The sequence below is a fragment of the Kitasatospora sp. NPDC058444 genome (genome assembly GCF_042721415.1).
Lineage (GTDB): Bacteria > Actinomycetota > Actinomycetes > Streptomycetales > Streptomycetaceae > Kitasatospora.
In genome coordinates this window covers 1-56,993 of record NZ_JBHXLL010000055.1, presented here as the reverse complement: position 1 = coordinate 56,993, position 56,993 = coordinate 1, and the positions used below count along the sequence as shown (strand labels likewise).

Here is a 56,993-nt window from a genome sequence, read left to right as displayed (position 1 = left end):
CTCGGCGCCGACACCCCCGTCATCACCCTCGACGCCCGCCGCCGCGACAGCGCCAAGAGCGCCCTCATCACCCTCGTCGAACACGCCCTGCTGGCCCGACTGCGGTGATCGCGCACCACCGTGGCCCGCGGGACTTCCTTCGAAGTCCCGCGGGCCACAGGCGTGTTCGGCACGACTACTCGGTGGGCTCCAGGCCGGCCCGGATCAGGCCGTAGGTGTACGCGTCCTCCAGCGCCAGCCAGGAGGCGGCGACCACGTTGTCGGCCACGCCCACCGTCGACCAGGTGGCGGCGCCGTCGGTGGACTCGATCAGCACCCGGGTCTTGGAGCCGGTGCCGTGCTGGCCCTCCAGGATGCGGACCTTGTAGTCCACCAGCTCGAAGGTGGCCAGCGGCGGGTAGATGCCCTCCAGGGCGGCGCGCAGCGCCTGGTCCAGCGCGTTGACCGGGCCGTTCCCCTCGCCGGTGGCGATCCGGCGCTCGCCCTTGGCCCACAGCTTGACGGTGGCCTCGTTGCCCGTGAAGCCCTTCGGGCCCTGCTCGCTGATGGTCCGCCAGGACTCCAGCGTGTAGAAGCGGTCCCGGCTGCCGCGCACCTCGTCGCGCAGCAGCAGCTCGAAGGAGGCGTCGGCGGACTCGTAGGTGTAGCCGAGATTCTCCTGCTCCTTCACCTTCGCCACCACCCGGCCGGCCAGGTCCCGGTCGCTGGAGAGGTCGTAGCCGAGTTCCTTGCCCTTGAGCTCGACGGAGGCCCGGCCGGCCATGTCGGAGACCAGCATCCGCATGGTGTTGCCGACCCGCTCGGGGTCGATGTGCTGGTACAGGTCCGGGTCGACCTTGATCGCGGAGGCGTGCAGGCCCGCCTTGTGGGCGAAGGCCGAGAAGCCGACGTACGGCTGGTGGGTGGAGGGGGTCAGGTTGACCACCTCGGCGATCGCGTGCGAGATCCGGGTCATCTCGGCCAGCCGGCCCGCGGGCAGCACCCGGCGGTCGTACTTGGTCTCCAGCGCGCCGACCACCGGGAACAGGTTGGCGTTGCCGACCCGCTCGCCGTAGCCGTTGGCGGTGCACTGCACGTGGGTCGCGCCGGCGTCCACCGCGGCAAGGGTGTTGGCCACCGCGCAGCCGGTGTCGTCCTGGGCGTGGATGCCGAGCCGGGCGCCCGTCGCGGCGAGCACCTCGGCGACGATCTCCCGGACGCCGGCCGGCAGCATCCCGCCGTTGGTGTCGCAGAGCACCACGACGTCCGCGCCGGCCTCGTGCGCGGTGCGGACCACCGACACCGCGTACCCGGGGTTCGCCCGGTAGCCGTCGAAGAAGTGCTCGCAGTCGATGAACACCCGCCGGCCCTGGGAGCGCAGGAACTCGACGCTGTCCCGGACCATCTCCAGGTTCTCGTCCAGGGTGGTGCGCAGCGCGAGCTCCACGTGCCGGTCGTGCGCCTTGGCCACCAGGGTGATCACCGGGGCTCCGGAGGAGACCAGCGCGGCCAGCTGCGGGTCCTCCGCCGCCTTGCCGCCGGCCCGGCGGGTGGCGCCGAAGGCGACCAGCCGGGCGTGCTCCAGCTCCAGCTCGGTGGCGGCACGGGCGAAGAACTCGGTGTCCCGCGGGTTGGCCCCGGGCCAGCCACCCTCGATGAAGCCGACCCCGAACTCGTCCAGGTGCCGGGCGATGGCCAGCTTGTCCGCCACCGTCAGGTTGATGCCCTCCCGCTGTGCTCCGTCGCGCAGCGTGGTGTCGAACACGTGGAAACTGTCGTCGGTACGGGTGACCTCGGTCATGACCCCTGGTGCTCCGTTTCGGGGAGGAAGGTACTGCTCTGCCGGACTTTCTGGTCCCGGCTCCACTGTCCATGGTCCCGCGCGCGGTCCCGGTGTCCCCGGGCCCCTTGTGAGGGCCGTCGGCCGGTCCGGGAAACAAAAAGACCCCTCGCGGGTGCGAGAGGTCTGCGCGCGGGTCTGGACGCTCGTGGTCGCTCCGCATCGGGTCGTGCGGGAAGCGGTCACTGCGGACCGGCGCGCCTGCTGCTAATAATCAGCGAAAGCGAGGACACGCTCGCAGTCTGGCACAGTGCCCGCGATCCGGCCTGCCCGTCTCGGGATGCGGGACGGCTGCTCGACGGGCGGAGTCCTTCGAGGTGGCGGCCCGGGCGCCCCGGTGTCGCGGGGCGCCCGGGCGGCGCGATCAGACGATCTTGTGCAGCCAGCCGTGGGTGTCCGGGGTCTGGCCGCCCTGGATCGACAGCAGGGCCTTGCGCAGCTCCATGGTGACCGGGCCGGGCTCGCCGGTGCCGACGGTCCAGTCGGCGGCGGCGGACTTCACCGAGCCGACCGGGGTGATGACGGCGGCGGTGCCGCAGGCGAAGACCTCGGTGAGGGTGCCGTCGGCGTTGCCCTGCTGCCACTCGTCGGTGGAGATCCGGCGCTCCTCCACCGCGTAGCCGAGGTCGGAGGCCAGCCGGAGCAGCGAGTCGCGGGTGATGCCGGGCAGCAGGGCGCCGGACAGCTCCGGGGTGACGATCCTGGCGTCCTTGCCCTCGCCGAAGACGAAGTACAGGTTCATGCCGCCCATCTCCTCGATCCACCGGTGCTCGGCGGCGTCGAGCCAGACCACCTGGTCGCAGCCCTTCTCGGCGGCCTGGGCCTGGGCGACCAGCGAGGCGGCGTAGTTGCCCGCGCACTTGGCGGCGCCGGTGCCGCCGGGCGCGGCCCGGACGTACTCCTTGGACAGCCAGACCGAGACCGGCTTGATGCCGCCCTGGAAGTAGGCGCCGGCCGGCGAGGCGATGATCATGAAGAGGTAGGAGTTGGCCGGGCGGACGCCCAGGCCGACCTCGGTGGCGAACATGAACGGGCGCAGGTAGAGGCTCTGCTCCGGCTCGTTCGGCACCCAGTCCTGCTCCTGGCGGACGAGCAGCTCGACGGCCTCGACGAAGGTCTCCACCGGCAGCTCCGGCATCGCCAGGCGGCGGGCCGAGGCCTGGAAGCGGGCGGCGTTGGCCTCCGGGCGGAAGGTGGCGATGGAGCCGTCGGCCTGGCGGTAGGCCTTCAGGCCCTCGAAGATCGCCTGACCGTAGTGCAGGGTCATGTTCGCCGGGTCGATCTCCAGCGGCGCGTACGGCGCCAGCTGGGCGTCGTGCCAGCCCACGCCCTCGGTCCAGCGGATGGTCACCATGTGGTCGGTGAAGACCCGGCCGAAGCCGGGGTTGACCAGCCGGGCCTCGCGCTCCGCTGCGGGCAGCGGGTGGGCGGAGGGCTTGAGGTCGAACGTGATGGGCGCCTGGGTGGCCGTGCTCATGGCTGTTTCCTTCACCGTGGGGTTGGTCCGGGCCGCGCCACCGCTGCGGATACGTTTCGGCGAAATTCGCCGGAATGGACGCACAACGGCACGACCCACTGTCGATACTCGCATCCAGAGGGCCGTGCCGAACAGCTGCCCGACCTTTTTTCGAGGACGGCGAGCTGCGATATGCGGTCCGGCCCGCCGGGCCGGAAACCTTGTCGGATCCGGCCCGTCAGCCGGAACTCCGCTCCTGGATCCGGCCCGTCAGCCGGATACTCGGGCGGCGAGCGCGTCGCCGACCTGGGAGGTGCTGCGGGTGCCGGAGCGCTCGGCCAGGTCCGCCGCGACGGCGGCCTCGACCTCGGCGGCCTCGGCGGCGAAGCCGAGGTGCTCCAGCAGCATCGCGACCGACAGCACGGTGGCCGTCGGGTCGGCCTTGCCCTGGCCGGCGATGTCCGGCGCCGAACCGTGCACCGGCTCGAACATGGACGGGAACTCGCCGCTCGGGTTGATGTTGCCGCTCGCGGCCAGGCCGATCCCGCCGGTGACGGCGGCGGCCAGGTCGGTCAGGATGTCGCCGAACAGGTTGTCGGTGACGATGACGTCGAAGCGCTCCGGCTGGGTGACGAAGAAGATCGTCGCCGCGTCGACGTGCAGGTAGTCGGTGGTGACCTCGGGGAACTCCCGGCCGACCTCGGCGACGATCCGCGTCCACAGGTGCCCGGCGTGCACCAGCACGTTGTTCTTGTGCACCAGGGTGAGCTTCTTGCGCGGCCGCGCCTGCGCCCGGCGGTAGGCGTCGCGCACCACGCGCTCGATGCCGTACGCGGTGTTCAGGCTGACCTCGGTGGCCACCTCCTGCGGCGTCCCGGCGCGCAGCGTGCCGCCGTTGCCGACGTACGGGCCCTCGGTGCCCTCGCGGACGACCACGAAGTCGATCTCCGGCTCGCCGCCCAGCGGGGACCGCACCCCGGGGAAGAGCCGGCCCGGCCGCAGGTTGATGTGGTGGTCGAAGGCGAACCGCAGCTTGAGCAGCAGCCCCCGCTCCAGCACGCCCGACGGCACGCTCGGGTCGCCGATGGCGCCCAGCAGGATCGCGTCGTGCGACTTCAGCTCCGCCAGCACGTCGTCCGGCAGCGTCTCCCCGGTCCGGTGGTAGCGCCGGGCGCCGAGGTCGTACTCGGTGGTCTCCAGCTTCACGTCGGCGGGAAGCGCGGCACCCAGGACCTTGAGGCCTTCGGCCACCACTTCCTGGCCGATGCCGTCACCGGGGACAACTGCGAGACGAATGGTGCGAGACATGCTCGGACCCTACTCCGCCGTCCCAGGTACTGACATCCACCGTCCACCATGCGGACGGTCAGCTCAGGTCGATCTCGATCTCGAACGGCTGATCGACCTTCAGTTGCTTGTGGTAGATACCCGCGATCACATAGCCACGCGTGGAGGGATCGATTTCGTAGACGTAGACGACCGGCTTTCCGTCGTCGTCGCTCTCCACCCGCCAGAAATGCCTGATCCCCGCAGCTGCGTACTTACGGGGCTTGGTGTCCCGGTCACGCTCCTCGGACTCCTCGGAGACGACCTCGATCGCCAGCAGTACATCCCCCGCATCGCAGAAGGTCTGCTTCGGACCGGTGACTCCTCGCTCATCGATCACGAGGAGATCCGGCTCCGGACGGTTCCGGCGGTCCAACCTCACCGTCATCTCCCGCCAGACGTCCCACCCCTCCGGTACGGCACCTTCCAGAGCTCGTTCCAGCCTGCGGAGGGTGCGCATGTGAAACGCGGTCTGCGGACTCACGAAGATCAGGCTCCCGTCGAGCAGCTCGGTGTGCGGCGGGAGATCAGGCAGCCGGTCGAGGTCCTCTGCGGTGTAGCCACCAGCAGGAGGCCGAATCCAGTCGGGGTACGGCGCGATGCTCATGGTTCCTCCCATACGGGCATCCTGGCGGCCTTCTCAGGCTACTCGGCAAATCCGCCTCGGACCTCACCCGTTCGAGGGGGCGCGTGTGACGTCGGGGGCGCCCAGGGCCTGCTCAGGGTGACGTGGCCCGCCGGTACGGGAGAGGGGCGGCCCGCCGGGGGTCCGGTGGGCCGCCCCTCGCGTCTCGGTGTCAGCGCAGGTCGAGGACCTGGGCCCGCCGTTCGGCCGGGTTGAGGTGGTGCAGCAGGAGGAGCCGCGTGGTGTCGCCCGGCGGCCGGTGCACGGCGAGGACGGTGCCCGGGCCGGCCGGGACCACCAGCGCGGCCGGGCCGGTGAGGCCGGCCCGTACGGTGAGCGCCGGCCGCAGCACGTCCAGCGGGACGGTCGGGGCGGTGCCGTCCAGCCCGATGGCGGAGAGGGCCTCGGCCGCGTCCGGCGTACCGGCACCGGCGTAGCCGGTCCACACGCCGTAGCGGACGGTGCTGCGTCCGGGCGCGACGCCGGGCAGGGCGCTCAGTCGGACGGGCAGCACCAGGACGTCGCTGTCGAGCAGGGCGGTGTCGGTGTCTCCCCAGTGGGCGTTGAGCGGCTGGACGTCCAGCTCGGCCCCGGTGCGGGCGTCCAGGGCGCGGGAGACCAGGACGTCGCTGCCGCGCAGCCGGTCGGCCTTGAGGACGACGTCGGTGCTGCCGTCCCCGTCGGTGTCCAGCGCCACCCGCACCCCGTACAGCCCCACCGGGGTGGCCGCGGGCGCCCACAACTGCGCTCCCACGTACAGCAGTTCGGAGTCGATGGCGGCACCGGCCGCGCGCAGGTCGGCGGCCCGCTCGCCGGGGTGCTCGACGCAGACCTCCTGTTCCGGGTCCGTCTCCGCCCTCGTACCCTTCGGCCGCAGGCCCGCACCCGGCGCGAGGGCCGCGCCACCGCCGCCGGGCGGGCAGTCCGGCCAGCGGATGCCCTCGCCGCCGAGCGCGAAGGCGCTGACCAGCCCGGGCTGTTCGCCGGGCGCGGCGCGGCCGCCGAGGGTGACCAGGGTGCCGTCCCGGGCGGTGCGCACGGTGGCCGTCGCCCTGAGGTCGCCGGTCGGGCGCGGGGCGGCCAGCACCGGGATCCGCAGCTGCGGCAGCGCGTCGTCCCCGACGGGTGTGAGCAGCACCCGGCCGGAGAGCTCGCCCCGGTAGCCGCGGGCCCGGCCGCCCTGGACGGTGTCGATGGTCGGGTCGGGCGCCCGCCCGAGCTCCCCCGGCACGGACAGCGTCACCCGCACCCGGGCGGTGCCGCCCGCCGGGACGTCCACCCGGGCCGGTGTCACCTGGTAGGTGGCGCCGGGCAGTCGGGTGGCGGCCGCGTACGAGGTGCGGTAGGCCAGCGGCGCGTGCGAGGTGTTGCGCACCTCGATCTCCCGGGTGGTCGCCGTCGGCCCGCCGACCTCGACCGGTCCGAAGGAGACTCCGACGACGCCCTCCACGGCGCCCTCCCCCGCCGCGTAGGCGACGGCGGGCGTGCGGACCGCCCGGTCCACCCGGACCCGCCCGGCGCCGGTGCGCTCGGGCCCGTAGACCGGCCCGCCGCGGTCGTCGCCGAGGTAGGTGTCCACGGTGGTGTTCATCAGCGCGGCCTTGACCTGTTCGACCGGCCAGTCCGGGTGCGCGGCGCGGACCAGCGCGGCGAGCCCGGCCACGTGCGGGGTGGCCATCGAGGTGCCGCTCTCGCGCTGGCCCCCGGCGCCGCTGCCGACCAGGCTGGACCAGATGCTCTCGCCGGGGGCCGCCAGGTCGGGCTTGACCACGCCCGGCACGCCGATGCCGCGCGAGGTGAAGTCGGTCAGGGTGTCGACCCGGGCCGGCTGGTCCTGCGCGACCGAGCCGTGCAGCGGGTTGCCGGGAGCGGCGAGCCGGATCCGGACCGGGCCGGCGGCCGCGGCCTGCCGCAGCCGGTCGCCGTCGGCGCGCGCCAGCAGCGCGGCCGGGATCCGGTCGTCGCCGGAGATCTCGGCCAGGTGGTCGGAGTCCGCGGCGTACAGCGCGCCGATCGCGCCCGCGTCGGCGGCGTGGTCGGCGCGCGGGCCGGAGTTGCAGGCCCGGTCGGCTTCCCGGGTGTGCCAGGCGAGCAGCGCGATCCGGCCCTTCAGCCGCTGCCGGTCGGCCTCGCTGAACTCGGTGCAGCCGTCCGGCTGGTCGGCGGGCAGGGCGAGTTCGCCGCTGACGTCGGCGGTGGACCAGCCTTCGTAGCGCTCGCTCCAGTGCGCCGGGACGACCCCGGTCTGCGCGGCCGGGGCGAGCACGGTGATGCCGTCCACGTCGGCGTGCCCGTGCACCGAGGCGGCGACGGTGAGCGCCCGGGCGGCGGTGCCGGGGCTGCCGCCGATGCCGTACACGTCGCCGTCGTTGCCCGCCGCCGCGACCACGACGGTGCCCAGCTCGGCGAGCCGGTCGACGGCCAGGGCGTCGGTGTCGTCGGTGCTGCCGAAGTGGCTGCCGAGCGAGAGGTTGACGACGTCCAGGCGGTCGCTCAGGTCGCCGTCCCCGTCGGGGTCGGCGGCCAGGTCGAGTGCCTCGGTGACCCGGTCGGTGGAGCCGTCGCAGCCGAACACCCGGATCGCGTACAGCTGGGCGCCGGGGGCGGTGCCGGGGCCGATCCGGAAGCCGGCCGGGTCCAGCCCGGGCCCGTACGGACCGGTGTACGGGCGGCCGTCGGTGGTGACGCCGTACCCGGCCGCGGTGCCGGCCACGTGGGTGCCGTGCCCGTTGCGCACGCAGTCGATCGGGTTGTCGCTGGGGTGCGGCACCGGCTGGTGGTGCGGGGAGGCCGGGTCGGGGTCGTAGTCGTCGCCGACCAGGTCCTTGCCGCCGACCACCTTGGCGTTGGGGAACAGCGCGGGCGGCGCGGGCCGGCCGCGTTCGACCGAGCGGAAGGCCTCCTCGGTGCCGGGACCGCCGAAGTCGGCGTGGGTGTAGTCGATGCCGCTGTCGATGATCCCGATCCGCATGCCCTGCCCGGTGCCGGCCACCTGGTCGCCGGCCCAGACCTGCGGGGCGCCGGTCAGCGGGACGGAGTGGGCGTTGTCGCGCCGCTTGGCGACGATCGGGTGGACGGCCCGGACGCCGGGCAGCGCCCGCAGCGCGGCCACCCGGTCGGCGGGCGCGCTGACCGCGAGGCCGGTGAGCAGGGTGCGGGTGCGGTAGAGCTCGCGCGCGGCGGGCACCGCCCGGTGGACGGCGCCGGCGAGCCGGTCGAGCGCGTCCCCGGTCCGGGCCCGCTGGGCGGCTCCGGCCCGCGCCGCTTCCCGGCGGACGTCCTCCGGGGGGCGCTGGGCCCGTCGGGCGCCGTCGGCGGCGCGCCGCCAGGCGGAGCCGGTCGTCTCGGTGGTGAGTTCGAGCAGGACGGACGCGGTTCGGCCCGGCCCGGACGCTCCGGGGGACGGTGGTCCGGCGGACGGTGGTCCCGCGGACGGTGGGCCGACGGACGGTGAGCCCTCGGTCGGTGGGCCGCCGGCCGCCGGGGTGGCGGCGAGGACGGCACTTCCGGCCAGCAGGGCCAGGGTGAGGCCGATCCGGGCGGCGGGTCGGCGGACGGGTGACAGACGCACTGGGCCCTCTCCCCCGGCAGGGGGACTGATCCGCACTCCGTGTCGCTGACGCCCGCCCACGCGAACGTCGATCACCCCTCCGAGGGCCCCAAATTAGGATGATCGCGCCGACGGAGACGAGCAACTTCCCTCGGACGGAACGAGGTTGCACTCTACTGGGTGACGTTCTGCCGACCCGAACGGCCCATTCGGCGGATGAACGCCAATGACGACCAACCCGACCGGCCCGCCCCGCCCGACCGCACCGGCCGCCCGACCGCACCGGCCGACCGGCCCCGGCGGCGGAACCGCTCAGTGGTGCCCGGTCACGCCGCCGTTGTCCCGGCGGTCCAGCGAGCGCTGCAGGGCGGCGGCCGCGAAGGGGTTCCGCTCGGCGGCCCGGCGCCGGCGCGGGGCGCGGACGGGGGTGGCGGCGGGGGCGGAAGTGGCGTGACGGGCGTGACGGTCGGCGGTCGGCGACATACCGGGCTCCTTGGAAACGGCGCTGCGGAAGGGCGAGCGCGAAGAGGGGAGAGGGAGCGCGGGAGCGGGGATCGCCCGCTCGTGGAGGCGCACGCGCACACGGGCCGCACTCCCTGGCTACAGGGGCGGCACACCGTATGGCCCTTCCACGGTACGGCCGGGCCCGGGCCGTGTCTGCACGAATACTTGGATTTCCTACTATCTGAGACGGCTGTCACCCGGGAGGACGCAGCAGGGCCCGGACCGCCGTTCGAACGGCGGTCCGGGCCCTGGGGGAGCCGGGAGGGTCAGCCCAGGTCGACCGAGCGCGCGAAGTGGGCGCCGATCTCGGCGGCGATGGCCGACAGCACCTCCTGCGGGATCTCGGTGTCCACGGTGATGGAGGCCAGCGCGCTGCCGCCGTCGCGGGCCACCTGCATGCCGGCGATGTTGATGCCCGCGTCGCCGAGGTGGCGGCCGAGCACGCCGACCACGCCGGGGCGGTCCTCGTACTTGAAGAAGGCCATGTGGTCGGTGAGCGCCACGTCCACGTCGAAGGCGTCCACGCCGACGATCTTCTGGGTCAGCTTGGGGCCGGCCAGCGTGCCGGAGATGGCGATCTCCTCGCCGCCCGCGAGCGTGCCGCGGACGGTGATCACGTTGCGGTGCTCGGGGCTCTCGCTGGAGGTGGTCAGGCGGACCTCGACGCCGCGCTCCTGGGCGAACAGCGGGGCGTTGACGTAGGACACCGTCTCCGCCACCACGTCCTCGAACACGCCCTTCAGCGCGGACAGTTCGAGCACCTTCACGTCGTGCTGGGTGATCTCGCCGCGGACCTCGACGTCGAGGCGGACGGCCACCTCGCCGGCCAGCGCGGTGAAGATCCGGCCGAGCTTCTCGGCCAGCGGCAGGCCCGGGCGGACGTCCTCGGCGATCACGCCGCCCTGGACGTTCACCGCGTCCGGCACCAGCTCGCCGGCCAGCGCGAGGCGCACCGACCGGGCGACCGCGATGCCGGCCTTCTCCTGCGCCTCGTCGGTGGAGGCGCCCAGGTGCGGGGTGGCGACCACGTTGTCGAAGGCGAACAGCGGGGAGTCGGTGCACGGCTCCTTGGCGTAGACGTCCAGGCCGGCGCCGGCCACCCGGCCCTCGCGCAGGGCGCCGGCCAGCGCGTCCTCGTCCACGATGCCGCCGCGGGCGGCGTTCACGATGCGGACGGTCGGCTTGACCTTGTGCAGCGCCTCGTCGCCGATCAGGCCGATGGTCTCCGGGGTCTTGGGGAGGTGGACGGTGATGAAGTCCGAGACCTCCAGCAGCTCCTCCAGGGTGACCAGCTTGACGCCCATCTGCGCGGCGCGGGCGGCCTGGATGTAGGGGTCGTACGCGACGATCTTCATCCCGAACGCGGACATCCGCTGGGCGACCAGTACGCCGATCCGGCCGAGGCCGACGACGCCGAGGGTCTTCTCGCTCAGCTCGACGCCGGTGTACTTGTTGCGCTTCCACTCGCCCTGCTTGAGCGCGGCGTTGGCCGGCGCGATGTTGCGGGCGACGGAGATCAGCAGGCCGCAGGCGAGTTCGGCGGCGGTGACGATGTTGGAGGTCGGCGCGTTGACGACCATCACGCCGGCCTTGGTGGCGGCGGCGACGTCCACGTTGTCCAGGCCGACGCCGGCCCGGGCGACCACCTTGAGCTTGCGGGCGGCGGCCAGCGCCTCGGCGTCGACCTTGGTGGCGGAGCGGATCAGGATCGCGTCCACGTCGGCGATCGCGGTGAGCAGCTCGGTGCGGTCGGCGCCGTTGCAGTGGCGGATCTCGAAGTCGGGGCCGAGGGCGTCGACGGTGGCGGGCGAGAGCTCTTCGGCGATCAGTACGACGGCGCTTCTGGAGGTCACAGTGCTCACGACAGTGGGTCCTTAACTGTCCGGTTCCCCCGGGCACGTAGGTGGCGTGGAGGGCGGGGGAAGGTGGCATGCCGCGTAGGTAGACGCACGACGCTGTGGGCCTGACGCGCACTCGGAGTGTATCGACGGGCTGGATAGCGGGCTGCTCCCGTCCGGCGAAATCACCCGGACGAGAGCAGCCTACTTGTACAACGTGGTAACAAAATCGGGCCCGGAGGACGGCCCGGAAGGGGGTCAGGCCTTCTCGTTGACCCAGCTCATCAGCGAGCGCAGCTTCTTGCCGGTGGTCTCCAGCAGGTGGTCCTCGTCGGCCTTCTTGTACTCGTTGTACTTGGGCAGACCCGCCTTGTACTCGGCGATCCAGGTGTTGGCGAAGGTGCCGTCCTGGATCTCGGCGAGGACCTTCTTCATCTCGGCCTTGGTGGCGTCGGTGATGATCCGCGGGCCGGTGACGTAGTCGCCCCACTCGGCGGTCTCGGAGACCGACCAGCGCATCTTCTCCAGGCCGCCCTCGTACATCAGGTCGACGATCAGCTTCAGCTCGTGCAGGCACTCGAAGTAGGCGATCTCCGGCTGGTAGCCGGCCTCGACCAGGGTCTCGAACCCGGCCTTCACCAGGGCGGCGGTGCCACCGCAGAGGACGGCCTGCTCACCGAACAGGTCGGTCTCGGTCTCCTCGGTGAAGGTGGTCTTGATGACGCCGGCCTTGGTGGCGCCCAGGCCCTTGGCGTACGACAGCGCCAGGGCGAAGGCGTTGCCCGAGGCGTCCTGCTCGACCGCGACGATCGCGGGGACGCCGCGGCCCTCCTCGTACTGGCGGCGGACCAGGTGGCCCGGGCCCTTCGGGGCGACCATGCAGACGTCGACGTCCGCCGGGGGCTTGATGAAGCCGAAGCGGATGTTCAGGCCGTGGCCGAAGAACAGGGCGTCGCCGGCCTTCAGGTGCGGGGCGATGTCGGCCTCGTAGACGTCGGCCTGGATCGGGTCCGGGACGAGGATCATGATGACGTCGGCCTCGGCCGCCGCCTCGGCCGGGGTGACGACGCGCAGGCCGGCCTCCTCCGCCTTGGCACGGGACTTGGACTCCGGCTTCAGGCCGACCCGGACGTCGGCGCCGGAGTCGCGCAGCGACAGCGCGTGGGCGTGGCCCTGGCTGCCGTAGCCGATGACCGCGACCTTGCGGCCCTGGATGATGGACAGGTCGGCGTCGTCTTCGTAGAACAGCTCGGCCACGGGGGCACATCTCCTTGCGTGGTGGTTGCCGGGTACGCGGTATTCACCGTATGCGTTTCCGGCTGGGTGCGGGTCTTTGCTTCGAGGGTTGAGACGCGGTCTCGCGCGGTTTACGCGCTGCGGTCCAGGGCGCGCAGCGAGCGGTCCGTGATGGAGCGCGCGCCGCGGCCGATGGCGACCAGGCCGGACTGGACCAACTCCTTGATGCCGTAAGGCTCCAGCATCCGGAGCATGGCCTCCAGCTTGTCCGAACTGCCGGTGGCCTCGATGGTCACCGCTTCGGGCGACACGTCGACGGTCTTGGCACGGAACAGCTGGACGATCTCGACGATCTGCGACCGGGTCTCGTTGTCGGCGCGGACCTTCACCAGGACCAGTTCCCGCTGGATCGCAGCGGACTGGTCGAGTTCGACGATCTTTATCACGTTCACGAGCTTGTTGAGCTGCTTGGTGACCTGTTCCAGCGGGAGGTCCTCGACGTTGACCACGATCGTCATCCGGGACACGTCCGGATGCTCGGTCGAGCCGACGGCGAGGGAGTCGATGTTGAAGCCCCGCCGGGAGAACAGGGCGGCGATGCGGGCGAGCACGCCGGGCTTGTTCTCGACCAGGACGGAGAGGGTGTGCTTGGACATGGGGTTCCTCAGTCGTTCTGGAAGGAGGGGCGGTCAGTCGAGGTCGTCGCCGAAGTCGGGGCGCACGCCCTTGGCGAACTGGATCTCGTCGTTGCTGGTGCCGGCCGCGACCATCGGCCAGACCATGGCGTCCTGGTGGACGATGAAGTCGATGACCACCGGGCGGTCGTTGATCTCCATCGCCTGCTTGATGACGGCGTCGAGGTCCTCGGGGCGCTCGCAGCGCAGGCCGACGCAGCCCATCGCCTCGGACAGCATGACGAAGTCGGGGATCCGGGTGCCCTGGGCCGGCGGCTCGATGCCGTCGTGGCCGGGGCCGGAGTGCAGCACGGTGTTGGAGTAGCGCTGGTTGTAGAACAGCGTCTGCCACTGCCGGACCATGCCCAGCGAGCCGTTGTTGATGACCGCGACCTTGATCGGGATGTCGTTCAGGGCGCAGGTGACCAGTTCCTGGTTGGTCATCTGGAAGCAGCCGTCGCCGTCGATGGCCCAGACCGCGCTCTCCGGGCGGCCGGCCTTGGCGCCCATCGCCGCGGGGACGGCGTAGCCCATCGTCCCGGCGCCGCCCGAGTTGAGCCAGGTGCCCGGCTTCTCGAAGCGGATGAACTGCGAGCTCCACATCTGGTGCTGGCCCACGCCCGCGGCGTAGATGGCGTCGGGGCCGACCGTCCGGCCGATCCGCTCGATGACCTGCTGCGGCGAGAGCTGCCCGTTCGGGGCCGGCTCGTAGCCGAGCGGGTAGGTCTTCTTCCACTCGTCGAGCCGCTCCCACCACTCCGTGTAGTCGCCCTTGTGGCCGGCGTCGAACTCGGCCTGGACGGCGACGATCAGGTCGGCGAGCACCTCGCGGGCGTCGCCGACGATCGGCACGTCCGCCGGGCGGTTCTTGCCGATCTCGGCCGGGTCGATGTCGGCGTGGACGACCTTGGCGTTGGGGGCGAAGCCGTCGAGCTTGCCGGTGACGCGGTCGTCGAAGCGGGCGCCGAGGGTGAACAGCAGGTCCGACTTCTGGAGCGCGGTGACGGCCGGGACGGAGCCGTGCATGCCGGGCATGCCCAGGTGCTGGGGGTGGCTGTCCGGGAAGGCGCCGAGCGCCATCAGGGTGGTGACGACCGGGGCGCCGGTCAGCTCGGCGAGGATCCGCAGCTCGGCGGTGGCCTGCGCCTTGATGACGCCGCCGCCGACGTACAACACCGGGCGCTTGGCGCCGACCAGCATCTTCGCGGCCTCGCGGATCTGCTTGGCGTGCGGCTTGGTCACCGGGCGGTAGCCGGGCAGGGCGGTCTCGACCGGCCAGCGGAAGGTGGTGGTCGCCTGGAGCGCGTCCTTGGCGATGTCGACCAGGACCGGGCCGGGGCGGCCGGTGGCGGCGATGTGGAAGGCCTCGGCGATCACCCGGGGGATCTCGGCCGGGTCGGTGACCAGGTAGTTGTGCTTGGTGATCGGCATCGTGATGCCGCAGATGTCCGCCTCCTGGAAGGCGTCGGTGCCGATCGCCTTGGAGGAGACCTGGCCGGTGATCGCGACGATCGGCACGGAGTCCATGTACGCGTCGGCGATCGGGGTGACCAGGTTGGTCGCACCGGGGCCGGAGGTCGCCATGCAGACCCCGACCCGGCCGGTGGCCTGGGCGTAACCGGTGGCGGCGTGACCGGCGCCCTGCTCGTGCCGGACCAGGATGTGGCGCACCTTGACGGAGTCCATCAGGGGGTCGTACGCGGGAAGGATGGCCCCGCCCGGAATGCCGAAGACGGTGTCCGCGCCCACGGCCTCCAGCGAGCGGATGAGCGACTGGGCGCCGGTCATGGTCTCGACGACGTGCTGGGGAGCGGGAGCGTTGGCGGCCGGGTTGTCCCCGCGGCGGGGGGATGCGGCGTGCTCGGTCATCTGCCTGTCTCTTCTCGGGTTTTGCCGACCCGGTGCTGCGGGCCCCGGTGCTGCGAGGGTGGGGTCCCGGTCCGGGGCGAGCGCCGGCTCTGCCTCAATCGTCCCGCTCGATCCGACAAATCGGACCTGCTCGGGCGGCCGAGGCCAGGGGTCTTGCGGAGGTGGAACAGCGTCAGTGCAACAAAAAACCCCTCGTGCCCAAGGGCATGCGAGGGGTGGCGCGTCGGTCTGTCACGAGCAGGGCGTACGAGCCCACTCAGCCGACGCGCCCGCCAAGTACGAGAATTCGGGTGCGCATGGCAACGACCTTCCTCCCGTGCGGGGCGGCGTGTCAAGCAGGCGGGATGACCGTCTCGCCATGCGGACCTCCCGACGGACCAGTAACGGCACGGTGTTCGGGCAGGTCAGGGCCGCCGTGGTGATGTGCGCCACGTCCCGGCGCGGCGTCCGTCCGACCGTTCGTCCGGCCACTCGTCCGGGTGTCGTCGGCGGCGGGCGGGTACGGGCGGCGGGCCGGGAACGGGCCCGCGGGGTCGGGCGGCGGGCCCGCCGGGGCCGGCAGCGGGTAGCCGCGGCGGGCCAGCGCCCGGCGCAGCCGGGGCTCGTCGAGCGGCGGGGCGAAGGCCGAGCCCTGGGCCTGACCGCAGCCCAGCTCCCGCAGCGCGACGACCTGGCGGGGCAGGTCCACCCCCTCGGCGGCGGTGGCCATCCCGAGGTCGCGGCCGAGCCGCAGCGCGTGCCCGGCGAGGGTGCGGCTGAGCGGGGACTCGCCGAGGTCCTGGACGAGCGTGCGGTCCAGCTTGAGCCCGTCCAGCGGCAGCCGGGCGAGGGCGCCGAGCGAGCCGCCGCCGGCGCCGTACCCGGCCAGCCAGGTGGAGACGCCCAGCCCGCGCAGGGCGGTGAGCCGGCGGCCGAGTTCGTCGGCGAGCGAGTCCGGGCCCATCCGGGCCACCTCGATCACCAGTTCGTCGGCCGGCAGCCCGCTGTCGCGCAGCGCCGCGGCCACCGTCTCGTACAGGCCGGGCGAGCAGAGCCGCTCCACGGTGAGCCGGACGGCCACCGGGACGGGCTCCGGCGTGCCGCGGCCCCTGCCCGGCAGGCCGCGCCGCTCGACGGCCGCGCTGACCGCCTCCAGGACCAGCCAGCGGGAGAACCGGGTGGCCGCGTCGCCGTGCTCGGCCGAGCGCAGGAACTCGGCCGGGGTGAGCAGCAGGCCGCCCACCGAGCGCCAGCGGGCCTGTGCCTCGACGCCGGTCACCGCGCCGCTGCGCAGGTCCACCACCGGCTGGTGGAGCAGCGTGAAGCCGCCCTCCCGGACGGCCAGTCGAAGCCGTTCCTCCAGTTCGGTGCGGCGTTCCAGGTCGGCCCGCATCGCGGGGGTGTAGAGCACCACCCGGCCCTTGCCCTCGGACTTGGCCCGGTACATCGCGAGGTCGGCGTTGCGCATCAGCTCGTCGGCGGCGGCTCTGGGGTCGGCCGCCGGGCCGCGCTCGGGGGTGCCGAAGGCGATGCCGATGCTGGCGGCGACGCTGAGTTCGGCGCCGCCGATCCAGTACGGCTCGGAGACCGCGAGGCGCAGCCGCTCGGCCAGCTCCTGGACCTGGAGGCGGCCGAGCGGGCCGCAGACCAGCGCGGCGAACTCGTCGCCGCCGAACCGGGCGACGGTGTCCCCGCAGCGCACGGCGCTCTGCAGCCGGCGGGCGGCCTGCACCAGCAGTTCGTCGCCGACCTGGTGCCCGGCGGTGTCGTTGACCGCCTTGAAGCCGTCCAGGTCGAGGAAGAGCACCGCGATCCCGGCGCCCGTCCCGCCCTGCTGGCCGCGGGAGCCGAGGGCGGACCGCAGCCGCTGGGTGAACAGCGCCCGGTTGGGCAGGTCGGTGAGCGGGTCGTGGAAGGCGTTGTGCTGCAACTGGGCCTGGAGCATGACGCGTTCGGTGACGTCCCGGCTGTTGAGCAGCAGGCCGTCGCGGTGTCTGCTGACGGTGGACTCGACGTGCAGCCACTCGCCGGCGCCGGAGCTGATCCGGCACTCGACCCGGGCGGAGGGTACGGCGGTGCCGGGGCTGCGGTGGGTGGTGAGCCGGACCCTGGCGAGGTAGCGGCGGACCTCGGAGAGCACCCGGCCGACGTCCTCGGGGTGGACCAGGTCCAGCAGGTTGCCGCCGACCAGTTCCTCCGGGTCCCGCCCGTAGACGCCGAGCGCGGCCGGGGAGACGTAGGAGAGCACGCCGTTGGCGCCGGCGATCATGATGACGTCGCTGGAGCCCTGCACCAGGGAGCGGAAGTGCGCCTCCTTGTGGGCGAGTTCCTGGGCCAGCGACAGGTTGTCCAGGAGCATCACGCCCTGCCGCAGGATCAGCGCCAGCCCGACGGTGCAGGCCGCCGCGGCCACCACGCGGTCCAACTCCCGTCCGCCGAGCGCGTTGTAGAGGATGCCGGCGGTGCAGACCGCGGCGGCCGCGTACGGGGTCAGCGCGCTGAAGGTGGTGGCCACCCGGCGGTGCGGCAGGCCGCCGGCCGAGGGGTGCTCGCGCACCGGACGGCGCCAGCGCGGCGACCACGGCGCCCAGGCCAGCAGCAGGCTGCCGGCGAACCAGCCGGCGTCCAGCAGTTCGCCCGAGTGGTAGCTGCTGCGCAGCTGCGGGGAGGTGAACAGGGCGTCGCAGGTGACGGTGACGGCGAGCGCCACCATCGCCGTGTGCACCGCCGCCCGGTTGCCGTCCCGGCCGCGGAAGCGCAGCCCGACCACCAGGCTGACCAGCAGGATGTCCAGCACCGGGTAGGCCAGGTTGAGGGCCAGGCGCAGCGGTGAGCCGTCCTCGCCGGCCGCGATCCGGCCGAGCGCCAGGCTCCAGCTGAGGGTGAACAGCGAGCCGGCGATCAGCCAGCCGTCGAGCAGCAGGCAGAGCCAGCCGGCCGCCGTGCGCGGGTGCTGGGCGAGCACCAGGACGCCGGTGATGGCGAGCGGGGCGAAGAGCAGGAAGGCGTACTCGGCGAGCGAGTCCCGGGGCAGCTCGGTGCGAACGACCAGCTCGTACCAGCCCCAGGTGCCGTTGCCGAAGGCGACCATGAACGAGGAGAGGCCGAACAGCAGCCAGGCCGGGCGGGCCTGCCCGCCGACCGTGCAGCCGTACACCAGACAGGACAGCGCGGCCGCCAGGGCCGCCGCCGCCAGTCCGAAGTCGCCCATGAAGACGGACAGTTGGCGCGATCCCCAGCCGGCGGCGGCGCCCGCGGCGTAGGCCAGGCAGAGCCCGCCCAGAACGAACCCGGGCAGGGCCCGGCTGGCTCTGAGCCGGCACATCGCGCCCCGGCGGGCGGGTGCGGGTGCGGGCACGTCGACGGCGGACGTGTCGGTGTGCGGTGCGTCCGGCCGTCCGGTTCCGGGCAGCACCGTTTCGGTGGAGCTCACTCGGCCTCTCCCCCTCCGGCCCGGGGCCTCGCGCCCCGGCCACGGGCCACCGGCCGCGCACCTGTCGGACGTACGCGGTGGCCTGGCGCCCCGTCAGGACGGTGGCCCAGGGGGTGGACGGCCTGCCGGTCGCCGCACCGTACCGATGCTCCCGAAATGGACCCTACACCAATTCCGTCACTCAATGACACGCACACTCAACTTAGAGTAATGGCGAAAGGGTGGGGAAATGCCCCTGATTCCTACGGATCGGCCCGATTGGCGGCGGCGCGCGGGTGGGGGCTCACGCGGCGCGCACGGGAGCACGCGGCGGCGCCCGAACACCGGTGCCAGGACGGACGAACGACGGACCCGGGCCGGCCGGGGCCGGTCCGGGTCCATGGGGAGCCTGTTCAGCGGCCCGAGGGGGCCAGGTCGTCCGGGAACAGTCGCAGCCGGTGCGCCAGCGCGGCCGCCTCGCCGCGGCCGCCGACGGCGAGCTTGCCGAGGATGTTGGAGACGTGCACGCTCGCGGTCTTCGGAGAGATGTACAGCTCCTCGGCGATCTGCCGGTTGGTCCAGCCGCGCGCGAGGAGTCGGAGCACGTCCCGCTCACGGGGGGTGAGGTTGAAGGAGTCCCCGGCGGCCGGGGCCGGCACCGTGGCCGTCCGCTCGACCGGGGCGAGGCTCAGCCCGGCCCGCTCGGCCAGCGCGGCGATCTGCCCGCCGAGCAGCCGGTCGTCCCGGACGGCCGCCAGTCCGGCCGCCTCGCGCAGCAGTTCGGCACCGGCCTCGCGGCGCCCGGCCTGCACCTCGGCCTCGCCGGCCCGCAGCAGGGCGAGCGCCAGCGGGTACGGCAGGCCGGTCGGCCGCAGCGCCTCGACCGCGGCGGCCCAGGCCTGGGCGGTGTCCGCGCCCTCGGCGCGGGCCAGTTCGGCCTCCAGCAGCCGGGCCCAGCCGTGGTGCAGCGGCGCCCGGGGCCGCAGCCCGGCGGCGGCCCCGGCGATCGCGGCCAGCGCCCCCGCCCGGCCCGCCTCGGCCTGCGGCAGGCCCCGGCTGTCCGCCTCCACCGCGGCGGCCTCGGCCAGCAGCGGGTAGACGTCGGACTCGTGGCCGAGCCGGCCGTCCTCCTCCAGCACGGCGAGCAGTTCGGCCCGGGCCTCCAGCGGCCGGCCGCCGAGCGCCGCGAGCCGCACCGCCAGCCGGCTGATCGGCACGCTGTGCTGGACCTGGCCGACCCGGTTGGCCGCCCGGGCCTGCGCCAGCATGGTCGCCGCGGTGGCCAGGTCCCCCTTGAGCAGGGCGAGTTCGCCGCGCATCCGGTCCAGGAACTCGGCGTGGGTGCCGCTCAGGCTGGTCAGCTCCCAGCCGGCGAGCACCTCGGCGGCCTCCCCGACCCGCCCGAGGTCGGTCAGCGCCTCGACCAGGTTGCCGGTCAGGATGGTGCCGATGTTGCGCAGCAGGCCGTTGCCGTCCGCGAACTCCAGGCCCTCCCGGGCCAGCCGGACGGCGTCCTCCGGCCGCCCCAGCCCGCGCTGCATGCTGGCCAGGTTGTTGATGCCGCGCAGCAGGAGGTCGGGCACGCCCAGCCGGCGGGCCCGTTCGACCGCCCCGGCGAGCTCGGCCAGCCCGCCCTCGGCGTCGCCCTGCACGTCGTAGCGCAGGCCGCCGAGGGTCATCCGGGCGTGCACCTCGACCGAGTGCGCGCCCACCTCCTGGGCGATCCGGATCGCCCGCCCGGCCAGCTCGATCGCCTCGGGGGTGGGCTTCTTGAGCATCGCCGTCCCGGCGCCGAGGGCGAGCACCTCGGCCTGGACCGCGGTCGGCGGCAGGTGCTCCACCAGCCGCAGCGCGTGCGCGATCTCCGCCTCGTCGCCGGAGCGGCGCAGGCTGCCCAGCATCCGGGCCCGGTTGATCCGGAACCAGGCCGCGCGCACCGGGTGCTCCGCCTCGTCGACCAGCCGCAGCCCGCGCTTGGCCAGGCTCAGGCCGCGCTCGCGGTCGCCGCAGCGCCGGGCCGCGACCACCGCCTCGGCCAGCACGTCGACCAGCTGGATCCGGTCGCACTCCGGGTCCGCGGCGTTGTGGTCGCAGGAGCCGGGCGGGTAGGTCTCGGCCCAGTCGTAGGGGCGCAGGGTGTGCGCCAGGACTTCCTCGGAGACCAGGTCCCACAGCTCCAGGGCCCGTTCCAGCATGCCGAGTTGCTCGGCGAAGGCGTTGCGGCGGCGGGCCGCGCGGGCGGCGTCCAGGGCCGTCGGCAGGGCGCGGGCCGGATCGTGCGCGTGGTACCAGTAGTTGGCCAGCCGGGCGGCCAGCGCGTCGCCCGGGACGAGCTGCGGCTGGGCCTCCACGGCGAGCGCGAACTTGCGGTTGATCCGGTGCCGTTCGCCGGGCAGCAGGTCGTCCGAGACCGCCTCGCGGACCAGCGCGTGACGGAACCGGTAGCCCTCGCCCTCGCTGTCCGGGCGCAGGATGTTGGCGCCGACGGCCGCCCTCAGCGCCTCGATCAGCGCCTCCTCGTCGTCGTCCAGGACGGCGGCCAGCAGGGCGTGTTCGACGTGCGAGCCGCCCTCGGCGGCGATCCGCACCACCCGCTGGGCCTCCTCGTCCAGGCCCTCGACCCGCACCAGCAGGATGTCCCGCAGCGAGTCGGTCAGCCCGGCGCCGCAGCCGTCCTCGAAGGCGGTGGCCAGCTCCTCGACGAAGAACGGGTTCCCCTCCGAGCGGCGGTGGATGCGGTCCACCAGCTGGCGGTCGGGGGCGGTGGTGCCGAGGATGCCGGCCAGCTGGGCGGCCACCTCGCGGCGGTCGAACCGGGCCAGCTCCAGCCGCTGGACGGTGCGCAGCCGTTCGAGCTCGGCCAGGAAGGGGCGCAGCGGGTGCCGGCGGTGCAGGTCGTCGGTGCGGTAGGTGGCGACCAGCAGCACCCGGGACCGGTGCAGGGTGCGCACCAGGAAGGCGAGCAGCTCGCGGGTGGAGCGGTCGGACCAGTGGAGGTCCTCGACGGCGAGGACGAGGGTACGCTCCGCGCCGAGCCGTTCGAACAGCCTCGCGGTGTGCTCGAACAGCCGGGCCCGGCTGTACTCGTCGTTGGGCTCGCCGTCCACCTCGCCGAACTCGGAGAGCAGCCGGGCCAGGTGCCCCTCGCTGCCGGCCGCGGCGGCCTCCAGCTCGGCGCCCAGGGAGCGGTGCAGTCTGCGCAGGGCGGCGGCCAGCGGCGCGTACGGCAGTCCCTCGGCGCCGACCTCCAGACAGCTGCCGAGCGAGGTGACCGCGCCCCGGGCGGCCGCCCGCTCCAGGAACTCCTCCAGCAGCCGGGTCTTGCCGACCCCCGCCTCGCCGCCGATCAGCACGGCCTGCGGGCTTCCGGTGCCCGCGCGGCGCAGCGCGTCGGTCAGCTCGGTGATCTCGCTGCCGCGGCCGACGAAGACGGGGCTGACCGATGTCTGCTGCATGGAGGCGAGCATGCCATAGCCGGTGGGGCCCGGCCGAGGGGTTATCTCCCCTGGCGAACGGGTCGAAGGGCCCGAACGCCCGGAGGGGGAGACGCTCACTCGCAGCGTCTCCCCCTCCGGAGCTCCTTCGGCACCGTCGTGGTGCCGCACCGTCAGCATTCGGGCCGACGCACGGGGCGCCGCTGGAAGCGGGCGGCCACCGGGCGCTGCCGCAGTCGGCGGGCCTCCTTGGCCTCGCGCACCAGGCGCTCGTGCTCGGCGCGGGCCACGAGCTCGTGGGCCTGTTGCTGGAAGGTCTGGTACTCGATCATTTCCGGTTCCCCCTGTGGGCTTCGCCGTGCTGCGCTGTTTCCCTGACGAGTAAGAGCTTCCTCCGCCAGTGGGGGGTGCCGCATCGGGAGCGTGCCCCATCTTCCGGGGCCCGGATGCCTTAGATCGGGCGCCGGAAAAGGTTTAAGGCCCCATCCCACCTAGATACATAGGTGAGATGGGGCCTTAGGCCTTACTTAGAGGGCCTTAGATGCCTTAGTTGCCTTAGGAAGCCAGCTTCTCAAGGATCAGATCCTTGACCCGGGCGGCGTCGGCCTGGCCCCGGGTGGCCTTCATGACCGCACCGACCAGCGCGCCCACGGCCTGGACCTTGCCGTCGCGGATCTTGGCGGCGATCGCCTCGTTCTCGGCGATGGCCTGGTCGACGGCGGCACCCAGCGCGGAGTCGTCCGAGACCACGGCCAGGCCGCGCTTCTCGACGATCTCGTCCGGCTCGCCCTCGCCGGCCAGCACGCCCTCGATGACCTGGCGGGCCAGCTTGTCGTTGAGCTTGCCCTCGGCGACCAGCGCGGCGACCCGGGCGACCTGCACCGGGGTGATCGGCTGCTCGCTCAGCTCGGTGCCGGTCTCGTTGGCGCGACGGGCCAGCTCGCCCATCCACCACTTGCGGGCCTGGTCGGCCGGGGCGCCGGCCGCGATGGTCTCCTGGATCGGCCCCACCGCACCGGCGTTGAGCACCGACTGCATGTCCTTGTCGGACAGGCCCCACTCGGCCTGCAGCCGGGCGCGGCGCACCCGCGGCAGCTCGGGCAGGGCGGCCCGCAGCTCCTCGACCCACGCGCGGGCGGGGGCCACCGGCACCAGGTCCGGCTCGGGGAAGTAGCGGTAGTCCTCGGCGTTGTCCTTGATCCGGCCCGAGGTGGTGCTGCCGTTCTCCTCGTGGAAGTGGCGGGTCTCCTGGACGATGGTGCCGCCGTCGGTCAGCACGGTGGCGTGCCGCTGGATCTCGAACCGGGCGGCCCGCTCCACGCTGCGCAGCGAGTTGACGTTCTTGGTCTCCGAGCGGGTGCCGAAGGTCTCGGTGCCGTTCGGGCGCAGCGACAGGTTGACGTCGCAGCGCATCTGGCCCTTGTCCATCCGGGCCTCGGAGACGCCGAGCGAACGGATCACCTCGCGCAGCTCGGCGACGTACGCCTTGGCGACCTCGGGGGCGCGCTCGCCGGCGCCGACGATCGGCTTGGTGACGATCTCGATCAGCGGGATGCCGGCCCGGTTGTAGTCGAGCAGCGAGTGGGTGGCGCCGTGGATGCGGCCGGTGGCCCCGCCGACGTGGCTGGACTTGCCGGTGTCCTCCTCCATGTGGGCGCGCTCGATCTCCACCCGGAAGGTCGAGCCGTCCTCCAGCTGCACGTCGAGGTAGCCGTTGAAGGCGATCGGCTCGTCGTACTGCGAGGTCTGGAAGTTCTTGGGCATGTCCGGGTAGAAGTAGTTCTTCCGCGCGAACCGGCACCACTCGGCGATCTCGCAGTTCAGCGCCAGGCCGATCTTGACGGCCGACTCCACGCCCACCGCGTTGACCACCGGCAGCGAGCCCGGCAGGCCCAGGCAGGTCGGGCAGGTCTGGCTGTTCGGCTCGGCACCCAGCTCGGTCGAGCAACCGCAGAACATCTTGGTCTTGGTGCCCAGCTCGACGTGGACCTCAAGGCCCATCACCGGGTCGTACGACGCGAGAGCGTCCTCGTAGGAGACCAGGTTCATGACGCTCACAGCGTCCCTTCGTTCAAAAGACTGTGGGAGGTACGGGCCCGGCCGCCGCTCGCGCGGGGCCGGGCTGGGGCGTGTCTCGCGGGTCCTTGCCGGGTGCGCGACGCAACCCGCGGGACACGCCCGGGGCGCTCAGCCCAGCAGCACGTCGTCGGAGCCCAGCTGACGCAGCTCCCGCACCAGCAGGGCCGTGCCGGTGATCAGCGCGGCCGCGCCGACCAGGGCGTTCACCAGCTTGAGGGTGTCGCTCTCCTCGCGGGCCTTGCGGACGTCCTTGGCGACGGAGATCGCGCCGAACGCGCTGGTGCCGATGGACAGCCACAGGCCGGGCTTGCTGTGCTTCCACCCCTTGAGCGAAGCGGACTGGGCCTTGGCCTTCTCGATCTTGCTCACAGTGCCGGTGCCTCCTCCAGCAGGGTGTGCCCCCACTTGTCGTTGAGTGCGGCCTCGACGGCGCCGCCCACGCGGTACAGGCGGTCGTCCGCCATCGCGGGTGCGATGATCTGGAGGCCGACCGGGAGATTGTCCTCCGGCGCCAGGCCCACCGGCAGCGACATGGCCGCGTTGCCCGCCAGGTTCGACGGAATCGTGCACAGGTCGGCCAGGTACATCGCCATCGGGTCGTCGGCGCGCTCGCCGATCGGGAAGGCGGTGGTCGGCGTGGTCGGCGAGACCAGGACGTCCACGCCCGCGAAGGCCGCGTCGAAGTCGCGCGAGATGAGCGTGCGGACCTTCTGGGCCGAGCCGTAGTAGGCGTCGTAGTAGCCCGAGGACAGCGCGTAGGTGCCCAGGATGATGCGGCGCTTGACCTCGTCGCCGAAGCCGGCCTCGCGGGTCAGGGCGGTGACCTCCTCGGCCGAGCGCGAGCCGTCGTCGCCGACCCGCAGGCCGTAGCGCATCGCGTCGAAGCGGGCCAGGTTGGAGGAGCACTCGCTCGGCGCGATCAGGTAGTACGCCGGCAGCGCCAGGGTGAAGGACGGGCAGGAGACCTCGACGACCTCGGCGCCCAGCTCGCGCAGCAGCTCCACCGACTCGTTGAAGCGCTGCATCACGCCGGCCTGGTAGCCCTCGCCGGCGAACTCCTTGACCACGCCGATCCGCATGCCGCGGATGTCGCGCATCCTCGCGGCCTCGACCACGGCCGGGACGGGCGCGTCGATCGAGGTGGAGTCCAGCGGGTCGTGCCCGGCGATGGCCTCGTGCAGCAGGGCCGCGTCCAGCACGGTGCGGGCGCACGGACCGCCCTGGTCCAGGCTGCTGGAGAAGGCGACCAGGCCGTAGCGGGACACCGAGCCGTAGGTCGGCTTGACGCCGACGGTGCCGGTGACGGCGCCGGGCTGGCGGATCGAGCCGCCGGTGTCGGTGCCGATCGCCAGCGGGGCCTCGAAGGCGGCCAGCGCGGCGGCCGAACCGCCGCCGGAGCCGCCGGGGATGCGGGAGAGGTCCCACGGGTTGCCGGTCACGCCGTACGCGGAGTTCTCGGTGGAGGAGCCCATCGCGAACTCGTCCATGTTGGTCTTGCCGAGGATGACCACGCCGGCGTCCTTGAGACGGCTGGTCAGCGTGGCGTCGTACGGCGGGATCCAGCCCTCGAGCATCTTCGAGCCACAGGTGGTCGGGATGCCCTTGGTGGTGAAGACGTCCTTGAGCGCGAGCGGGACGCCGGCCAGCGGGCCCAGCTCCTCGCCCTTGGCGCGCTTGTCGTCGACGGCCTTGGCCGCGGCCAGCGCGCCCTCGGTGTCGACGTGCAGGAAGGCGTTGACCTTCTCGTCGACGGCGGCGATGCGGTCCAGGTGCGCCTGCGCGACCTCGACGGCCGACACCTCACCCTTGGCGACGGCGCTCGCGGTCTCGGCCGCGGTGTAGCGAATCAGCTCGGTCATCTCGGTCAGTCCTCCCCGAGGATCTGCGGCACACGGAAACGCTGCTCCTCGGCGGCGGGGGCGCCGGACAGCGCCTGCTCCGGGGTGAGCGACGGCCGCACCTCGTCCGCACGCATGACGTTGGTCAGCGGCAGCGGGTGGGAGGTCGGCGGGACGTCCTGTCCGGCGACCTCGGAAACGCGGGCGACCGCGCCGATGATCACGTCGAGCTGCTCGGCGAAGTGGTCCAGCTCTTCGGGCTTCAGCTCAAGACGCGACAGCCGGGCGAGGTGGGCGACCTCCTCGCGCGTGATGCCAGGCATGCAGCGATCCTCAGGGTGAGTTCTGGTGAGGCCCGACGGTGCCTTGCGAGCGGTGCCGGGCCCGGGCAGGAGCAGCCGGGTTCGGCGCTCCGTCCTCATGGTCTTTGGACCCCATCCTATGGGGCCCGTCCCCCGCCCCGGCCAACGAGTGAGCCGCGGCGCCCGTCACCGGCCCTCCCGGGGGCCGCGCCGCGGCGTCCCGCGGACCACCGGGAACCGCGGCGCGGCGTCCGGCGGGCTACTGCGGCCGGGGGCGGGCCCAGCCCTGCGGCTTGATCTCCCGGTGCGCGGCCTGCACCACCTGGGCCACCGGCGGCAGCGTGGGCGGGATGGCCGGCGGCCGCACCGGCGGGAGCGTCGGCGGCAGCGCCGGCGGCCTGGCCGCCTGGGCGACCGGCCTGGCGCTCTGGGCCGGCTGGAAGCCCGCGTGCAGCTGGGGCGGCACGCCGCACCGCTCCACCGGCGGGGCGCCGGTGCGGTGCACCCGCAGCCAGGCGGTGGCCTGCTCGGCCGGCAGCGCGGCCGACACCAGCCAGCCCTGGACGGCGTCCACGCCCATGCAGTGCAGCCGCTCCCAGGTCTCGTCGTCCTCGACGCCCTCGGCGACCACGGTCAGGCCCAGCGAGTGGGCGAGCTCCACCGAGCAGCGGACCACCGCCGCGTCGTGGTCGTCGGCGACCATCCGGGAGACGAAGGAGCGGTCGATCTTCAGCTCGCCGACCGGCAGGCTGCGCAGCCGCACCAGCGAGGAGTGCCCGGTGCCGAAGTCGTCCAGGGACATCCCGACCCCGTAGCCGCGCAGCTCGGCCAGGGTGTCGGCGGCCCGCCGGGAGTCGTCCAGCAGCAGCCGCTCGGTGATCTCCAGCTGGAGCGCGTGGGCCGGCACCTGGTGGCGCACGAGGTGGCCGGCGACCCGCTGGGCGAAGCCGGGGTTGAGCACGTCGCGCGGCGAGACGTTGACCGCGACCTGCACCTGGAGGCCCTGGTCGCGCCAGTACGCGAGCTGGCCGACGGCCGCCTCCAGCACGTAGTCGGTGAGCCGGGGCATCAGGCCGCTGGACTCGGCGAGCCCGACGAACTCGTCCGGCGAGACCTTCCCCTGGCCGGGCCGCTCCCAGCGCAGCAGCGCCTCCAGGCCGACCACCCGGCCGTCGAAGGCCACCTTCGGCTGGTAGTGCAGCTGCACCTCGCCGGTCTCCAGCGCCCGGCGCAGGTCCCCCAGCAGCCCGATCCGGTACGGCGTGTCGGCGTCCTGGGTCTCGTCGTACTGGGCGACGCCGCTGCATCCGCGCTGGGCGTGGCCCATCGCGACGTCGGCCCGGCGCAGCAGGGCCTCGGCGTCCTGGGCGTGCTGGGGGTAGACGCAGACGCCGCCGCTGGCCTCCAGGACCAGCAGCAGCCCGTCCAGCCGGATCGGGGCGGCCAGTTCGGCGATCAGCGCCTTGGCGACCCGCTCCAGGCTGTCCGGGCAGTTGATGCCGGGCAGCAGGACGGCGAACTCGTCGCCGCCCATCCGGGCCACCATCGGGCGGCCGCGGCGGTAGTGCCGGGGCAGGCCGGCGAAGACGTCGTCGATGGACTCCCGGGTGGCGCTGCCGGCCGGGCCGCCGGAGCGCAGGGCGCGGTGCAGCCGGCGGGCGATGTGAACCAGCAGCCGGTCACCGGCCGTATGACCGAGTGTGTCGTTGAGTGATCGGAAGCGATCGAGGTCAAGCAGGATGAGACCGACGCTGTAGCCCTCCTCGCACTCCGCGATCGCCTCCTGGGCGGCCAGCAGCAGGGCCTGACGGTTGGGCAGGTCCGTCAGCGGGTCGGTCAGCTGGTCGCGGGCGCGGTCCCGGGCGATCCGCCAGGCCGCCACCAGCACCGCCAGGGGCACCGCGAACAGCGGCAGCAACTCGGGTTCGTACCGGTAGACCAGGACGGCCAGCGGGATGAGCGGCGCGGCTCCGGCCAGCAGCACGCCGAGCAGCAGGACCGCACCCGCCACCCCCTGCGGCGGGCGTGTGGGCGCACCGCCGGTCGTACGATCCATAAGCCCTGTCCTCCGTCGGGCCCGCCCCGTCAGGCCGCCTTACGGTGAGGCACCGTGCCGGTACCGACAGCTGCCGGGCATGGAGCGACCCCGAGGAGCACCGGCCCAGCCGGTGCCCCCACCCCTGCTGACACTCTGTTGCGCTCCAGGGTAAGCCGGTGTCCACCCGGTGGGCAGACTTTCGGACAACCGGAAACGCGCCACCGCTCTCGGGTGCCGCACAGTGACACAATGCCCGCTTTCACTCTGCGGCACCCGGTGACGTTGCATCAGGACGATAACAACACCGATCCGGTCACGGACCGCTCGGGTCCGCTCCGGGTCAGTCCTCGACCGGCTGCTCCTTCGCCTCCCCGGCCTCCTCCGGCTCCGGAAGTCCCAGGTGGGCGCGGGCGGCGGACGGCCCGTCAGTGAGAAGGACGGCGAACCCGGCGTCGTCCAGGACCGGCAGGCCGAGCTGAACAGCCTTGTCGTACTTGGACCCAGGGTTGTCACCAGCGACCACAAAATCGGTCTTTTTCGAAACCGAACCGGTCACCTTCGCTCCGCGCGAGGTCAGCGCCTCCTTGGCGCCGTCCCGGGTGTGGCCGGCCAGAGTGCCGGTCACCACGACGGTCAGGCCCTCCAGCGGGCGCTCCGCCTCCTCCTCGTCCGCGAACTCCTCGGTGAAGCGGACGCCGTCCGCCTTCCAGTTCTCCAGGATCCGCTGGTGCCACGGCTCCGCGTGCCACTCCCTGATCGAGCGGGCGATGATCGGGCCGACCCCCTCGACGGCCGCCAGCTGCTCCTCGCTCGCCTCGAAGATCTTCTCCAGGTCGCGGAACTCCCTGGCCAGCGCCTGCGCGGCGACCGGGCCGACGTGCCGGATCGACAGGCCGTTGACGAACCTCCAGAGCGGCCGCGTCTTCGCCGCCTCCAGGTTGTCGATCAGGGCCTGGAGCGACTTCTTCGGCTCGCCCTTGGTGGTGGCGAAGAAGAAGACCTCCTTCTCCTTGCCCGTCCGGTCGTCCAGCTTCGGCATGCCGGTCTTCGGGTCCCGGACCAGCACCTTGATCGGCAGCAGCTTCTCCGGCGTCAGCCGGAAGATGTCCGCCTCGTTCCGCACCGGCGCCTCGGCCGGCTCCAGCGGCTGGGTCAGCGCGGTGGCCGCGACGTAGCCGAGGCCCTCGACGTCCAGGGAGGACCGCCCGCCGAGGAAGGCGATCCGCTCCCGGATCTGGGCCGGGCAGTGCTCCGCGTTCGGGCAGCGCAGGTCGATGTCCCCCTCGGACATCGGCCGCAGCTCGCTGCCGCACTCCGGGCAGTGCGAGGGCATCACGAAGGCCCGCTCGGTGCCGTCCCGCAGGTCGTAGACCGGGCCGAGGATCTCCGGGATGACGTCGCCGGCCTTGCGCAGCACGATCGTGTCGCCGAGCAGCACGTCCTTGGCCTTGACCACGTCCTGGTTGTGCAGCGTCGCGTACTGCACCATCGAACCGGCCACCTTCACCGGCTCGGCCAGCACCGCGTACGGGGTGGCCCGGCCGGTGCGCCCGATGCCGACCTTGATCTCGGCCAGCTTGCCGGTGACCTCCTCCGGCGGGTACTTCCAGGCGATCGCCCAGCGCGGGGACTTGGAGGTGGCGCCGAGCCGGCCCTGGAGGGCGATCTCGTCCACCTTCACCACGACGCCGTCGATCTCGTGCTCGACCGAGTGCCGCTGCTCGCCGAAGTGCGCGATGAAGGCCCGCACCTCGGCGAGCGTCTTCACCACCTTGTTGTGGCGGGCGGTGGGCAGGCCCCAGTCGTGCAGCAGCCGGTAGGCGTGCGACTGGTTGTCGATGTCGAAGCCGACCCGGGCGCCGATGCCGTGCACCACCATGTGCAGCGGGCGGGAGGCGGTGACGTGCGGGTCCTTCTGGCGCAGCGAACCGGCGGCGGCGTTGCGGGGGTTCATGAACAGCCGGATCATCGCCCGGGGCCGCTTGCCCTCCTTGGCGCGCTCCTCGTTCTCCTGCCGGCGGCGCTCGTTCTCCTCCGCGAAGGAGGCGTTGAGCGCGTCGAAGGCCTCGGTCGGGAAGTAGACCTCGCCGCGGATCTCCACCAGCTCGGGGATGTCGTCGCCCTTGAGCTGGTGCGGGATCTCCTTGATGGTGCGGACGTTGGGGGTGATGTCCTCGCCGACCCGGCCGTCGCCGCGCGTCGCCGCCTGCGTCAACTGGCCGTTCTCGTACGTGAGGTTGACGGCCAGGCCGTCCACCTTGAGCTCGCACAGGTAGTGGTAGTCGATGCCGTGCAGCTCGGTGGCGACCCGCTCGGCCCAGGCGGCCAGCTCGTCCTCGTCCATCGCGTTGTCCAGGCTGAGCAGCCGCTCGCGGTGCTCGACCTCGGCGAACAGCGCGGTGGGGGCGCCGCCGACCCGCTGCGTCGGGGAGTCCGGCGTGGCCAGGGCCGGGTGCTCGGCCTCGATCCCCTCCAGCTCCCGCATCAGCGCGTCGAACTCGGCGTCGCTGACGACCGGCGCGTCCTGCTCGTAGTACCGGGCCCGGTGGTCGGAGATCTCCTGCGCCAGCTCGGCGTGCCGCCCGCGCACCTCCGCCGGGACGTCCTCCCAGCCCTCGACAGCCGTCACCGCAAGCCCTCCTGCATTCTCATTCCGGGTTGTCCACCAGGCTCTGCGCCGCCCGTACCGCGGACGACAGCGCCCTGCGCGCGTACGCCGGGGAGGCCCCGGCCAGCCCGCAGGTCGGCGTCACCAGCACGCGGCGGCCCAGCAGCTCCGGGGCGAACCCGAGCCTGCGCCACAAGGTCCTGACACCCTGGACACTACCGGCAGGGTCGGACACCGCCTGGTCAACGGCGGGGACGACACCAGCGAGGATCATCGTGCCGCCCTCCACGGCCTCGCCGAGATCGTCGTCCTGGCGCTCGGTGAGGAGGGAGAAGTCGAGCGAGATCCCGGCGACGCCGGCCCGGCGCAGCAGCGGGACCGGGACGTCCGGGGCGCAGCTGTGCACCACCACGGGCGCGTCGAGGTTCCGGACCACCTCGCGCAGCACCTCCTCGGCGACCTGCCGGTCGACGGCGCGCAGCCGCTGGAAGCCGCTGGCGGTCTTCACCGACCCGGCCAGGACGGCGGGCAGCGCGGGCTCGTCGAGCTGGAGGACCGGCTGCGCGCCGGGCACCCGCTTGCGGACGTCCGCGAGGTGGCGGCGCAGGCCCTCGGTGAGCGAGCCGGCGATGTCGCGGCACGCGCCGGGGTCGGAGAGCGCCTTCTCGCCGTGCTTGAGCTCGATGTTCGCCGCCAGTGTCCAGGGGCCGACGGCCTGGACCTTGAGCGCGCCCTGGTAGCCCTGGGTGAACTCCTCCAGCGCGTCCAGGTCCTCGCCGAGCCAGGAGTGGGCGCGCCGGGTGTCCCGGCCGGGACGGTCGGTGAACCGCCAGCCGCTCGGCTCGGTCTGCGCGAACAGCTCGACCAGCAGGCCGGCGCCGCGCCCGATCATGTCGGCGCCCGGGCCCCGGGCGGGCAGCTCGGGCAGGAACGGCAGGTGCTCCAGGGCCCCGGTGGAGGTCTTGGCGGCCTCCCGGGCGTCGGTGCCGGGCAGCGAGCCGACGCCGGTGGCGGCGCCGCGCAGGTCGGGGAAGGGGTGTGGGGTGCTCACCCGCCCGAGCCTACTCAGCCGGACGGCCCCGGTGCCGAGCGCGGGGCACGGGCTCGGGACTCGGGGCTCGTTCCGGGGCCGTCGGACCCGCGGAGGTTCCGCCGGACCGCGGTGCGCGCGGGACGTCGGCCGGGCCGACGTCCCGCGCGGCGCGCTACCGCCCGGGGCGGACGGTGATGTCGGTGATCTCCGCGTCGCGGGAGGCGTCGAGGGCGGCGAGGATCGCCTTGGCGACGGACTCGGGCTCGATCCAGCGGTCGGCGTCGTACTCCTTGCCCTCCTGCCGGTGCACCTTGACCTGCATGGCGGTGGCGGTGCGGCCGGGGTAGACGGAGGTGACCCGGACGCCGTTGGCGTGCTCCTCCTGGCGCAGCGCGTCGGCGAGCGCCTTCAGGCCGTGCTTGCTGGCCGCGTACGCGGACCACTCGGCGTGGGCGTTGAGGCCGGCGCCGGAGTTCACGAAGAGCACGTGGCCCTTGACCAGCCGGATCGACGGCAGCAGCAGGCGGGTCAGCTCGGCGGGGGCGACGAGGTTGACGTTGAGCGTCTCCTGCCAGGCCTTGGGGGTCAGGTCGCCGACCGGGCCGAGCTCGACCGTGCCCGCGACGTGCAGGAGGGAGTCCAGCTGGACGGGCAGCTGCTGGTGCCCGAAGGCCCAGGAGAGCTTGCCCGGGTCGCCGAGGTCCCCGACCAGGGTGCGGGCGCCGGGGAAGCGCTCGCGCAGTTCGGCGGCCCGCCGGGCGTCGCGGGCCAGCAGCCAGAGCTCGTCCCCGCGCTCGGCGAGCTTCCCGGTGAGGACGGCGCCGATGCCGGAGCCGGCGCCGGTGATCAGATGTGCAGCCATGGTCTTGATCTAATCAGGCCTTGAGCTGGGCGAAGACCTCGGCCGGCGTGTCCGCGAAGGTGATCAGCTCGGCGAGCGGGCGGGGCAGGAAGCCCTCGGCGTCCATCCGCTCCATCTGGGTGCGCAGGCCCGAGTAGAAGCCCTCGGTGTCCAGGACGACCACCGGCTTGTCGAACATCCCGTGCTTCTTGAGCTCCAGGACTTCGGTGACCTCGTCCAGGGTGCCCAGCCCGCCGACCAGCACGACGATCGCGTCCGCCCGTGAGGCCAGTTCCGCCTTGCGCTCCGGCAGGTCGGCCGTCCAGACGAGTTCGTCGGCGCCGACGTACGCCTTGTGCCTCAGCATCTCGACCATCACGCCGACCAGTCGGCCGCCCGCCGCCTTCACCTCGTCGGCGAGCAGCCCCATCAGCCCGGCGTTCGAGCCGCCCCACACCAGGGTGTGCCCGCCCTCCCCCAGGAGCCGGGCGAACTCCGCGGCGGGCACGGAGTAGCGGTCGTCGAGCGAGTACGCGGAGCAGAAAACGGAGATGTTCATAATGTCGTCTGGTCTATCACGACCCCGGCACACCGCTCACCGCAATTCCCCGCCGTGCCCCCGCCGTACGGCCCGGGCTCCGTGGCGAGGCGCGGTGGGCCCGGCCGGTCCGGCCGGGCCCGGGTGCCGGCGCTCAGGCGGTGACGGCCGGGCGCTCGGTGGTGGCGATGGTGGCGGAGCCGACGACGCGGGTGCCGTCGTAGAGGACCACGGCCTGGCCGGGGGCGATCCCCCGCACCGGGGTGTCGAGTTCCACCCGCAGTCCGCCGTCGACGACCGAGGCGCTCACCGGGACCTCCTCGCCGTGGGCGCGCAGCTGGGCCGTGTAGCGGCCGTCGGCGAGCGGCTCGGTGCCGCACCAGCGGGGGCGGATGGCGGTGAGGCCGGTGACGTCGAGGCCCTCGACCGGGCCGACCGTCACGGTGTTGTTCACCGGGGAGATGTCCAGCACGTAGCGCGGCTTGCCGTCGGCGGCCGGGCGGCCGATCCGCAGGCCCTTGCGCTGGCCGATGGTGAAGCCGTACGCGCCGTCGTGCTCGCCGAGCTTGGTGCCGTCGACGTCGAGGATGTCGCCGGTCGCGGTGCCGAGGTGCTTGGCGAGGAAGCCCTGGGTGTCGCCGTCGGCGATGAAGCAGATGTCGTGGCTGTCGGGCTTCTTGGCGACGGCCAGGCCGCGGCGCTCGGCCTCCTCGCGGATGGCTTCCTTGGTGGTGTCGCCGAGCGGGAAGAGCGAGTGGGCGAGCTGGTCGGCGTCGAGCACGCCGAGCACGTAGGACTGGTCCTTGGCGCCGTCGACGGCCCTGTGCAACTCGCGCGAGCCGTCCGGCAGGTCGACGATCCGGGCGTAGTGGCCGGTGCAGACGGCGTCGAAGCCGAGGGCGATCGCCTTGTCCAGCAGCGCCGCGAACTTGATCTTCTCGTTGCAGCGCAGGCACGGGTTGGGCGTGCGCCCGGCCGCGTACTCGGCGACGAAGTCGTCGATCACGTCCTCGCGGAAGCGCTCGGCGAGGTCCCAGACGTAGAACGGGATGCCGATCACGTCGGCCGCGCGCCAGGCGTCCCGGGAGTCCTCGATGGTGCAGCAGCCGCGCGCGCCGGTCCGGAAGGACTGCGGGTTGGCGGAGAGCGCCAGGTGGACGCCCGTCACCTCGTGCCCCGCTTCGACGGCGCGGGCGGCGGCGACGGCGGAGTCGACTCCACCGGACATCGCCGCGAGCACGCGCAGACGGCCGGTGGACGGAGTGGTCGGGGCACCCGGGAAGTCAGTCATGGTGACTACAAGCGTACGGGGCCCCCGGACATGCCCCGCGTGGGCCACCGCCCGTGCCCCGCACGCCCTATCGCCGCACCGACGCCAGCCCGGCGTTGCGCGCCCGCTCCACGACCGGCCCGATGGCCTTCCCCAGCGCCGTGACGTCCTCCGGCACCGAGGTGTGCCCGAGCGAGAACCGCAGCGAGGCGCGCGCCAGCAGCGGGTCGACACCCATCGCGAGCAGCACGTGGCTGGGCTGCGGCACTCCGGCCGAGCAGGCCGAGCCCGTCGAGCACTCGATGCCCTGGGCGTCCAGCAGCATCAGCAGCGCGTCGCCCTCGCAACCGGGGAAGGAGAAGTGCGCGTTGGCGGGCAGCCGGCCCTCGGCCGACGGGTCGCCGTTGAGCACCGCGTCCGGCACGGCGGCCAGGACGGAGGCCACCAGGTCGTCCCGCAGCGCGCCCAGGGTGACGGCGTGCTCGGCCCGCCGCTCCACGGCGAGCGCCGCGGCGGCCGCGAAGCCGGCCGCGCCGGGGGCGTCGAGGGTGCCGGAGCGCACGTCGCGCTCCTGTCCGCCGCCGTGCAGCAGCGGGACGGGCGCGGCGCCCCGGGAGAGCAGCAGCGCGCCGATGCCGAACGGGCCGCCGATCTTGTGCCCGGTGACGGTGAGCGCGGTGAGGCCCGACTCGGCGAAGGACACCGGGACCTGACCGAGCGCCTGCACCGCGTCGGCGTGCACCGGGATGCCGTACTCGGCCGCCACGGCGGTCAGTTCGCGCACCGGCTGGACGGTGCCGACCTCGTTGTTCGCCCACATCACGGTGACCAGCGCCACCGCGGCGGGGTCCCGTTCGATCGCCTCGCGCAGCGCCTCGGGGTGCACCCGGCCGTACCCGTCCACCGGCAGGTACTCGACGTCGGCGCCCTCGTGCTCGGAGAGCCAGTGCACCGCGTCCAGCACCGCGTGGTGCTCGACGGGGCTGCACAGCACCCGGGTGCGGGCCGGATCGGCGTCCCGGCGGGCCCAGTACAGGCCCTTGACGGCCAGGTTGTCGGACTCGGTGCCGCCGCCGGTGAACACGATCTCGCTGGGGCGCGCGCCCAGCGACTCGGCCAGCGATTCCCGGGACTCCTCGACCACCCGGCGGGCCCGGCGGCCGGCCGCGTGCAGGGCCGAGGCGTTGCCGACCACCCCCAGGTGCGCCGTCATCGCGGCGATCGCCTCGGGCAGCATCGGCGTGGTCGCCGCATGGTCCAGGTATGGCATAACCCTCCGATTGTAGAGCCCGGCAACCGCGGGGGGTTCCGGGCCGGGGCATCGTTCCGGCCACCCACCGTCCGGCCCGCCCGCTCCGACGTGGGACCGGGCCCGCGCCCGCTCGGACGCACGGCGGCGGACGCACCACTGCCGGACGGCCGCGTCCGGCAGTGGTTTGTACCACTGAGCCACCCACCGGTTAGCCTGACGCCACCAGTCAGCCGGATCCGGGGAAACGCCATGTCGCAGTCGGTCGACCGCGCGCTGACCCTGCTCGACGCACTCGGCGACGCGCCGCTCTCGCTGGAGCAGGCCGCCAGCAGCCTCGGGGTGCACAAGTCCACCGCCCTGCGGCTGTTGCGCACCCTGGAGGAGCACGGCTTCGCCCGCCGCCAGCCCGACCTGCGCTACCGGATCGGCGGCCGGGTGCTCTCGCTGGCCCACCGCGCGCTGGAGGACTTCGACGTCCGGCAGGTCGCCGCGCCGTACCTGGCCGCGCTCAACGCCCGCTGCGGCTACACCGTCCGGCTGGCCGTGCTGCACGACGGCGAGGTGCTCTACCTGGACGAGGTGGCCGGGCCGCCGGGCTCCGAGCCGTCCCGGATCGGGCGCCGTGCCCCGGTCGACGGGACGGCGGTCGGCCGGGTGCTGCTCGCCGGACTGTCCGCGGACGACGCCGGCGGACAGGAGCTGCCGGACGAGCTGGCGGCGGTGCGCAGCCGGGGCTGGGCGGCCGAATCCCGTGAGCACCGGGAGCCGGTGACCTGCGTGGCCGCGCCGGTCGCGGGCAGCGGCGGACGGACCGTCGCGGCCTGCGCGCTGAGCGCCCCGGCGAGCGAGGTGCCGCCCGCCGAACTGGCCCGGATGGTGCCGGAACTGCTCTGCACCGCCGAGGCGATCTCGCTCGCGTACGGCGGCTCGCCTACTCCTCGCTGGTGCGAGAACCGTTGCGGCGCCAGGCCCGCGGGGCACGCCAGCCGTACTTCAGGGCGAGCATCCGCAGCCCGAAGGCGGTGAGCGCGGCCGCGGTGCCAGTCAGGCCGGTGAGGCGGTTCGCGCCGATCAGCAGCGCGACCACGGTGGCGCCGACCAGGGCCGGGACGGCGTAGATCTCCCGGTCCCAGCGCAGCAGCGAGGGGATCTCCCCTGCCAGCACGTCGCGGATCACCCCGCCGCCGGCCGCGGTCACCATGCCGAGCGCGATCGCCGCGACCGCGCCGAGCCCGAAGTCGTGGGCCTTGGCGGTGCCCGTCACGCAGAACAGCCCCAGTCCGAGCGCGTCCAGGGTCTGCACCGCCCGGTTGATCCGTTCGACCTCCGGGTGCAGGAAGAACACCACCAGCGCGGCGGCCAGCGGGGTCATGAAGTAGCCGAGGTTGGTGAACGCGGCCACCGGCGTGGCGCCGATCACCAGGTCGCGCATCACCCCGCCGCCGAGGGCGGTGACCTCGGCCAGCACACAGATGCCGAAGATGTCCATGTTCTTGCGGACGGCGAGCAGACCCCCGGAGAGGGCGAAGACGAAGATGCCGACGAGGTCCAGCGACTGCTGCACGTCGGACGGGAAGAGCTGGGATGTCACCGTCCATGTGTACCCGATTCGCCCGGATGTTCCGGTGACCGCTCACGCTGCGGACACAAACGTCCGGGGCGGGGACCGGCGGAGCCCGCGCGCCGTGGGGCCGGGCGGATTCCGCTAGCCTCCGCCTGTGAAGCTCGTGAAGCACTCGTCGGCGCCGAACTCACCGTCGCGGTCGACGCCGGAGCCACCGGACTCCCCCGCTCCCGCCGCCTCCCCCGCCGCCGCCCGCGCCTCCGCCCGGCTCGGCTGGCTCGACGCGCTGCGCGGCATCGCCGCCCTCGCCGTCGCCATGCACCACTTCGGGCTGCTCGACAAGATCCCCCACGCGGGGTGGGTGCCGCAGTACCTGGACCTCGGCTTCTTCGGCGTGATGCTGTTCTTCCTGGTCAGCGGGTACATCATCCCGGCCTCGCTGGAACGGCGCGGCGACGTCCGGGCGTTCTGGACCGGACGGCTCTTCCGCATCTACCCCGCGGTGGCCGTCGCGGTGGCGGCGAGCCTGCTGGTGCTGCCCCGCAGCGGCCAGATCGTCCAGGGCTTCGCCTTCGACCACCCGGCGCTGTCGCTGGCCGCCAACGGCCTGCTGCTCCAGGACCTGCTGGGGGTGCCCAGCGCGCTCGGGGTGATGTGGTCGCTCACCTACGAGATGGTCTTCTACTACTTCGTGTCGGCCCTCTTCGTGCGGGGGTGGCACCGGAACAGCGCACCGATCGCGGTCGGCTTCGCGTCCGTCGCCCTGGTCCTCGGCACCTGGCTGCCGATCGGCGCCCTCTCGGCGGACCCGGCGGCCACCCGGCACCTGGTGGCCGCGGGCGGGATCGTGGTGCTGATGGCACTGGCCTGCATCGCCACCGCCCGCGCGGACCTGACCCGTTGGGGCGCCTCGCTGCTCGGCGGCCTGGGCCTGGTCCTGATCACGCTGAACAACCGGACCTTCGGCTTCGAGACCATGCTGATCTTCGCGACCATGTTCGCCGGCACGGTGCTGTACCGGCTGGAGCACGGCCGGCTCGACCGGCTCCCGGCCCTGCTCTGCTGCGTCTTCGTGATCGTCACCGGCGTCGCGGTCGGCTACCTGTACAACCGCGACACGGTGCTGTGGCACACCTGGACGCCCTCCTGGCAGTCCTTCTCGTACGCCTACCTGGCCGCCTGGGCCCTGTTCGCGGGCGCCATGCTGCTGCGCCGCCGCCGCTTCCCGCGCTGGCTCAGCGGGCTCGGCACGATCAGCTTCTCGGTCTACCTGCTGCACGGCCCGCTGATGTTCCTCCTCGGCTGGAAGCTGCAGAGCTTTCCGCCGATCGTCGGGCTGAAGGGGCAGGCCGCGCTCACCCTCGGCTACCTCGGGGCGCTCGTGGTGCTCTCCTACGTCTCGTACCGGCTGGTCGAGATCCCCTTCCAGAACCTCGGCCGACGGGCGGTCAGGGCGATGAACCGCCGCTTCCCGGCGCCCGCCCCGGGGCCGCTCGCCACCGCCGCCCCGGGCCCGCGCGAGCCCGAGCCGACCGGCGGCGCCTGACGCGCGAACGCCGAAGAGGCCGCCCGCCACCGGAAGTCCGGGGGCGGGCGGCCTCTTTCGTGCGCGCCGGGCTCGGGGCTGTGCTAGTCGTTCCCCTCGGGGCTGCGCTAGTCGTTCCCCTCGCCGAGCTCGGGGAAGTGACACGCCACCTGGTGCCCGGTCTTGAGCGCCGTCAGCGGCGGTTCCTGGCTCGCGCACACGTCCTGCGCCTTCCAGCACCGGGTGCGGAAGCGGCAGCCGCTGGGCGGGTTGATCGGCGAGGGGACGTCGCCCTTGAGCAGGATGCGGTCGCGGCCCGCGCGCTGGCGGCGGCGCGGGTCGGGGACGGGCACGGCGGACATCAGCGCGTTGGTGTACGGGTGCATCGGGCTGCGGTAGAGCGAGTCCCGGTCGGCGATCTCCACGATCTTGCCGAGGTACATCACCGCGACCCGGTCCGAGACGTGCCGGACCACCGAGAGGTCGTGCGCGATGATCAGGTAGGTCAGCCCGAGTTCCCGCTGGAGGTCGTCCAGCAGGTTGACCACCTGGGCCTGGATCGAGACGTCCAGCGCGGAGACCGGCTCGTCCGCGATGATCATCTTCGGCTTCAGGGCGAGCGCCCTGGCGATGCCGATGCGCTGGCGCTGGCCGCCGGAGAACTCGTGCGGGTAGCGGTTGTAGTGCTCGGGGCTGAGCCCGCACAGTTCCAGCATTTCCTGGACGGCCTTCTTGAGCCCGCCCTCCGGCACCGCGTCCTGGAGCCTGAACGGCGCGCCGACGATGGTGCCGACGGTGTGCCGGGGGTTCAGCGAGGAGTACGGGTCCTGGAAGATCATCTGGATGTCGCGGCGCAGCGGCCGCATCGCCCCGACGCCCAGGTGGGTGATGTCGGTGCCCTCGAACTCGATGCTCCCGCCGGTCGGTTCGTCGAGCCGGGTGACCAGTCGGCCCATGGTCGACTTGCCGCACCCGGACTCACCCACGACGCCCAGCGTCTCGCCGGCGTTGACCGTGAAGTCGATGCCGTCGACCGCCCGCACCGCGCCGGTCTGGCGCCGCAGCAGTCCGCTGCGGATCGGGAAGTGCCGGGTGAGGCCGGCCACCTTCAGCAGCGGCTCGCGGCCGGGGGCGGGCGCCGGCGACGCCCCTTCTCCGTGGGCGGCCGGGGCCGTCTGAGTGTCCGTCATCGGTTCTCTCCAGAAAGGTGGTACGAGTCCGGGCTCACAGCCGGGGCGCGATCTCTTCGGCGAAGATGCGGTGCCGTTCGCCGGCCGCCAGGTGGCAGGCCGCGAAGTGTCCGGGCGCGGCCTCGGCCAGCACCGGGACCTCGCCCGTGGAGCGCCCGCCGGTCAGGTCGGCGTACGGGCAGCGCGGGTGGAAGGCGCAGCCGGACGGCACGTTGATCAGGCTGGGCGGGGTGCCCTTGACCGGCACCAGCCGGTCCTGGAGTTCCCGGTCCAGTCGCGGCATCGAGCCCAACAGCCCCCAGGTGTAGGGGTGTTCGGGCGAGTCGAAGAGGGTTTCGGCCGGGCCGCGCTCGACGCACTTGCCGCCGTACATGACCAGGATGTCGTCGGCCAGCTCGGCGACCACCCCGAGGTCGTGGGTGATGATGATGACGGCGGAGCCGAACTCCTCCTGGAGGTCGCGGATGAGGTCCAGGATCTGCGCCTGGACGGTGACGTCCAGGGCGGTGGTGGGCTCGTCGGCGATCAGCAGCGAGGGGTCGTTGACCAGCGCCATGGCGATCATGGCGCGCTGGCGCATGCCGCCGGAGAACTGGTGCGGGTAGTCGTCCACCCGGCGGTCGGGCTGCGGGATGCCGACCCGGTCGAGCATCTCGACCGCGCGGGCCCTGGCCTGCTTCTTGGAGGCCTGGGGGTGGTGCACCCGGTACGCCTCGACGATCTGCTGCCCCACCGTGTAGTAGGGGTGCATCGCGGTCAGCGGGTCCTGGAAGATCATCGCCATCTCCCGGCCGCGCAGTTGGCGCACCCGGTCCGGGCCGGCCGCGATCAGGTCCTCGCCGCCGAGCCGGATCTCGCCGCTGATCCGGGCCCGCTTGGAGCGGTGCAGTCCCATGATGCCCAGCGAGGTGACGGACTTGCCCGAGCCGGACTCGCCGACGATGCCGAGGGTGCGCCCCTTGTGGAGGTCGAAGCTGACCCCGTCCACCGAGCGGACCAGGCCGTCGTCGGTGTCGAAGTGGATCCGCAGGTCGCGCACCGACAGGAACGGGTCGCCCGACGGCGGCTGCGCGGCGTCCGACGGGGTCTGCGCGGCGTCCGCCGGGGTCTTCTGGAGGTCGGTCACGAGAGCCTCACCCGGGGGTCGACGAGGGCGTACAGGAGGTCGACCACGAGGTTGCAGGCGACGATGAAGAAGGCGGCGAGCAGGGTGACGCCGAGGATCTTGGGCAGGTCGTTGTCGGAGATCGCCTGGACGGCGAACTGGCCGACGCCCTGGAGCGAGAAGACCTGCTCGGTGATCAGCGCGCCGCCGAGCAGCAGCCCGAGGTCCATGCCGAAGATGGTGACGATCGGGGTGAGCGCGGCGCGCAGCCCGTGCCGGGCGACGACCTTGCTCTCGACCAGGCCCTTGGCCCGGGCGGTGCGGATGTAGTCCTCGCTCATGGTCTCCAGCATTCCGGCGCGGGTGAGCCGGGCGTAGAGCGCGGAGTAGAGGAAGGCCAGCGAGATCCAGGGCAGGATCAGGTTGCGGGCCCACATCAGCGGGTCCTCGGTGAAGTCGACGTAGTGCAGGTTGTCCAGGATCGGCCACTCGTAGCTGAACAGCGTGAGCAACAGCGCGCCGGTGAAGAAGACCGGCAGCGAGACGCCGGCGAGCGCGACGCCCATGGAGAGCCGGTCGAAGATCGAGCGCGGCTTGAGGGCGGAGACGACGCCGGTGGCGACGCCGGAGACCAGCCAGAGCACCGCCGCACCGGCGGCGAGCGAGATGGTGACCGGGATCCGCTTGGTCAGCTCGGGCCAGACCTCCAGGTGGTTCTTGAAGGAGTAGCCGAAGCAGGGCACGTGACAGGTGGCCGGTTCCGGGCCGAACGTGTACTCGGCGCCGCTGACCAGCCCCTTGAGGAATTGCCAGTACTGGGTGTACAGCGGCTGGTCGAAGCCGAGGTTCTTCTTGACCGCGGCGATCGCCTCGGGCGACGGGTTCTTCCCGATGTACTGGGCGGCCAGTTGGTCGGCCGTCTCTCCGGCGAGTCGCGGGAGCAGGAAGAAGATCGCGAAGGTGACCACGCTGACGACCAGCAGCAAAATCGCCGCCGCGATGATCCTGCGGATGATGTAGGCAAACACAGTTGGGCGGCTCCGGCGGCCCGCCGCCGTCCGGGATCTTCCGGACGGCGGCGGGCGCCGCTGCCTTCACCTGCCTTCAGGGATGCGGAGCCAGGCTCTTACTTGGTGGAGCCGATGTTCAGGTAGTCGTACTCACCCGAGAACGCCGAGGTGGAGACCAGGTTGGTGGCGTTGTCCGGGCGGTACAGGAAGACCTTGAAGTAGGTCAGCGGGACGTAGACCGCCTGCTCCATGACCTTCTTGTCGACGTCGCCGTAGATCTTCTCGCGGGCGCCCTTGTCGGGGTTGATCGCGGCGTCGTCGATCAGCTTGTTGACACCGGGGTCGTTCAGCTGGGCCAGGTTGTTGTTGCCGGACGGCTTGATGGTGCGGCCGTCGACGATCTGCTGGAGGAAGCCGTAGCCGGTCGGCCAGTCGGCGCCCCACTGCATCATCATCAGGCCGATGTTGTGCTCGGCCGCGAACTGCGGGGAACCGGCGGCGTCCTGCAGGTACTTGCCCTGCGGGTACTGCTGGATCTCGGCGTTGATGCCGACCTTCTTCAGCGCGGCCTGGATCGAGGTGGCCGCGGCGACCTCGGTGGCGCGCTCGGTGCGGGCCGACAGGACGGTGTTGATGCCGCCCTCCTTGCCGCAGGCCTTCAGGGCTTCCTTGGCCTTGGCCTCGTCGCCCTTGTTGTCCTTGGTCTCGTACAGGTTGAAGTCCTGGTGGCCCGCGATGTCCGGCGGGAGGACCGTGTTGGCGATCTGGCCGCGGATCGGGCCGCCGAGCGCGGTCTGCACCGAGACCTTGTCGATCGCGTACTGGACGGCCTTGCGGCACTCGACGTTGTCGAACGGCGCGAGCTTGGAGTTGATCGCCATGTACACCAGACGGCCGCCGTAGGCGTTGTCGGTGCTGGCCTTCAGCTTCGGGTTCTGCAGGATCTGCGCCTGGGTCTGCGGGTCGACGCCGCCGCCCACCAGGTCGACCTGGGCGTTGCCGGCCAGCAGGTCCTTGTCGATGGTGGCCTGGTCGATGTTGAACTTGAGCACGATCTTGTCCGCGAGCTGCTTGCGGATCGGGTCGGTGCTCTTGTCCCAGTTGGTGTTCGGCACCAGGACGGCCTGCTTGCCGTCCTCGTAGGACTCGAACTTGTAGGAGCCCGAGGACGCGATCTTCTTCACGTACTCCGCACCGGTGTCCTTGGCCTGCGGGACGGGCACGGTCTCCGGGGCGCTGACCAGGTAGTCGAAGTCGGCGAAGGGGTGCTGGAGGTGGAAGACGATCGTGGTGTCGTCGGGTGTCTCGATCGAGTTGAGGCCGCCCTCCTTGTCCTTGTACGGCCCCGCGTACGGCGTGGCGTTGTCCACCAGCAGGTCGTGGAAGTAGACCGGGCCGTTGGAGTTCACGTCCAGCGCGTAGTTCGAGCGCTCGATGGCGTACTTGACGTCCTTCGAGCTGATCGGGGTGCCGTCGTCGTACTTCAGGCCCTTGCGCAGCTTGTACGTCCAGGTCAGGCCGTCCGCGCTCTGCTGGCCCATCGACTCGGCGAGGTCGGGGACGAGCTTGTTGCCCTCCTCGCCCGGCGCCGGGTTGAAGGTGGTCAGCGGACGGCCGTACAGGCGCGAGAAGTTGTAGATGTACGCGTAGTACGTGTTGCCCGGGTCGAGCGAGTCGGGGGTGCCCTTCATCTCGTAGGTCACCGTCCCGCCCTTCTTGTCCGAGGCGTTGACGATGCCCTTGGTGGCCGCGTTGGCACCGGAGCCGCCCTCGGCGGAACCGGAGGCCGAGGACCCTCCGCTCTTCGACGAACTGGTGCAACCGGTCACGACCAGGACCGCGGCGGCGGCCGCCGCGGTCAGGGCGACGGTACGGGACCTACGCATGGGTGAGATCAACCCCTTGAGGATGTGGAGGCGGTGGAGAGGGTCCTGACGCACCGTCGAATGACGCATGGTCAGAGTGGCGGTGTCAGTTGCTCTTGGGATCGAGGGCGTCGCGCAGCCCGTCGCCGAGCAGGTTGAAGGCGAGCACGGTGATGAAGATCGCCAGGCCGGGGACCACCATGTACTGGGGGTCGACCTGGTAGTACCGGATCGCGTCCTGGAGCATTCCGCCCCAGGAGGCCTGCGGGGGCTGGATGCCGACGCCGAGGAAGCTCAGCCCGGCCTCGAAGAGGATGTTGGTCGGGATCAGCAGGGTCGAGTAGACGAGGATCGGACCGACCAGGTTGGGCAGCAGCTCCTTGAACAGGATGAACGGGCCGCGCGCGCCCAGGCTGCGGGCGGCGTGGACGAACTCCCGCTCGCGCAGCGAGAGCGTCTGGCCTCGCACGATCCGGCCCATGTAGGGCCAGTTGAAGAAGCCGATCACGAAGATCAGCACCAGCATGTGCAGCGGCAGGCCGTGCAGGCCGAACGCGCCGCCCTGGAGCGAGGTCGAGATCGCGATGGCGAAGAGCAGCAGCGGGAACGCCAGGAAGACGTCCATCACCCGGCTGATCAGGGTGTCCACCCAGCCGCCGTAGTAGCCGGCCATGATGCCGAGCACGGTGCCGATGGTGTTGGACAGCAGGGTCGCGCCGAAGGCGACCAGCAGGGAGACCCAGGAGCCCTCGATGACGCGGGTGAGCAGGTCACGGCCCTGGAGGGGGTCGACGCCGAGCGGGTGGTCCCAGCTCATGCCGCCCCAGTCGCCGAAGGGCAGACCGCCGAGGTCGGCGTCCAGCAGGTCCTGGTTGAGGGCGTCCGGGTCGAGCCCGAACATCGACTCGATCGGCTTGGCCAGCACGGCGAGCAGGATCAGCAGGATCACCACGACGCCGCCGGCGACGGCGGCCTTGTCCCGCTTGAAGCGGGTCCAGGCGATCTGGCCGAGGGAACGGCCCTCGATCTTCTTGGCCGGGCTCGCGGCGGCGGGTGCCTCCGGCTCGTTCCCGGCGGTGGTCACGGATGCGGTCATGGTCAGTTGGTCCCCTCGCCGACGGTGGCCGGCCCACGGGTGCCGGTCGCCGGCTTCGGCGGTGCGGCTGCGGACGTGCGGAGGTGCTTAGGAGGAGCGGGTGTTGACGGCAGTGCGTCGTGCACGGGGCACTGCCACCACGCGGGATGGGCGTCGCGTGGGCGGGCTGTCGGCGTGCGCGCTCACCTTTGTGGGGTTCAAGCACGCGCGGTGCGTTGCGCAGAACTCTCTGCCATCCGAACTGGCTTGCGCCAGCCCTGCCAACCGACAGATGCCCAACTGTGATCTGCGTGCATGCACCTCCCGGATCTTCGGCATATACCTCTTCACATGCCTGTAGCCGCCATGTCAAGATGGCCGGGTGACACATCCGGAAATTCGTCCGGAAAGCATCGAAGCCGACTTGATGGACAATCAAGTCGGCTTCGGAGAATGGGTTTTGGGAATCAGCGCCCGGGGTAGCCAGGCCACGGCCGCTGCGGCTGCTGCTGCCAGCCCTGCGCCGGCGGCTGGGTGCCGTACCCGTAGCCCGGCATCGACTGCCCCGGGTACGGCGGCGGGGGCACCGGCGGGTACGGACCGGTCGGCGGGCGGCCCGCCTCCCGGTCGAAGAACGGCCGCGCGTTGGCGCGCATCCACAGCGCCACCGGGTCGTACTCGTCCGACATCGCCACCGTGGACACCGCGAGCCCCTCCGGGGCCACCGCGATCGCGCGCTGCATCAGCGCCCGCACCGCCTCCACCGCCGGCGGCGAACTCTCGTACAGGTCAAGACCGATGGCCAGGTACGGCTCCCCCACCGCGGGCTGCACCCAGGCCCGGCGCAGCGCCCGGACCGCGCGCACCTCGGAGGCCTGCCGCTCCAGCAGCGCGAAGAACGGCTGGGCGTTCAGCTGCGGCTCGCTCAGCTTCAACGGCCCGGCCGGCAGCCGGTCCAGGCCCGCGGCGACCCGCCGCAGGTCCGCCCAGGGCACGCCGACGCCGCCACCGGGCGCGTGCGGGTTGAGCCACAGGCCCCAGCGGGTGCGGTAGAGCGAGGCCGCGATCTCCCGGCCCGAGATGACCTCGTGGGCCCGCGCCCAGCCGGAGGAGGTCAGCTGCTCGGGCGAGGTGACGGCCGGCGCGTAGCCGTGGCCGCTGATCTCCATGTTCCCGTACTGGGCGTCCGGGCTGCCCGGCGTGCCGTGCCACAGCAGCATCCAGACCTGGCCGTCCGCCAGCGCGTGCAGCAGCCGCTCGTACGCGTCGTAGCGCTCCGGCGCGACGTCGCGCAGGGCGCGCTCCAACGCGCCGGGATCAGCTCCCGGGCGCCCGGCCGGTGCCTGGCCCCAGGGCCCCGGCACACCGCCCGCTCCCGTTCCCGCACTCATGCGCCCACCTCGCCGCGCCTCTTTCCCTCAACCCGCCGAGCCCGTCGGCCGTCTGCACGCACCCTATGGGCGCGGCACCGGCCACCGCCACGGCGACGTGCCTTTGATACGAACCCCGCTCAGACCCGCGAATAGAACGGAAGTACCCGGGTGAGCAGCCACTCGACCACCGGGTCGTCGGCGAGGTCGAGCAGTACGAGGTGGACGCCGCCGGGCAGCGGCGCGGTTCCCAGCGCTCGTCCGAGCGCGTCGTTCACCGCGGCCGGGTCGGCCGGCGCCGCCGGGTCCAACTGGACGCCCACGAACATCACGGTCGGCTCGCCCTCGATGCTGGCCAGCGCCCTGCGGGCGGTCAGCACCCCCGGCAGCGCGGACAGTTCGGCTCGACAGGCGGCCAGGAAGTGCTCCGGGTCCTCGCCCGGCACCGGCTCGCGCAGCGCCACCCGGCCGCCGGTCGGCACCGCGGCGTCGTCAGCGGTCGCCCAGCGGTCCTCGCGCGGACCGCGGCGCAGCTCGGCGACCCCCTGCGGCGGCACCGGGAGGCCCACGGCCGCCTCCGGGTTCACCGCGATGCCCACGCCCAGCGGCAGCCCGCGGGCGAACTCCCACACCGGCGCGATCGCGAAGGCCATCCCCGGCGCCTGCCGGAGGAACACCTCCTGCGAGGAGAACACCGGCACGTACGGGTCACCGCCGAGCTCGACGGTCGGCAGGTCCAGCGACTGCCCCTGCGGGTCGGCCCCGGCCGGCAGCGGCACCCACACCTGGCTGCGCGCCAGCACCTCCATCACCCGCGGGGTGGCCCCCGGGTCGCCCAGGGCCGCGGTCAGCACCTGCTCCAGTTCGTTGGCCGGCCAGGAACCGCCCGCCGGCGCCTCCTCCGGTCCGCCCCACCCCTGCTGCTGCTCCACCGGGTACCCCATGCGCCGCCGATTCCGCCCTCTGCCGGTCGGCCGCCCTCTGCTGCGCCGACGCGCAGCAGTCTAGGGCCCCCGGGGCCTCCTCTTTAGGGCTCGTGTTCGGGTGCCGCCCGGGGCCCGTGCCCGGGCGGCGCGCGGTGTGACCGGGTCCCCCCTCCCCTCGCCGTCCCGGACGTGCCATGATGTGCGCGTCCGACGGCATGCGCCGCGGGCCCCCACAACTCCATACCGGCCGCTCGAACCCGCGCGGGAGAGCCCGGAGTGCCGTTCAGGCACAGCCGGCGCCGAAGGAGCAAGTCCTCCCCGGAATCTCTCAGGCACCCCTACCGCACGGGTTAGGCACATCTGGAAAGCGGCGCCCGGCCCTGTCGTGCGCCCACCCACGGTGCAAGCCGTCATGCTGTCCCCCAAGCTGGAAACAGCTGCGGGCGGTGGGCGGTGAAGCTCTCAGGTTCGACGACAGATGGGGAGACCCACGCCGCCGCATGCCCGCGCGCAGGGTCGGCCCCCGAGCGGGTCCGGTCCGGCGCGTGCACCCCTGAGTGCCCCGACCGAGGAGTTCCTGGCCATGTCGTCCCTCCGCCTGACCGCGCTCGACGCGCTGCACCGCGCCCTCGGCGCGACCATGACCGACTTCGCCGGCTGGGACATGCCGCTGCGCTACGGCAGCGAGCGCGAGGAGCACCTCGCGGTCCGCACCAAGGCCGGTCTGTTCGACCTCTCGCACATGGGCGAGATCACCGTCACCGGCCCGCAGGCGGGCGAGATGCTGGACCACGCGCTGGTCGGCTTCGTCTCCGCGCTGGGCGTGCTGCGTGCCCGCTACACCATGATCTGCGCCGAGGACGGCGGCATCCTGGACGACCTGATCGTCTACCGCCTGCGCGAGGACGCCTTCCTGGTCGTCGCCAACGCCTCCAACGCCCAGCTGGTCCTCGACGAGCTGATCGCCCGCGCCAAGGGCTTCGACGCCGTCGTCACCGACGACCGCGACACCTACGCGCTGATCGCCGTCCAGGGCCCGGAGGCCACCGGCATCCTGGCCGAGACCACCGACGCCGACCTGCCCGGCCTGAAGTACTACGCGATCCTCCCGGCCCGGGTGGCCGACCGCGACGTGCTGCTCGCCCGCACCGGCTACACCGGCGAGGACGGCTTCGAGATCTTCTGCCGCCCGGCCGACGCCGAGGCGATCTGGCAGGCGCTGACCACCGCGGGCGAGGGCCGCGGCCTGATCCCGTGCGGCCTGTCCTGCCGCGACACGCTGCGCCTGGAGGCCGGCATGCCGCTGTACGGGCACGAGCTGTCCACCGACCTCACCCCGTTCGACGCCGGCCTGGGCCGGGTCGTCCGCTTCGACAAGACCACCAACGAGGGCGCCTTCATCGGCCGCAAGGCCCTGGAGCAGGCCGCCGCCGCGGCCGAGACCAACCCGCCGAAGGTGCTGGTCGGCCTGGTCTCCGAGGGCAAGCGGGTGCCGCGCGCCGAGTACACCGTGGTCTCCACCGAGGGCGAGCCGATCGGCCGGATCACCTCCGGCGCGCCGTCCCCGACCCTGGGCAAGCCGATCGCGATGGCCTACGTCGACGCCGCCCACGCCGCCCCCGGCACCACCGTCGCGGTGGACGTGCGCGGCAAGCACGAGCCCGTCCAGGTCGTGGCGCTGCCGTTCTACAAGCGCGCCCGCTGACCCTCCGCCGAGGCCCCGGTTTTCCCGTTCACGCACGTCGCGGCCGTCCGCGCGGCGGCCCGCTTCGTCGTACCCGCTTCCCATCCTGGAGAATGACGCCATGAGCAACCCCCAGCACCTGCAGTACACCAAGGAGCACGAGTGGCTGACGGCCGCCGAGGACGGCGTGTCCACGGTCGGCATCACGGAGCACGCCGCCACCGCGCTCGGTGACATCGTCTACGTGCAGCTGCCCGAGGTCGGCGACACCGTGACCGCCGGCGAGACCTGTGGCGAGCTGGAGTCCACCAAGTCGGTCAGCGACCTGTTCTCCCCGGTGACCGGCGAGGTCGTCGAGATCAACCAGGACGTCCTGGACGACAACGCCCTGGTCAACAGCGCCCCGTTCGAGGGCGGCTGGCTGTTCAAGGTGCGCGTCGAGGCCACCGACGAGCTGCTCAGCGCCGCCGAGTACGACGCGCTCATCAACCCCCAGGGCTGAGCCCCGACAGGACGGGCCGCGGCACCGCGGCCCGTCCGCCCCGGCCCCTTTCCCTCCTCCTCCCGGGAAGACCACACCATGACGGTTCTCAACCAGTCCCTGCACGCCCTCGACCCGGAGATCGCCGCCGCGGTCGACGCCGAGCTGCACCGCCAGCAGACCACCCTGGAGATGATCGCCTCCGAGAACTTCGCCCCGGTGGCGGTCATGGAGGCCCAGGGCTCGGTGCTGACCAACAAGTACGCGGAGGGCTACCCCGGCCGTCGCTACTACGGCGGCTGCGAGCACGTCGACGTGGTCGAGCAGATCGCGATCGACCGCATCAAGGCGCTGTTCGGCGCCGAGCACGCCAACGTCCAGCCGCACTCCGGCGCGCAGGCCAACGCCGCCGCGATGTTCGCGCTGATCCAGCCGGGTGACACCATCCTGGGCCTGAGCCTGGCCCACGGCGGTCACCTGACCCACGGCATGAAGATCAACTTCTCCGGCAAGCTCTACAACGTGGCCGCCTACCACGTGGACGAGAAGACCGGCCAGGTCGACATGGCCGAGGTCGAGCGCCTCGCCAAGGAGCACCAGCCGAAGCTGATCATCGCCGGCTGGTCGGCCTACCCGCGCCAGCTCGACTTCGCCGCGTTCCGCCGGATCGCCGACGAGGTCGGCGCGCTGCTCATGGTGGACATGGCGCACTTCGCCGGCCTGGTGGCCGCCGGGCTGCACCCGAACCCGGTGCCCTACGCGGACGTGGTCACCACCACCACCCACAAGACCCTGGGCGGCCCGCGCGGCGGCGTCATCCTGTCCAAGGCCGAGTTCGCCAAGAAGATCAACTCGGCGGTCTTCCCCGGCCAGCAGGGCGGCCCGCTGGAGCACGTGATCGCCGGCAAGGCGGTCGCCTTCAAGGTCGCGGCCTCGGAGGAGTTCAAGGAGCGCCAGCAGCGCACCCTGGACGGCGCCCGCATCCTCGCCGAGCGCCTGCTCCAGGCCGACGTGGCCGAGGCCGGTGCCAGCGTGCTCTCCGGCGGCACCGACGTCCACCTGGTCCTGGTCGACCTGCGCAACAGCCAGCTCGACGGCCAGCAGGCCGAGGACCGGCTGCACGAGGTCGGCATCACCGTCAACCGCAACGCGATCCCGAACGACCCGCGCCCGCCGATGGTCACCTCGGGCCTGCGCATCGGCACCCCGGCCCTGGCCACCCGCGGCTTCCAGTCCGAGGACTTCCGCGAGGTCGCCGACATCATCGCCGAGGCGCTCAAGCCCGCCTTCGACGAGACCGTCGCCGCCGCGCTGAAGGCCCGGGTCACCGCCCTGGCCGAGAAGTACCCGCTGTACCCGAACCTCTGATCACTCCGGTGATCGTTCGGGTGGGGTGACCGGCCTCACCCCGCCGGCGTACCTGGGACCCCGGGGCACCGCGCACACTGGACAGTGCGCGCGGTGCCCCGTCCCGTGTCGGCCCCCTCCCTGCCCGCAAGTCCTTCCACGAGACCAGACAAGGACGTCCCCCGTGGCCATCAGCGTCTTCGACCTCTTCTCCATCGGCATCGGCCCGTCGAGCTCCCACACCGTGGGCCCGATGCGCGCCGCCCGGATGTTCGCCCGCCGACTGCGCTCCGAAGGCCTGCTGGACCGGGTGACGGGCGTGCGCGCCGAGCTGTACGGCTCGCTCGGCGCCACCGGCCACGGCCACGGCACCCCGAAGGCCGTCCTGCTGGGCCTGGAGGACGCCTCGCCCCGCACCGTCGACGTCGACCAGGCCGACAAGGACGTCGAGCGGATCATCGCCGAGAAGCGGATCAGCCTGCTCGGCGAGCACACCGTCGACTTCGACCCGGACACCCAGCTGATCCTGCACCGCCGCCGCTCGCTGCCGTACCACGCCAACGGCATGACCCTGTGGGCGTACGCGGCCGACGGCTCGACCCTGCTGGAGAAGACCTACTACTCCGTCGGCGGCGGCTTCGTGGTGGACGAGGACGCGATCGGCGCGGACCGGGTCAAGCCCGACGACACCGTGCTGAAGTACCCCTTCCGCACCGGTGACGAGCTGCTGCGGCTCAGCCGGGAGACCGGGCTGTCGATCTCCGGCCTGATGCTGGAGAACGAGAAGGCCTGGCGCAGCGAGGAGGAGATCCGCACCGGGCTGCTGGAGATCTGGTCCGTGATGCAGGAGTGCGTGCGGGCCGGCATGTCCCGCGAGGGCATCCTGCCGGGCGGGCTGAAGGTCCGCCGCCGGGCGGCCGCCGGCGCCCGTGCGCTGCGCGCCGAGGGCATCGGGCCGGCCAACGCGATGGAGTGGGTGACCCTCTACGCGATGGCCGTCAACGAGGAGAACGCCTCCGGGCGCCGGGTGGTCACCGCGCCGACCAACGGCGCCGCCGGGATCATCCCCGCCGTCCTGCACTACTACCTGAACTTCATCCCGGGCGCCGACGATGACGGCATCGTCCGCTTCCTGCTCGCGGCCGGCGCCATCGGCATGCTCTTCAAGGAGAACGCCTCCATCTCCGGCGCCGAGGTCGGCTGCCAGGGCGAGGTCGGCTCCGCCTGCTCGATGGCCGCGGGCGGCCTCGCCGAGGTCCTCGGCGGCACCCCCGAGCAGGTCGAGAACGCCGCCGAGATCGGCATCGAGCACAACCTCGGCCTCACCTGCGACCCGGTCGGCGGCCTGGTCCAGATCCCCTGCATCGAGCGCAACGGCATGGCCTCCGTCAAGGCCGTCACCGCGGCCCGGATGGCCCTGCGCGGCGACGGACGCCACCACGTCTCGCTGGACAAGGCGATCAAGACGATGAAGGAGACCGGCGCCGACATGAAGATCAAGTACAAGGAGACCTCGCGCGGCGGCCTCGCCGTGAACGTCATCGAGTGCTGATCCCGGCGCCCTGACGGCCCCCGGCGCTGGTCCCAGCGGCCTGACAGCCCCCCGGGCGGAGTTCCGACTCCGCCCGGGGGGCTTCGCACATCGCCCTCGGCTCCCTGGGCGCTCCCTGGCCCGGGCCGCGGACGGCCGCCTCTGGCCGCCCCACCCCGCTGCGCGGGAAGTCGGCCCGGCCGACTTCCCGTGCAGCGGCGGCCCTACCGGCGCGCCGGGAGTGCCAGGAAGGCCAGGCCCCCGGCCAGGACGGCGAGTCCGCACCAGGAGACGGCGGGCAGCCGCTCCCCCAGCGCCGCCACGCCCAGGACCGCCGCGACGGCCGGCTCGGCGAGGGTCAGCGTGGTGGCGGTCTGGGCGGTGGTGTGCCGCAGGCCGCGGCCGAACAGCCAGTACGCGAGGAAGGTGGTGACCACCGCGAGGTGCAGGACCACGCCCGCCCCGCGCACCGACGCGAGCCACTGCACGTCACCCGCGAGCAGCACCGGCAGGACGATCAGCGCCCCGCCGCCGAACATCGCGCCCATCACCCCGCCCGAGGGGTGCCCGGCCGCGATCAGCCGCCCGCCGATCAGCGAGTACACCGCGTACGAGAGCCCGGAGAGCGCGGCCGGCAGCACCCCCAGCGGGTCCACCGCCGTGCCGCCCCCGGCGAGTTCGGGGCCCAGGACGAGCACCGCGCAGCCGAGCACGGCGAGCGCCGTGGCCCCGGCCCACCGCCCGTCCGGGCGGCCCTGCCGGGTGAGCCACCCGAGCAGTCCGGTGAACACCGGCGCGCTGCCGAGCGCGATCACGGTGGCCACCGCCACGCCCGTACGGCTGACCGCCGGGTAGAAGGTCAGCGGATAGCCGGCCACCGCGACCGCGCCGGCCGCGAGCAGCCACCGCTCGCGCGGCGCGCAGCGCCGGGGCAGCGTGCGCGCGGTGCGGTCGGTGAGGAACAGCAGGAGTCCTCCGAGCACCAGCCCGGCGGCCCCGATCCCGGCCGCCGGGGCGCCGGCGGGCGCCAGCGAGGCGGCCGTCCCGGTGGTTCCCCAGAGCACGGCGGCGCTCAGGATCGGGGCCACCCCGCCGCGCGGGCGGGTACGGCGCGGCGCCGTGGGCAGGGGACGGGCAGGCGAGGACAAACGATTCGGCACAGTCGTGAACTTCCGTCGTCGAAAACCATCGGGGGAACCGGTTCCGAGAACGGGCGCACGCCGTCAGCCCACGGCGGCCGCCATCGGGCCGAGCCGGGGTCGCGGGGGATCAAGCCACCGGAGCGCGCGCCCGATCAGGCGCTGAGCGGTGGCAGGACGACGTGCCAGTAGAGGTTCACGGGCCCGATGCTATCCGCCCGCACAGGAAGTCGACAGGGCCGACTTCCTGTGTGGCCGCCACCGGACCGGGCCGAGGGCGCAGGCGCCCCACCCGCCTCCGGGACGCCGCCCCGCCCCTCCCGGGGGCGCGTCGCCCCGCGCGCGCACCGACTGCCGAACCGGTCCGGGCCGTCCGGGCGTAGCGGACCGTCCGTCAACCGCTACGCTGAGTAGCGTCCCGTCGGTCCACCGGAAGGACCCGCCCGTGCGCCGCTCCCGCCTCGCGCTGCCCTTGGTCCTGACCGTCGTGGTCGGCTCCGGCCTGGTCGCCGCCGACGTCACCCGGGACGAGCCGTACCTGTCCGTCAGCCTGCCGGTGCTCCGCGAGCCGCAGGCCCAGCAGCTGCTCCACCGCATGACGGACCCGGTGCAGGACTGGGTGGAGTCCGGGGATCCGGCGGCGGCCGGCTACGCGGGGACGGTGATCGACGCGTCGAACCAGCACGCCGACATCTACTGGAAGGGCGAGGCTCCGGCCCAGGTCCGGTCGCTGATCGACGCGGGCGCCGCGAGCGCCGCGAGCGCGGTCCCCGGCTACACCGTCGACGTCCACCCGAGCCCGTACTCCCGCGCGGAGATGCGCGCCGCGATCGACCGGTTCACCGCCGCCGTGGCGCGCGACGAGTGGACGTCGATCGGCCCGCAGGAGGACGGCACCGCCATCGCGATCACGTACGTGCCGGCGAAGGCGAAGCAGCTGACCGGCGGTGACGAAACCGTCCAGGCGTACTCCTCACGGGCCGCCGAGATCGCCGGGATGCCGGTGACGGCCGGCGTCGAGGGAACACCGGTGGCGCTGTCCGGCAGCCGGCACTCCGACAGCGCGCCGTACTACGCGGGCGCCGAGGTGAGCACCGGAAAGGCGTCGTTCTGCTCGACGGCGTTCAGCGGCTGGAAGGGCGGGACGAAGGTGGTGCTGACCGCCGCGCACTGCGGCGGCGGCCGGTACTACAACGGCACCGGCAGCTACATCGGCGACCTGTCCGCGGTCGGCGACGGCTTGGACGTCGGCATGATCGCCGTCAACGGGAGCGGCGGCGGCCGGTTCTACGACGGCACCTGGTCGGACCGGGGCGGCTCTTCCCGGCACACGTACGGGGCCGGGCGGAACAACGTCGGGGACCTGATCTGCCTGAGCGGCGCCCAGTCGGGGTGGAAGTGCGACGTGCAGGTCAAGAGGGTCGACGTGGAGACGACGAACGACGAGGGCACGAAGATCAAGCCGGTGGACGTCGCGGAGTCGAAGGGCGGCGACCGCCGCGCGATCGCCGCGAAGGGGGACAGCGGCGGCCCCGCACTGGCGAACCCGTCCGGCCCGAGCGGGGACATGGAGGCCCGCGGCGTGATCGTCGCCGCCCGGTCGGAGGTCGGCTGCCCGTCCGGGTCGACGGCACACTCGACCAAGTGCTACGCGCAGGTGATGTACGTGCCGATGACCCCGGTGGTGAACCGGATGGGCTTCTCGATCTCCTGACTTGGGAGGTGCCACCGGCCCCGCCTGCGCGAGAAGTCGGCCCACCCGACTTCTCGCGTAGGCGGTCAGTCAGCGGCGGGTCACTCGGGCGCCTCGTCCTTGAGCAGGGCGCGGGCGGATGCCGCGCCGGCCGTGAGGTCCGCGCCAGGTCCGCGCTGGCCGATCGGCCAGCGCGGGCGGGTGGCCGGGTCGCCTTGCCAGGCCCACTGGGCGTCGGGGGTGACGGTGATGCCGTAGTCGTACAGGTCGGGGCGGCCGAGCTCCTCCCACTGGGTCCAGGTGGCCAGCACCTCGTCGCCGATGCGGCGCGGCCCGCCCTGGGAGAGCAGCGGCGGCACGCCACTGCCCCGGGCGGCGAGGGCTGCCCACGAGCGGTGGCCGTCGTGGATCCAGGCGTTGGTGCCGTCGGCGTCCGGGGCGGTGAGCAGCACGGCGTGCGGGACGGCGACGCGCAGCGCGAACCGGAGGTTCCAGTCGTCCAGGTCGGCCGGGTCGCGGTCCAGGGCCCGACCCGTCTCGGGTTCGGCGTCACCGCGCACTGCGGCGTAGGCGGCGGTGCCGGTACCAGCCTGGGCCGGGCCGTGCCGGTCGCCCATGAACTGGGCCAGGCCCTGGACCCATCCGGTGGCGGACTGTCCGTCGTCGGCGACGGTGAGGGCGACGTGGCCGAGTCGTCCCCAGGGGTAGACGATCCGCCCGCCGGGCCGCACCGCCTCAACCCAGGACCAGGGGACGGTCTCGACGGCGTAGGTGGCGTGGAGGCGGTCGACCGGACTGCCTCCGGGGGGCCCGCCGGCGGTGCCGTCCCCCGCCGTCGCCTCGACGGTGAGCCCGGCGGCCACGAACCTGGCCCGGGCGGACGCGGCCAGGGACTCGTCCACCTCGGTGGTGACCACCAGACCCGGCCCGGCCCGCCAGGAGGCCAGCGCCGCCGTCCAGCCCTGGCCGGTGCCGATGTCCCACACCCGGTGCCCGGGTTCCAGTCGAAGGCTGTCCAGCATGTCCGCCACCACGGACGGCGCGGACAGCGACGACGACGGGAGGCCGCCGGTGAGCTGGGTGACGGCCGCGGAGTGGGCCCCGGAGTAGAGCTCGTCCGCCCAGCCGTCCGGGTCGTCCGCGCGGTCGAGCGGCACGTAGGCCCCACCGTCCCACCGCCACAGCCGGTCCGGCGCGAACCGATCGCGAGGCAGCGCGGCGAAGGCCTCGCGCAGCCACGGCGAGTCGGCCGGCCACGCCCCGCCCCGCTCCATCTCGGCGTGCAGGCGCGCCCGGTGCCCGGCCAGGCCGCCGCCCGCCGTCACTTCTTGTGCTTCCCGTTGCCCGGCGGCGGAACGTCGACCTTGCTGTCGCTGTTGTTCGGCGGGGGCGTTCCCTGCCCGGGGTCCGGCGGCTGCTTCTCGTGCTCACCCATCGCGGTGTTCCTTCGGTCGTGTCCAACGGTCGGTGACCAACCTGGTGCAGCACCGCACCATGCGGTAGCGGCGTGCGGGGTAGGCCGGGGGCGCGTGAGCGCGTGTCTCCACCGGCCCGGCGAGGAACGCCGGGGTGAGCGCGAGAAGTCGGGCGGGCCGACTTCTCGCGCGGTCCTCTCAGAAAGTCCTCGTCCGGCCCGAACCGCCGGAGAACGTCGTTCAGTGCGGCGCCGTTACCCGAGGGCGCCGGCCCGATCACGGCGATGCGGCGGCCGCCTCGGGTGACGACGATCGTCTCGCCGCGCTCCGCTGAGTCCAACACGGCGGCGAAGCTTCTCGAAGCCTCTTCTGCGGTCATCAGCCTCATGGAATCCGTCTGTCCGAGAGGTGCCCGAAGGCGAGTGGAGGGGAATTTCGATGGGCCCCGAAGCGGGGGGAGGGGGGGGGGGCGGCGGGAGGCGCGGGCGGGGGGGGGGGGCGACCCCGGGGGGGGGATAAAAAAACAAACTACCGCCCAAACCAAAAGTTTTT

At 72.8% G+C, this 56,993-nt stretch carries 41 protein-coding genes, 1 pseudogene and 1 riboswitch; of the genes and pseudogenes, 8 read left to right on the top strand and 34 right to left on the bottom strand.

Annotated elements, in window-relative coordinates; genetic code table 11:
* Positions 1-108 (top strand): annotated as a pseudogene (locus ACFWP2_RS35525) (ATP-binding protein); the annotation flags it as partial.
* A gap of 67 nt (positions 109-175) precedes the next feature.
* On the opposite strand, the gene cimA reads toward ACFWP2_RS35525, so the two are convergent.
* The 24 genes from cimA to ACFWP2_RS35405 form a co-directional block, all read right to left on the bottom strand.
* Positions 176-1,780, bottom strand: coding sequence for a citramalate synthase (cimA, locus tag ACFWP2_RS35520; RefSeq protein ID WP_380459455.1), 1,605 nt, complete (start codon positions 1,778-1,780; stop codon positions 176-178).
* Positions 1,781-2,183: 403 nt separating this feature from the next.
* Positions 2,184-3,296, bottom strand: a complete 1,113-nt coding sequence (locus tag ACFWP2_RS35515) for a branched-chain amino acid aminotransferase (RefSeq protein ID WP_380459453.1) — start codon at positions 3,294-3,296, stop codon at positions 2,184-2,186.
* Positions 3,297-3,545: 249 nt separating this feature from the next.
* Positions 3,546-4,583, bottom strand: coding sequence for a 3-isopropylmalate dehydrogenase (locus ACFWP2_RS35510; protein WP_380459451.1), 1,038 nt, complete (start codon positions 4,581-4,583; stop codon positions 3,546-3,548).
* A 58-nt stretch (positions 4,584-4,641) separates the two neighbouring features.
* Complete coding sequence (locus tag ACFWP2_RS35505; RefSeq protein WP_380459449.1) at positions 4,642-5,208, bottom strand: Uma2 family endonuclease; 567 nt, start codon at positions 5,206-5,208, stop codon at positions 4,642-4,644.
* Positions 5,209-5,398: 190 nt separating this feature from the next.
* On the bottom strand, positions 5,399-8,797 hold the full coding sequence (locus tag ACFWP2_RS35500; protein WP_380459447.1) for a S8 family serine peptidase: 3,399 nt from the start codon (positions 8,795-8,797) through the stop codon (positions 5,399-5,401).
* Between the two features lie 291 nt (positions 8,798-9,088).
* On the bottom strand, positions 9,089-9,259 hold the full coding sequence (locus tag ACFWP2_RS35495) for a hypothetical protein (RefSeq protein WP_380459445.1): 171 nt from the start codon (positions 9,257-9,259) through the stop codon (positions 9,089-9,091).
* Between the two features lie 287 nt (positions 9,260-9,546).
* Positions 9,547-11,133 (bottom strand): phosphoglycerate dehydrogenase, encoded by a 1,587-nt coding sequence (gene serA, locus ACFWP2_RS35490; RefSeq protein ID WP_380459459.1) that lies wholly within the window; start codon positions 11,131-11,133, stop codon positions 9,547-9,549.
* 243 nt (positions 11,134-11,376) lie between these two features.
* Positions 11,377-12,375: a ketol-acid reductoisomerase gene (ilvC, locus tag ACFWP2_RS35485; RefSeq protein WP_097236149.1), complete on the bottom strand. Its 999-nt coding sequence runs from the start codon at positions 12,373-12,375 to the stop codon at positions 11,377-11,379.
* Between the two features lie 110 nt (positions 12,376-12,485).
* On the bottom strand, positions 12,486-13,010 hold the full coding sequence (ilvN, locus tag ACFWP2_RS35480) for an acetolactate synthase small subunit (RefSeq protein ID WP_049657946.1): 525 nt from the start codon (positions 13,008-13,010) through the stop codon (positions 12,486-12,488).
* Between the two features lie 33 nt (positions 13,011-13,043).
* Positions 13,044-14,897: an acetolactate synthase large subunit gene (locus tag ACFWP2_RS35475; protein WP_380459442.1), complete on the bottom strand. Its 1,854-nt coding sequence runs from the start codon at positions 14,895-14,897 to the stop codon at positions 13,044-13,046.
* Positions 14,898-15,228: 331 nt separating this feature from the next.
* Positions 15,229-18,201, bottom strand: coding sequence for a putative bifunctional diguanylate cyclase/phosphodiesterase (locus ACFWP2_RS35470; protein WP_380459457.1), 2,973 nt, complete (start codon positions 18,199-18,201; stop codon positions 15,229-15,231).
* A gap of 500 nt (positions 18,202-18,701) precedes the next feature.
* Entirely contained in the window at positions 18,702-21,743 is a 3,042-nt protein-coding gene (locus ACFWP2_RS35465) for an AAA family ATPase (RefSeq protein ID WP_380459440.1), read from the bottom strand.
* A gap of 152 nt (positions 21,744-21,895) precedes the next feature.
* Positions 21,896-22,054, bottom strand: coding sequence for a hypothetical protein (locus tag ACFWP2_RS35460; protein WP_158077676.1), 159 nt, complete (start codon positions 22,052-22,054; stop codon positions 21,896-21,898).
* Between the two features lie 223 nt (positions 22,055-22,277).
* Positions 22,278-23,780, bottom strand: coding sequence for an Asp-tRNA(Asn)/Glu-tRNA(Gln) amidotransferase subunit GatB (gene gatB / locus ACFWP2_RS35455; protein WP_380459437.1), 1,503 nt, complete (start codon positions 23,778-23,780; stop codon positions 22,278-22,280).
* A gap of 129 nt (positions 23,781-23,909) precedes the next feature.
* Positions 23,910-24,170, bottom strand: a complete 261-nt coding sequence (locus tag ACFWP2_RS35450) for a hypothetical protein (protein WP_360348731.1) — start codon at positions 24,168-24,170, stop codon at positions 23,910-23,912.
* Positions 24,167-25,660, bottom strand: coding sequence for an Asp-tRNA(Asn)/Glu-tRNA(Gln) amidotransferase subunit GatA (gene gatA / locus ACFWP2_RS35445; RefSeq protein WP_380459434.1), 1,494 nt, complete (start codon positions 25,658-25,660; stop codon positions 24,167-24,169). Before gatA ends, ACFWP2_RS35450 begins: the two co-directional genes overlap by 4 nt.
* A gap of 5 nt (positions 25,661-25,665) precedes the next feature.
* Positions 25,666-25,962, bottom strand: coding sequence for an Asp-tRNA(Asn)/Glu-tRNA(Gln) amidotransferase subunit GatC (gene gatC / locus ACFWP2_RS35440; RefSeq protein WP_030057414.1), 297 nt, complete (start codon positions 25,960-25,962; stop codon positions 25,666-25,668).
* 238 nt (positions 25,963-26,200) lie between these two features.
* On the bottom strand, positions 26,201-27,997 hold the full coding sequence (locus tag ACFWP2_RS35435; RefSeq protein WP_380459432.1) for a putative bifunctional diguanylate cyclase/phosphodiesterase: 1,797 nt from the start codon (positions 27,995-27,997) through the stop codon (positions 26,201-26,203).
* Between the two features lie 322 nt (positions 27,998-28,319).
* Positions 28,320-30,608 carry an NAD-dependent DNA ligase LigA gene (gene ligA / locus ACFWP2_RS35430; RefSeq protein WP_380459430.1) on the bottom strand — a complete coding sequence of 763 codons (2,289 nt, stop codon included), beginning with the start codon at positions 30,606-30,608 and terminating at the stop codon, positions 28,320-28,322.
* Between the two features lie 19 nt (positions 30,609-30,627).
* Positions 30,628-31,638 carry a methionine synthase gene (locus ACFWP2_RS35425; RefSeq protein WP_380459429.1) on the bottom strand — a complete coding sequence of 337 codons (1,011 nt, stop codon included), beginning with the start codon at positions 31,636-31,638 and terminating at the stop codon, positions 30,628-30,630.
* Positions 31,639-31,792: 154 nt separating this feature from the next.
* Positions 31,793-32,482 (bottom strand): SDR family oxidoreductase, encoded by a 690-nt coding sequence (locus ACFWP2_RS35420; protein ID WP_380459427.1) that lies wholly within the window; start codon positions 32,480-32,482, stop codon positions 31,793-31,795.
* 13 nt (positions 32,483-32,495) lie between these two features.
* The gene (locus ACFWP2_RS35415; protein ID WP_380459425.1) at positions 32,496-33,020 is read right to left on the bottom strand and encodes a TIGR00730 family Rossman fold protein; all 525 of its coding nucleotides are present in this window, start codon (positions 33,018-33,020) and stop codon (positions 32,496-32,498) included.
* Positions 33,021-33,153: 133 nt separating this feature from the next.
* The gene (mnmA, locus tag ACFWP2_RS35410; RefSeq protein WP_380459422.1) at positions 33,154-34,290 is read right to left on the bottom strand and encodes a tRNA 2-thiouridine(34) synthase MnmA; all 1,137 of its coding nucleotides are present in this window, start codon (positions 34,288-34,290) and stop codon (positions 33,154-33,156) included.
* Positions 34,291-34,357: 67 nt separating this feature from the next.
* On the bottom strand, positions 34,358-35,539 hold the full coding sequence (locus ACFWP2_RS35405; RefSeq protein ID WP_380459420.1) for a cysteine desulfurase family protein: 1,182 nt from the start codon (positions 35,537-35,539) through the stop codon (positions 34,358-34,360).
* A gap of 231 nt (positions 35,540-35,770) precedes the next feature.
* On the opposite strand from ACFWP2_RS35405, the gene ACFWP2_RS35400 reads away from it, so the two are divergent.
* Positions 35,771-36,547, top strand: a complete 777-nt coding sequence (locus ACFWP2_RS35400; protein WP_380459418.1) for an IclR family transcriptional regulator — start codon at positions 35,771-35,773, stop codon at positions 36,545-36,547.
* Here the strand turns inward: ACFWP2_RS35400 and ACFWP2_RS35395 are convergent.
* Complete coding sequence (locus tag ACFWP2_RS35395) at positions 36,453-37,112, bottom strand: trimeric intracellular cation channel family protein (protein WP_380459416.1); 660 nt, start codon at positions 37,110-37,112, stop codon at positions 36,453-36,455. The two genes, ACFWP2_RS35400 and ACFWP2_RS35395, sit on opposite strands and share 95 nt — an antisense overlap.
* Positions 37,113-37,239: 127 nt before the next feature.
* On the opposite strand from ACFWP2_RS35395, the gene ACFWP2_RS35390 reads away from it, so the two are divergent.
* A complete protein-coding gene (locus ACFWP2_RS35390; protein ID WP_380459414.1) occupies positions 37,240-38,631 on the top strand; it encodes an acyltransferase family protein in 1,392 nt (463 codons plus the stop codon).
* A 107-nt stretch (positions 38,632-38,738) separates the two neighbouring features.
* Here the strand turns inward: ACFWP2_RS35390 and ACFWP2_RS35385 are convergent, their stop codons facing one another.
* The 7 genes from ACFWP2_RS35385 to ACFWP2_RS35355 form a co-directional block, all read right to left on the bottom strand.
* Positions 38,739-39,800, bottom strand: a complete 1,062-nt coding sequence (locus tag ACFWP2_RS35385; RefSeq protein ID WP_380459412.1) for an ABC transporter ATP-binding protein — start codon at positions 39,798-39,800, stop codon at positions 38,739-38,741.
* 34 nt (positions 39,801-39,834) lie between these two features.
* The gene (locus ACFWP2_RS35380) at positions 39,835-40,926 is read right to left on the bottom strand and encodes an ABC transporter ATP-binding protein (RefSeq protein WP_380459410.1); all 1,092 of its coding nucleotides are present in this window, start codon (positions 40,924-40,926) and stop codon (positions 39,835-39,837) included.
* Complete coding sequence (locus ACFWP2_RS35375; protein ID WP_380459407.1) at positions 40,923-41,933, bottom strand: ABC transporter permease; 1,011 nt, start codon at positions 41,931-41,933, stop codon at positions 40,923-40,925. Before ACFWP2_RS35375 ends, ACFWP2_RS35380 begins: the two co-directional genes overlap by 4 nt.
* Before the next feature lie 98 nt (positions 41,934-42,031).
* Positions 42,032-43,801, bottom strand: a complete 1,770-nt coding sequence (locus ACFWP2_RS35370; protein ID WP_380459404.1) for an ABC transporter substrate-binding protein — start codon at positions 43,799-43,801, stop codon at positions 42,032-42,034.
* 85 nt (positions 43,802-43,886) lie between these two features.
* Positions 43,887-44,876 (bottom strand): ABC transporter permease, encoded by a 990-nt coding sequence (locus ACFWP2_RS35365; protein WP_380459401.1) that lies wholly within the window; start codon positions 44,874-44,876, stop codon positions 43,887-43,889.
* A 446-nt stretch (positions 44,877-45,322) separates the two neighbouring features.
* Complete coding sequence (locus ACFWP2_RS35360) at positions 45,323-46,246, bottom strand: enhanced serine sensitivity protein SseB C-terminal domain-containing protein (protein WP_380459398.1); 924 nt, start codon at positions 46,244-46,246, stop codon at positions 45,323-45,325.
* A 119-nt stretch (positions 46,247-46,365) separates the two neighbouring features.
* A complete protein-coding gene (locus tag ACFWP2_RS35355; protein WP_380459396.1) occupies positions 46,366-47,169 on the bottom strand; it encodes an enhanced serine sensitivity protein SseB C-terminal domain-containing protein in 804 nt (267 codons plus the stop codon).
* A gap of 234 nt (positions 47,170-47,403) precedes the next feature.
* Positions 47,404-47,505: riboswitch (glycine riboswitch) on the top strand.
* Positions 47,506-47,734: 229 nt separating this feature from the next.
* Here ACFWP2_RS35355 and gcvT point away from each other — a divergent pair.
* The 4 genes from gcvT (at position 47,735) to ACFWP2_RS35335 (ending at position 52,215) form a co-directional block, all read left to right on the top strand.
* Positions 47,735-48,856 carry a glycine cleavage system aminomethyltransferase GcvT gene (gene gcvT / locus ACFWP2_RS35350; protein ID WP_380459392.1) on the top strand — a complete coding sequence of 374 codons (1,122 nt, stop codon included), beginning with the start codon at positions 47,735-47,737 and terminating at the stop codon, positions 48,854-48,856.
* Between the two features lie 100 nt (positions 48,857-48,956).
* The gene (gcvH, locus tag ACFWP2_RS35345) at positions 48,957-49,337 is read left to right on the top strand and encodes a glycine cleavage system protein GcvH (protein WP_380459389.1); all 381 of its coding nucleotides are present in this window, start codon (positions 48,957-48,959) and stop codon (positions 49,335-49,337) included.
* Between the two features lie 78 nt (positions 49,338-49,415).
* Complete coding sequence (gene glyA / locus ACFWP2_RS35340; RefSeq protein ID WP_380459387.1) at positions 49,416-50,684, top strand: serine hydroxymethyltransferase; 1,269 nt, start codon at positions 49,416-49,418, stop codon at positions 50,682-50,684.
* Between the two features lie 163 nt (positions 50,685-50,847).
* Positions 50,848-52,215, top strand: coding sequence for an L-serine ammonia-lyase (locus ACFWP2_RS35335; protein ID WP_380459384.1), 1,368 nt, complete (start codon positions 50,848-50,850; stop codon positions 52,213-52,215).
* Positions 52,216-52,418: 203 nt separating this feature from the next.
* Here ACFWP2_RS35335 and ACFWP2_RS35330 read toward each other — a convergent pair whose 3' ends face one another.
* A complete protein-coding gene (locus ACFWP2_RS35330; protein WP_380459382.1) occupies positions 52,419-53,282 on the bottom strand; it encodes a DMT family transporter in 864 nt (287 codons plus the stop codon).
* A 496-nt stretch (positions 53,283-53,778) separates the two neighbouring features.
* On the opposite strand from ACFWP2_RS35330, the gene ACFWP2_RS35325 reads away from it, so the two are divergent.
* Entirely contained in the window at positions 53,779-55,047 is a 1,269-nt protein-coding gene (locus ACFWP2_RS35325) for a hypothetical protein (RefSeq protein ID WP_380459379.1), read from the top strand.
* 80 nt (positions 55,048-55,127) lie between these two features.
* Here the strand turns inward: ACFWP2_RS35325 and ACFWP2_RS35320 are convergent, their stop codons facing one another.
* Positions 55,128-56,351 carry a protein-L-isoaspartate O-methyltransferase gene (locus tag ACFWP2_RS35320; RefSeq protein WP_380459377.1) on the bottom strand — a complete coding sequence of 408 codons (1,224 nt, stop codon included), beginning with the start codon at positions 56,349-56,351 and terminating at the stop codon, positions 55,128-55,130.
* Between the last annotated feature and the right edge of the window lie 642 nt (positions 56,352-56,993).

Bases quoted from the DNA above. Each gene is read 5' to 3' on its own strand.
- mnmA (WP_380459422.1), bottom strand. From the start codon at position 34,290: ATGACTGACTTCCCGGGTGCCCCGACCACTCCGTCCACCGGCCGTCTG.
- ACFWP2_RS35420 (WP_380459427.1), bottom strand. From the start codon at position 32,482: ATGGCTGCACATCTGATCACCGGCGCCGGCTCCGGCATCGGCGCCGTC.
- ACFWP2_RS35470 (WP_380459457.1), bottom strand. From the start codon at position 18,201: ATGTGCCGGCTCAGAGCCAGCCGGGCCCTGCCCGGGTTCGTTCTGGGC.
- ACFWP2_RS35475 (WP_380459442.1), bottom strand. From the start codon at position 14,897: ATGACCGAGCACGCCGCATCCCCCCGCCGCGGGGACAACCCGGCCGCC.
- ACFWP2_RS35385 (WP_380459412.1), bottom strand. From the start codon at position 39,800: ATGACGGACACTCAGACGGCCCCGGCCGCCCACGGAGAAGGGGCGTCG.
- ACFWP2_RS35510 (WP_380459451.1), bottom strand. From the start codon at position 4,583: ATGTCTCGCACCATTCGTCTCGCAGTTGTCCCCGGTGACGGCATCGGC.
- ACFWP2_RS35360 (WP_380459398.1), bottom strand. From the start codon at position 46,246: ATGAGTGCGGGAACGGGAGCGGGCGGTGTGCCGGGGCCCTGGGGCCAG.
- ACFWP2_RS35355 (WP_380459396.1), bottom strand. From the start codon at position 47,169: ATGGGGTACCCGGTGGAGCAGCAGCAGGGGTGGGGCGGACCGGAGGAG.
- ACFWP2_RS35465 (WP_380459440.1), bottom strand. From the start codon at position 21,743: ATGCAGCAGACATCGGTCAGCCCCGTCTTCGTCGGCCGCGGCAGCGAG.
- ACFWP2_RS35515 (WP_380459453.1), bottom strand. From the start codon at position 3,296: ATGAGCACGGCCACCCAGGCGCCCATCACGTTCGACCTCAAGCCCTCC.
- gcvH (WP_380459389.1), top strand. From the start codon at position 48,957: ATGAGCAACCCCCAGCACCTGCAGTACACCAAGGAGCACGAGTGGCTG.
- glyA (WP_380459387.1), top strand. From the start codon at position 49,416: ATGACGGTTCTCAACCAGTCCCTGCACGCCCTCGACCCGGAGATCGCC.
- ACFWP2_RS35365 (WP_380459401.1), bottom strand. From the start codon at position 44,876: ATGACCGCATCCGTGACCACCGCCGGGAACGAGCCGGAGGCACCCGCC.
- gatC (WP_030057414.1), bottom strand. From the start codon at position 25,962: ATGCCTGGCATCACGCGCGAGGAGGTCGCCCACCTCGCCCGGCTGTCG.
- ACFWP2_RS35435 (WP_380459432.1), bottom strand. From the start codon at position 27,997: ATGGATCGTACGACCGGCGGTGCGCCCACACGCCCGCCGCAGGGGGTG.
- gcvT (WP_380459392.1), top strand. From the start codon at position 47,735: ATGTCGTCCCTCCGCCTGACCGCGCTCGACGCGCTGCACCGCGCCCTC.
- ACFWP2_RS35495 (WP_380459445.1), bottom strand. From the start codon at position 9,259: ATGTCGCCGACCGCCGACCGTCACGCCCGTCACGCCACTTCCGCCCCC.
- gatA (WP_380459434.1), bottom strand. From the start codon at position 25,660: ATGACCGAGCTGATTCGCTACACCGCGGCCGAGACCGCGAGCGCCGTC.
- ACFWP2_RS35370 (WP_380459404.1), bottom strand. From the start codon at position 43,801: ATGCGTAGGTCCCGTACCGTCGCCCTGACCGCGGCGGCCGCCGCCGCG.
- ACFWP2_RS35415 (WP_380459425.1), bottom strand. From the start codon at position 33,020: ATGAACATCTCCGTTTTCTGCTCCGCGTACTCGCTCGACGACCGCTAC.
- cimA (WP_380459455.1), bottom strand. From the start codon at position 1,780: ATGACCGAGGTCACCCGTACCGACGACAGTTTCCACGTGTTCGACACC.
- ACFWP2_RS35460 (WP_158077676.1), bottom strand. From the start codon at position 22,054: ATGATCGAGTACCAGACCTTCCAGCAACAGGCCCACGAGCTCGTGGCC.
- ACFWP2_RS35405 (WP_380459420.1), bottom strand. From the start codon at position 35,539: ATGCCATACCTGGACCATGCGGCGACCACGCCGATGCTGCCCGAGGCG.
- ACFWP2_RS35505 (WP_380459449.1), bottom strand. From the start codon at position 5,208: ATGAGCATCGCGCCGTACCCCGACTGGATTCGGCCTCCTGCTGGTGGC.
- ACFWP2_RS35400 (WP_380459418.1), top strand. From the start codon at position 35,771: ATGTCGCAGTCGGTCGACCGCGCGCTGACCCTGCTCGACGCACTCGGC.
- ilvN (WP_049657946.1), bottom strand. From the start codon at position 13,010: ATGTCCAAGCACACCCTCTCCGTCCTGGTCGAGAACAAGCCCGGCGTG.